Annotated in this window: 48 protein-coding genes, 2 tRNA genes and 1 pseudogene (1 of these 51 running past the window's edge); 41 read left to right on the top strand and 10 right to left on the bottom strand. The window is 66.7% G+C overall.

What is annotated here, in order from left to right:
- Positions 1-7 precede the first annotated feature (7 nt).
- A complete protein-coding gene (locus tag ACJH7A_RS00005) occupies positions 8-709 on the bottom strand; it encodes a plasmid pRiA4b ORF-3 family protein (protein ID WP_052583420.1) in 702 nt (233 codons plus the stop codon).
- 495 nt (positions 710-1204) lie between these two features.
- On the opposite strand from ACJH7A_RS00005, the gene ACJH7A_RS00010 reads away from it, so the two are divergent.
- Positions 1205-2827, top strand: coding sequence for a GMC oxidoreductase (locus ACJH7A_RS00010; protein WP_406801244.1), 1623 nt, complete (start codon positions 1205-1207; stop codon positions 2825-2827).
- A 31-nt stretch (positions 2828-2858) separates the two neighbouring features.
- On the opposite strand, the gene pepN is transcribed toward ACJH7A_RS00010, so the two are convergent.
- Positions 2859-5459, bottom strand: a complete 2601-nt coding sequence (gene pepN / locus ACJH7A_RS00015; protein ID WP_346414354.1) for an aminopeptidase N — start codon at positions 5457-5459, stop codon at positions 2859-2861.
- A gap of 102 nt (positions 5460-5561) precedes the next feature.
- On the opposite strand from pepN, the gene ACJH7A_RS00020 reads away from it, so the two are divergent.
- The 4 genes from ACJH7A_RS00020 to ACJH7A_RS00035 all read left to right on the top strand — a co-directional run bounded on the left by ACJH7A_RS00020 (position 5562) and on the right by ACJH7A_RS00035 (position 9965).
- On the top strand, positions 5562-6200 hold the full coding sequence (locus tag ACJH7A_RS00020) for a DsbA family protein (RefSeq protein WP_212812339.1): 639 nt from the start codon (positions 5562-5564) through the stop codon (positions 6198-6200).
- 194 nt (positions 6201-6394) lie between these two features.
- Complete coding sequence (locus ACJH7A_RS00025; protein WP_406776063.1) at positions 6395-8581, top strand: LpqN/LpqT family lipoprotein; 2187 nt, start codon at positions 6395-6397, stop codon at positions 8579-8581.
- Between the two features lie 92 nt (positions 8582-8673).
- Positions 8674-9153, top strand: coding sequence for a ribose-5-phosphate isomerase (locus ACJH7A_RS00030; protein ID WP_036420840.1), 480 nt, complete (start codon positions 8674-8676; stop codon positions 9151-9153).
- 17 nt (positions 9154-9170) lie between these two features.
- Positions 9171-9965, top strand: a complete 795-nt coding sequence (locus ACJH7A_RS00035; RefSeq protein WP_406784482.1) for an Fpg/Nei family DNA glycosylase — start codon at positions 9171-9173, stop codon at positions 9963-9965.
- A 3-nt stretch (positions 9966-9968) separates the two neighbouring features.
- Here ACJH7A_RS00035 and ACJH7A_RS00040 read toward each other — a convergent pair whose 3' ends face one another.
- Positions 9969-10823 (bottom strand): DUF1542 domain-containing protein, encoded by an 855-nt coding sequence (locus ACJH7A_RS00040; protein ID WP_318985553.1) that lies wholly within the window; start codon positions 10821-10823, stop codon positions 9969-9971.
- 72 nt (positions 10824-10895) lie between these two features.
- On the opposite strand from ACJH7A_RS00040, the gene ACJH7A_RS00045 reads away from it, so the two are divergent.
- From ACJH7A_RS00045 to ACJH7A_RS00065, 5 genes are all read left to right on the top strand, one after another.
- Entirely contained in the window at positions 10896-11744 is an 849-nt protein-coding gene (locus ACJH7A_RS00045) for a phosphoribosyltransferase family protein (RefSeq protein ID WP_406784481.1), read from the top strand.
- A gap of 11 nt (positions 11745-11755) precedes the next feature.
- Entirely contained in the window at positions 11756-13294 is a 1539-nt protein-coding gene (locus ACJH7A_RS00050) for a nicotinate phosphoribosyltransferase (protein ID WP_318985551.1), read from the top strand.
- Complete coding sequence (locus ACJH7A_RS00055) at positions 13287-13925, top strand: NUDIX domain-containing protein (protein WP_318985550.1); 639 nt, start codon at positions 13287-13289, stop codon at positions 13923-13925. The genes ACJH7A_RS00050 and ACJH7A_RS00055 overlap by 8 nt, the downstream gene beginning before the upstream one ends.
- A 177-nt stretch (positions 13926-14102) precedes the next feature.
- A complete protein-coding gene (locus ACJH7A_RS00060) occupies positions 14103-14663 on the top strand; it encodes a hypothetical protein (protein ID WP_318985549.1) in 561 nt (186 codons plus the stop codon).
- A gap of 57 nt (positions 14664-14720) precedes the next feature.
- Positions 14721-15128 (top strand): DUF2628 domain-containing protein, encoded by a 408-nt coding sequence (locus ACJH7A_RS00065; protein ID WP_318985548.1) that lies wholly within the window; start codon positions 14721-14723, stop codon positions 15126-15128.
- Here ACJH7A_RS00065 and ACJH7A_RS00070 read toward each other — a convergent pair.
- A complete protein-coding gene (locus ACJH7A_RS00070; protein ID WP_318985547.1) occupies positions 15125-16336 on the bottom strand; it encodes an alkane 1-monooxygenase in 1212 nt (403 codons plus the stop codon). The two genes, ACJH7A_RS00065 and ACJH7A_RS00070, sit on opposite strands and share 4 nt — an antisense overlap.
- A 1023-nt stretch (positions 16337-17359) precedes the next feature.
- Between ACJH7A_RS00070 and ACJH7A_RS00075 the strand changes: the two genes are divergently transcribed.
- Positions 17360-17659 (top strand): hypothetical protein, encoded by a 300-nt coding sequence (locus ACJH7A_RS00075; protein ID WP_406801245.1) that lies wholly within the window; start codon positions 17360-17362, stop codon positions 17657-17659.
- A gap of 184 nt (positions 17660-17843) precedes the next feature.
- Here the strand turns inward: ACJH7A_RS00075 and ACJH7A_RS00080 are convergent, their stop codons facing one another.
- The gene (locus ACJH7A_RS00080; RefSeq protein ID WP_406801246.1) at positions 17844-18947 is read right to left on the bottom strand and encodes a hypothetical protein; all 1104 of its coding nucleotides are present in this window, start codon (positions 18945-18947) and stop codon (positions 17844-17846) included.
- A gap of 499 nt (positions 18948-19446) precedes the next feature.
- On the opposite strand from ACJH7A_RS00080, the gene ACJH7A_RS00085 reads away from it, so the two are divergent.
- The 7 genes from ACJH7A_RS00085 (at position 19447) to ACJH7A_RS00115 (ending at position 27085) form a co-directional block, all read left to right on the top strand.
- Positions 19447-20220: a hypothetical protein gene (locus ACJH7A_RS00085; RefSeq protein ID WP_406801247.1), complete on the top strand. Its 774-nt coding sequence runs from the start codon at positions 19447-19449 to the stop codon at positions 20218-20220.
- A 332-nt stretch (positions 20221-20552) separates the two neighbouring features.
- Entirely contained in the window at positions 20553-20801 is a 249-nt protein-coding gene (locus ACJH7A_RS00090) for a hypothetical protein (protein ID WP_406801248.1), read from the top strand.
- A gap of 93 nt (positions 20802-20894) precedes the next feature.
- Positions 20895-23384: a bifunctional DNA primase/polymerase gene (locus ACJH7A_RS00095; protein ID WP_406801249.1), complete on the top strand. Its 2490-nt coding sequence runs from the start codon at positions 20895-20897 to the stop codon at positions 23382-23384.
- A 185-nt stretch (positions 23385-23569) separates the two neighbouring features.
- Positions 23570-24310 carry a hypothetical protein gene (locus ACJH7A_RS00100; protein WP_406801250.1) on the top strand — a complete coding sequence of 247 codons (741 nt, stop codon included), beginning with the start codon at positions 23570-23572 and terminating at the stop codon, positions 24308-24310.
- A 105-nt stretch (positions 24311-24415) separates the two neighbouring features.
- Positions 24416-25078: a recombinase family protein gene (locus ACJH7A_RS00105; RefSeq protein WP_406801251.1), complete on the top strand. Its 663-nt coding sequence runs from the start codon at positions 24416-24418 to the stop codon at positions 25076-25078.
- On the top strand, positions 25075-25362 hold the full coding sequence (locus tag ACJH7A_RS00110) for a hypothetical protein (protein ID WP_406801252.1): 288 nt from the start codon (positions 25075-25077) through the stop codon (positions 25360-25362). Before ACJH7A_RS00105 ends, ACJH7A_RS00110 begins: the two co-directional genes overlap by 4 nt.
- A gap of 100 nt (positions 25363-25462) precedes the next feature.
- Positions 25463-27085 (top strand): tyrosine-type recombinase/integrase, encoded by a 1623-nt coding sequence (locus tag ACJH7A_RS00115; protein ID WP_406801253.1) that lies wholly within the window; start codon positions 25463-25465, stop codon positions 27083-27085.
- Here the strand turns inward: ACJH7A_RS00115 and ACJH7A_RS00120 are convergent.
- Positions 27082-28116 (bottom strand): ParA family protein, encoded by a 1035-nt coding sequence (locus ACJH7A_RS00120; RefSeq protein ID WP_406801254.1) that lies wholly within the window; start codon positions 28114-28116, stop codon positions 27082-27084. The genes ACJH7A_RS00115 and ACJH7A_RS00120 overlap by 4 nt on opposite strands.
- A gap of 255 nt (positions 28117-28371) precedes the next feature.
- Between ACJH7A_RS00120 and ACJH7A_RS00125 the strand changes: the two genes are divergently transcribed.
- Positions 28372-29082 carry a DUF4145 domain-containing protein gene (locus ACJH7A_RS00125; protein WP_406801255.1) on the top strand — a complete coding sequence of 237 codons (711 nt, stop codon included), beginning with the start codon at positions 28372-28374 and terminating at the stop codon, positions 29080-29082.
- A gap of 83 nt (positions 29083-29165) precedes the next feature.
- Here ACJH7A_RS00125 and ACJH7A_RS00130 read toward each other — a convergent pair.
- Positions 29166-29239: transfer RNA gene (locus ACJH7A_RS00130), tRNA-Gly, on the bottom strand.
- Positions 29240-29361: 122 nt separating this feature from the next.
- Between ACJH7A_RS00130 and ACJH7A_RS00135 the strand changes: the two genes are divergently transcribed.
- The 4 genes from ACJH7A_RS00135 (at position 29362) to ACJH7A_RS00150 (ending at position 32403) form a co-directional block, all read left to right on the top strand.
- Positions 29362-29438 (top strand) — tRNA-Pro (locus ACJH7A_RS00135).
- Between the two features lie 39 nt (positions 29439-29477).
- On the top strand, positions 29478-30977 hold the full coding sequence (tig, locus tag ACJH7A_RS00140) for a trigger factor (RefSeq protein ID WP_406801256.1): 1500 nt from the start codon (positions 29478-29480) through the stop codon (positions 30975-30977).
- A gap of 185 nt (positions 30978-31162) precedes the next feature.
- Positions 31163-31756, top strand: coding sequence for an ATP-dependent Clp protease proteolytic subunit (locus tag ACJH7A_RS00145; RefSeq protein WP_064859779.1), 594 nt, complete (start codon positions 31163-31165; stop codon positions 31754-31756).
- A gap of 11 nt (positions 31757-31767) precedes the next feature.
- Positions 31768-32403: an ATP-dependent Clp protease proteolytic subunit gene (locus tag ACJH7A_RS00150; RefSeq protein ID WP_318985673.1), complete on the top strand. Its 636-nt coding sequence runs from the start codon at positions 31768-31770 to the stop codon at positions 32401-32403.
- A 57-nt stretch (positions 32404-32460) separates the two neighbouring features.
- On the opposite strand, the gene ACJH7A_RS00155 is transcribed toward ACJH7A_RS00150, so the two are convergent.
- The gene (locus ACJH7A_RS00155) at positions 32461-33624 is read right to left on the bottom strand and encodes a hypothetical protein (protein ID WP_406801257.1); all 1164 of its coding nucleotides are present in this window, start codon (positions 33622-33624) and stop codon (positions 32461-32463) included.
- Positions 33625-34016: 392 nt separating this feature from the next.
- On the opposite strand from ACJH7A_RS00155, the gene ACJH7A_RS00160 reads away from it, so the two are divergent.
- The 5 genes from ACJH7A_RS00160 (at position 34017) to clpX (ending at position 39183) form a co-directional block, all read left to right on the top strand.
- A complete protein-coding gene (locus ACJH7A_RS00160) occupies positions 34017-35231 on the top strand; it encodes a hypothetical protein (RefSeq protein WP_346414367.1) in 1215 nt (404 codons plus the stop codon).
- Positions 35228-35722, top strand: coding sequence for a hypothetical protein (locus ACJH7A_RS00165; protein ID WP_406784478.1), 495 nt, complete (start codon positions 35228-35230; stop codon positions 35720-35722). Before ACJH7A_RS00160 ends, ACJH7A_RS00165 begins: the two co-directional genes overlap by 4 nt.
- Before the next feature lie 19 nt (positions 35723-35741).
- A complete protein-coding gene (locus ACJH7A_RS00170) occupies positions 35742-36863 on the top strand; it encodes a BTAD domain-containing putative transcriptional regulator (RefSeq protein ID WP_406801258.1) in 1122 nt (373 codons plus the stop codon).
- A gap of 44 nt (positions 36864-36907) precedes the next feature.
- Positions 36908-37561 carry an RsiV family protein gene (locus ACJH7A_RS00175; RefSeq protein WP_406801259.1) on the top strand — a complete coding sequence of 218 codons (654 nt, stop codon included), beginning with the start codon at positions 36908-36910 and terminating at the stop codon, positions 37559-37561.
- A 341-nt stretch (positions 37562-37902) separates the two neighbouring features.
- On the top strand, positions 37903-39183 hold the full coding sequence (clpX, locus tag ACJH7A_RS00180) for an ATP-dependent Clp protease ATP-binding subunit ClpX (protein ID WP_020102203.1): 1281 nt from the start codon (positions 37903-37905) through the stop codon (positions 39181-39183).
- A 52-nt stretch (positions 39184-39235) separates the two neighbouring features.
- On the opposite strand, the gene fdhD is transcribed toward clpX, so the two are convergent.
- Both fdhD and ACJH7A_RS00190 read right to left on the bottom strand, forming a co-directional pair.
- Entirely contained in the window at positions 39236-40060 is an 825-nt protein-coding gene (gene fdhD / locus ACJH7A_RS00185) for a formate dehydrogenase accessory sulfurtransferase FdhD (RefSeq protein WP_406801260.1), read from the bottom strand.
- On the bottom strand, positions 40048-42351 hold the full coding sequence (locus ACJH7A_RS00190; RefSeq protein WP_406801261.1) for an FdhF/YdeP family oxidoreductase: 2304 nt from the start codon (positions 42349-42351) through the stop codon (positions 40048-40050). Before ACJH7A_RS00190 ends, fdhD begins: the two co-directional genes overlap by 13 nt.
- A gap of 330 nt (positions 42352-42681) precedes the next feature.
- On the opposite strand from ACJH7A_RS00190, the gene ACJH7A_RS00195 reads away from it, so the two are divergent.
- The 13 genes and pseudogenes from ACJH7A_RS00195 to ACJH7A_RS00255 all read left to right on the top strand — a co-directional run.
- A complete protein-coding gene (locus ACJH7A_RS00195) occupies positions 42682-44061 on the top strand; it encodes a rhodanese-like domain-containing protein (protein WP_406801262.1) in 1380 nt (459 codons plus the stop codon).
- A 20-nt stretch (positions 44062-44081) separates the two neighbouring features.
- Positions 44082-45284 (top strand): FAD/NAD(P)-binding oxidoreductase, encoded by a 1203-nt coding sequence (locus tag ACJH7A_RS00200; RefSeq protein WP_212812323.1) that lies wholly within the window; start codon positions 44082-44084, stop codon positions 45282-45284.
- 2 nt (positions 45285-45286) lie between these two features.
- Positions 45287-46066 (top strand): sulfite exporter TauE/SafE family protein, encoded by a 780-nt coding sequence (locus ACJH7A_RS00205; protein ID WP_212812321.1) that lies wholly within the window; start codon positions 45287-45289, stop codon positions 46064-46066.
- A 95-nt stretch (positions 46067-46161) separates the two neighbouring features.
- Entirely contained in the window at positions 46162-46314 is a 153-nt protein-coding gene (locus ACJH7A_RS00210; protein WP_020102196.1) for a hypothetical protein, read from the top strand.
- Between the two features lie 351 nt (positions 46315-46665).
- Positions 46666-48621 (top strand): 2-oxoacid:acceptor oxidoreductase subunit alpha, encoded by a 1956-nt coding sequence (locus ACJH7A_RS00215; protein WP_212812320.1) that lies wholly within the window; start codon positions 46666-46668, stop codon positions 48619-48621.
- Entirely contained in the window at positions 48618-49700 is a 1083-nt protein-coding gene (locus ACJH7A_RS00220) for a 2-oxoacid:ferredoxin oxidoreductase subunit beta (RefSeq protein ID WP_212812319.1), read from the top strand. Before ACJH7A_RS00215 ends, ACJH7A_RS00220 begins: the two co-directional genes overlap by 4 nt.
- A gap of 7 nt (positions 49701-49707) precedes the next feature.
- On the top strand, positions 49708-50286 hold the full coding sequence (gene mobA, locus ACJH7A_RS00225) for a molybdenum cofactor guanylyltransferase (RefSeq protein ID WP_212812318.1): 579 nt from the start codon (positions 49708-49710) through the stop codon (positions 50284-50286).
- 966 nt (positions 50287-51252) lie between these two features.
- Positions 51253-51474 (top strand): annotated as a pseudogene (locus tag ACJH7A_RS00230) (transglycosylase family protein); the annotation flags it as partial.
- 143 nt (positions 51475-51617) lie between these two features.
- Positions 51618-52430 carry an alpha/beta fold hydrolase gene (locus ACJH7A_RS00235; RefSeq protein WP_212812316.1) on the top strand — a complete coding sequence of 271 codons (813 nt, stop codon included), beginning with the start codon at positions 51618-51620 and terminating at the stop codon, positions 52428-52430.
- Positions 52431-52470: 40 nt separating this feature from the next.
- Positions 52471-54450, top strand: coding sequence for an alpha/beta fold hydrolase (locus ACJH7A_RS00240; RefSeq protein ID WP_212812315.1), 1980 nt, complete (start codon positions 52471-52473; stop codon positions 54448-54450).
- A 9-nt stretch (positions 54451-54459) separates the two neighbouring features.
- Entirely contained in the window at positions 54460-55719 is a 1260-nt protein-coding gene (locus ACJH7A_RS00245) for a trans-acting enoyl reductase family protein (protein WP_212812314.1), read from the top strand.
- Positions 55720-55817: 98 nt separating this feature from the next.
- Positions 55818-56450, top strand: a complete 633-nt coding sequence (locus ACJH7A_RS00250) for a DUF937 domain-containing protein (RefSeq protein ID WP_212812313.1) — start codon at positions 55818-55820, stop codon at positions 56448-56450.
- 52 nt (positions 56451-56502) lie between these two features.
- A protein-coding gene (locus tag ACJH7A_RS00255) for a valine--tRNA ligase (RefSeq protein WP_212812312.1) crosses the window boundary here: on the top strand, positions 56503-57671 show its start. 1501 nt of this gene lie beyond the right edge of the window; 1169 of the gene's 2670 nt are visible here — the first part of the coding sequence; its start codon is at positions 56503-56505; its stop codon lies beyond the right edge, outside the window.

The raw sequence follows: 57671 nt of genomic DNA on the forward strand, positions 1-57671 counted from the left end.
AGAGTCCTCAACGCATATTCGACGCGGCCAGAGCGTCATTGGTCTCGGTCACCGAGAAACGATCGGGGTGCCAGCCTCGGGGCAGCCAGTCGCGCATCTCCTGCGCACCCAGCCCCATCGGTGTTGCCCGCGGGTCGTACCCGCCACGAACCCACGCAGCCAATTCCTCATAGCCGCCCAAGCCACCACAATCCTCCGGCGGGCAGGCCATCTTGCCCGCCAGGCACACCGGAGCCGAAGGTGGATCATCGAGAACGTCTTCGACCACCAGCACGTGCTCCCATCCGTCGCCGAAGTCGTAGTCATAGAACAACCGGTCGCCCTTACCGGAGACCACCTGATCCAGGCGCACACCGTCCTCGACGAGACCGTCGTCGCCTTCGCTGAGATCAAATCTGGTGACGAAGTAGACACGGGTACGCCGGTCCGCCCCGACACCGAACTTATGCAGATGACCGTCCTGCCAGCCCATCGCAACCTGCAGCACGTCATGCAGCTCATCGAGCACGAGGTCACCCGGCAGGACCAGACGACGCCAGATCGGCGGCTTGGCGTACATCAGGTCGACCCGCACCCGGAAACCCCGCACACGCTCCGGCACAGCTCCCACCTCGGGTGTCGGTTCATCGAACACTCCCGCGAACAAATCCCGGCCAGCATCGGCCATCAGCTGTTGCAGCATCGACAGGTCCACACCACCCCCGGACACCGCGCTCTTCCTCTTACTCTTCCGCTTCTCCTCCGGCACACACCCAGCCAACCAGACACCCCAATCACAGGCCGACAGCAGCTGACCGTTCTACACCCTCAATCATGAAGAGCCCGTTATCCAGCAAATTGTTTGAGCCGTCAGCGCGCGGGGGTATTCGGGATGGTCGCCCGGCCTCGGTCCCGGCGGTTGGGCAGCCGTGGTCCGTTCGGCGCCGTCGCCACCAAACTTGCAGGTAGAGTGCCATACACCGATATGGGTGACGTACGACATACCGGGCGTCGGGCGGGGCGGACGACGCGCTGGCGGCCGGATCCCGCACGGCGGCGGAAACTCCGCGCCATCGTGTAATTTTTGAGATGAATCCGTTATTCGGAGGCCGGCAGGCGACTGGCTTCGGGTTAGCTGGCGGTTAGGCGGAAGGACGATCTTGGCAGTGATGCACGGCCGGCATCGACACATCCGGTGCTGGGGCGCGGCCGCGGCAGGTCACCGATGAGCCCCATCAGCCGGCGCCAGTTCCTCGGCGGTGCGGCGGTGGTGGGCGTCGCCGGGGCGGCGGGAATCGGGGCCCTCGTCGAACGATCACGCGACCGTACGGAGTCCCGCAAGCATTTTTCGGCCATCGTCATCGGCAGCGGCTACGGCGGAGGAGTCTCCGCGCTGCGGCTGGGACAGGCCGGTATCGAGACACTGGTCATCGAACAGGGCCGGCTCTGGGACAAGCCCGACGACGACGGCAAGCGCTTCTCCAAGATGCTGCCCGCCGACACCCGCGCCGGCTGGTTCTCGAAGATTCCGCCGAGCCTGGTCACCTCCTTCGGTGGCTTCACCGTCGAGCAGGTGGCCGAGCACGCGCCGTCGCCCCAGCCGATCCAGGCCGGCATCTGTCAGAAGGTGACGCACGGTGCCCACGACGTCTTCCGGGGCCTGGCCGTCGGTGGTGGCTCGATGGTCAACGCGGGCATCGCCGCCATCCCGACGCCGCGCCAGATCGACAAGGCGTTCCCCGACATCGGCGCCGACGAGTTCCTGCGCACCTATGTCGAACGCGCCAAGACGTCGCTGAAGATCAGTTACCGCGACATGGCCTGGTTCGAGCAGACCCCGTGCTTCCAGTACGCCCGCGCGGGCCGCAAGTACGCGGCGGCGGCCGGCTACAAGGTCGACTACAACGGCAGCTCGTACTCGTTCGACTACCTGGTCAAAGAGGCGGCCGGCCAGGTGCCGCAATCGTCGCTGGCGTTCGAGCAGCAGTTCGGCAACAACTACGGCCGGTTCGGCAGCGTCGACCAGACCTACCTTGCCGACGCGCTCAAGACCGGCCACGTCACGCTGCGCCCGCTGACCGAGGTCATCTCGATCCGTCAGGAGCGTTCGGGTGAGTTCGTGGTGTCCACCCGCGAGATCGACCGCTGGGGCAAGGAGCTGTCGAAGGCCGAATTCGGTTGTGACCAGCTGTATCTGGCGGCCGGTGTGCTCGGCACCACCAAGCTGCTGCTGAAGGCGCGCGAGACCGGGGACCTGGCCCACCTCAATGATCAGATCGGTAAGGGCTACGGCAACAACGGTGACGTGATGGTCGGGCACAACCTGGCCAAGAGCGATCCGGCCGGCACCACCCAGTCCCTGATGGGCATGATCAACATCGACGGCCGCGACGACCCGGACAATCCGGTGTACGCCAGCATGTTCTCCATGCCGCTGCCGGTGGAGACCTACCTGCTCGGGTACTACGTCATGGTCGACACCGGGGACCGGGCCGACATCACCTACGACCGCCAGTCCGACACCGCGACGATCCAGTGGACCGATGCCTTCGCGGCGAACAACGAGGCCAGGGCGAAGCAGGTCTTCGACAAGATCCTGAAGGCCAACAAGGTCGACTACCGCAACGACCTGTTCAGCGGAAAAGTGTTTGCGCCCAACACCGTTCACCCACTGGGTGGATGCGTCCGGGGCAAGGCCACAGACGCGTTCGGGCGGGTGAACGGCCACCGCAACCTGTTCGTCAACGATGCGTCGCTGATGCCCGGGCACCTCGGCTGCAACCCGTACATGACCATCACCGCGCTCGCTGAGCGCAACATCGAGGGCATCCTGCAGGGCCGCACCTAGCCGGTGGCCAGGTGCGGCCCATGCAGTCGCGTCAGCTCACGTCGAAGGCACGGGCGCGCAGCGAACGCTCCACTCCCGCACGGCCTTCCAGCACCAGGCGGCGCAGGGCCGGCGGAATCTCCGGATCGGACAGGTACCGGTCGGCGGCGTCGAGGCCGGCCTGGCTGATGTCCCACGACGGGTACAGGCCGATGACCACGGTCTGGGCCACCTCACTCGAGCGCCGCTCCCACACCCCGGAGATCGCCGCGAAGTAGCGGTCCCGGAACGGGTCCAGCAGCTCGGTCTGGCCCGGCTGGACCAGACCGCCGACGATGGCGCGCGTGGTGATGTTCGCCAGGGTGTCGTCCTCGATGACCTGTTGCCACGCAGCCTCTTTCACCGCGGCCTGCGGGCGCGCGGCGGCGGCGGCAGCGGCACTGCGCCGGCCGGCGGCCGTCGGATCCTGCTCGGCCTCGGCGTCGATGAACGGCGTCTGCGTGCCGTCCGCGTCGATGACGCCGGCACGCGCGAGCGCCGTCACGATGCGCCAGCGCAGATCGGTGTCGATCACCAGCCCCGTCATGTTGACCGCGGCGGGCTCGTTGTCCAACAGCGTCGACAGCACCGCGATGTGGTTCGGCGCCAGCACCGACGTGCACAGCGCGTTGATGTACGCCAGCTGGTGGTCCGATCCCGGCGACGAATCCCGCGCCAGGTCCAGCAGGGCATCACCGAAAGCGGGCCAACCGATTTCGGCCGCCCACGCCGGATCGGCGTAGGAGGTCAGCGCCGTCTGCGCCTGCAGCACCAGCCGCTGAGCGACGCCCACCTCGGACTCGGCGTGCAGCCCGCTCATCACGAGGGCGACGAACTCGCGGGCCTTCATCTCGGCCTCGCGCGTCATCTCCCACGCCGCCGACCATGCCAGGGTCCGGGGGAGCGGGTCGTCGATGTCGGCGATCCGGCTCAGCACCGTCTGCAACGACGCGGGATCGAGCCGCATCGAGCAGTAGGTCAGGTCGTCGTCGTTGACCAGGACCAGCTTGCCGCGCGAAACCCCCACCAGGGCAGGAACATCCGTCACCGGGCCCTCGACGTCGAGCTCCTCGCGGTGCACCCGGACCAGCTTGCCGGAGCCGTCGTCGTCGTAGATGCCCACCGCGAGCCGGTGCACGCGCGTCTCGCCGGCACCGGGCGCCGCGCCGCTCTGGGTGATGGCGAACCGCGTGAACGCCCCGGCGCCGTCGACGTCGAAATCGGCCCGCAGCGTGTTCAGGCCCGTGGTCTTGAGCCACTGCTGGCCCCAGTCCGACAGGTCCCGGCCCGACGACTTCTCCAGCGCGCCGAGCAGATCGGCGAATGTGGCGTTGTCGTACGCGTGGTCGTGGAAGTAGTCGCGCAGGCCCGACAGGAACGGCTCCAGCCCGACATAGGCAACCAGCTGCTTGAGCACGCTGGCGCCCTTGGCGTAGGTGATGCCGTCGAAGTTCACCTCGACCGCGGCCAGGTCGGGGATGTCCGCGGCCACCGGGTGGGTCGACGGCAGTTGGTCCTGCCGGTAGGCCCAGGACTTCTCCACATTCGCGAAGGTGGTCCAGGCCTGCTTGTACTCGGTGGCCTCGGCCTGGCACAGCACCGAGGCGAAGGTGGCGAAGGACTCGTTGAGCCACAGGTCATCCCACCACCGCATGGTGACCAGGTCGCCGAACCACATGTGGGCCATCTCGTGCAGCACGGTCTCGGCACGCCGCTCGTACGAGTAGCGCGTGACCTTGGACCGGAAGACGTAGTCCTCGAGGAACGTCACGGCGCCGGCGTTCTCCATGGCGCCCGCGTTGAACTCCGGCACGAACAGCTGGTCGTACTTGCCGAACGCGTACGGCGTCCCGAAGTTGTTGTGGTAGAAGGAGAATCCCTGCTTGGTCTCGGTGAACAGCCGCTCGGCGTCCATGAACTCGGCGAGCGAGGCGCGGCAGAAGATGCCCAGCGGAATGTCCCCGTGTTCGTCGCTGTAGACGTCGTCCCACCGGGCGTACGGGCCGGCGATGAGGGCCGCCAGGTACGTGCTCATCTTCGGGGTGGTGGCGAATCGATGGACCGTCCCCGTATCTGATGTCGCCGCCGGGGCGGCTCCGGCCGACGTGCCGGCCCCGTTGGAGATCACCTGCCAGTGCGCCGGCGCGGTCACCGACACGTCGAAGGTGGCCTTGAGGTCCGGCTGGTCGAAGCAGGCGAACATCCGCTTGGCGTCAGCGGTTTCGAACTGCGAGTAGAGGTAGACCTCACCGTCGACCGGGTCGACGAAGCGGTGCAGTCCCTCACCGGTGTTGGAGTAACGGCAGTCCGCGTCGACCACGACGACGTTCTGCTCGGCGAGCCCGGCCAGCGGCACGCCCGTCGATTCGTCGTAGGCGGACACGTCGATGGGTTGCCCGTTGAGGGTCGCGCTGCGGATGGAGTCGGCCGCGATGTCGATGACGGTGTTGGCGCCGGGAAGGGCGCTGAACGTCACCGTGGTGACGGAGCGGAACGTGCGCTCGCTCGGTGCGCCGGCTCCGTCGGTGAGGTCGAGATCGATGCGGTAGTTGTCAACGGTCACCAGCGCGGCGCGCTCGGCGGCCTGGTCGCGGGTCAGGTTCGGAAGTGCCACGTCACCAACTTAGGGGACAACCGGTTGCCGTGACCGGGAACATAGGGACGCCGGGCATAGTTGTTGGCAACGAGATCTGTACCGACTCAGTAAGGACGAGCAATGGCCGACGCCACCGCCACGAAAGACCCAGCCGTCAAGAAAGATGTCGCGGGGTTCTGGTTCGACCCGCTGTGCCCGTGGGCCTGGATCACCTCCCGCTGGATTCTCGAGGTCCAAAAGGTCCGCGACATCGACATCGAGTTCCACGTCATGAGCCTGGCGGTGCTGAACGAGGGCCGCGACCTGCCCGAGCAGTACCAGGAAATGATGAAGAAGGCCTGGGGTCCGGTCCGCGTCGCCATCGCGGCGGAGGAAGCCGTCGGTTCCGAGGTGCTGGCGCCGCTGTACACCGCGATGGGCACCCGGATTCACAACCAGGGCAACAAGGATTTCGACGTGGTCATCGCCGAGTCGCTCGAAGAACTCGGCCTGCCCGCCGAGCTCGCGGAGGCAGCCACCAGCGACAAGTACGACGAGGCGCTGCGCAAGAGCCACCACGCCGGCATGGATGCCGTCGGCCCCGATGTCGGCACCCCGACCATCCACGTCAACGGCGTCGCTTTCTTCGGTCCGGTGCTGTCGCGCATCCCGCGGGGCGAAGAGGCCGGCAAGCTGTGGGACGCGTCCGTGATTTTCGCCGCCTACCCGCACTTCTGGGAGCTCAAGCGCTCCCGCAACGAGGCGCCCGAATTCGACTGACCGCAATCACCCGCTAGTCACGCTCACCAGGGTCGGCCCGGGTAATCTCGTCGGCGTTCCGCAAGGAACGTCTGGACGCGGTTACCGTGGCCAGACACATCCGAAACATGAGCCACAACGATGCAACTGGTGGGGAGCGACGTGCCGACGGACAGTTTCGTCCTTCGACGTGCGGGTTTGAGTAGGATGCGCTGATGTCGCTGGAGACGGGCGCAACCTTCGCCGGGTACACCGTGCGCCGGTTGCTGGGCTCAGGGGGAATGGGCGATGTGTACCTCGTCCAGCACCCCCGGCTGCCCCGCCTCGACGCCATGAAGGTGCTCCGGGAAACCGCCTCCACCAACGACGAATTCCGCATCCGCTTCGAGCGCGAAGCGAACATCGCCGCGGGTCTGTGGCACCCGCACATCGTCGGCCTGCACGACCGCGGCGAGTTCGAGAGCCGGCTGTGGATCACCATGGACTACGTCGACGGCACCGATGCCGCCCAGCTGGTCAAGTACGAGTACCCGAACGGCCTGCCGCTGGAGCTCGTCGTCGACATCGTCAAGGCCATGAGCTCGGCCCTGGACTACGCGCACCAGCGCGGCCTGCTGCACCGCGACATCAAGCCGGCCAACATCCTGCTCAGCAACATCGACACCGACGAGCGGCGAATCCTGCTGAGCGACTTCGGCATCGCCCGCCAGATCGGTGAGGTGACGGGCCTGACGTCGGCCAACCTGGCGATCGGCACCGTCTCCTACTCGGCGCCCGAGCAACTGATGGGCGGCGAGATCGACGGCCGCGCCGACCAGTACGCGCTGGCCGCGACCGCCTACCGGTTGCTCACCGGACAGACGCCGTACCAGGACACCAACCAGATCGCGGTCATCAGCCAGCACCTCAGCGCGCCACCGCCCAAGGCAAGTGACCTCAAGCCGTGGCTCGAACCGCTGAACGAGGTGCTGATCAAGGCCATGGGCAAGTCGCCCGAGGACCGCTTCGACTCCTGCACCAAGTTCGCGCGAGCCTTCGAGCGGCAGGCCGAACTGGTCACCGAGTCACCCACGCTGAACCTGCGCACCGCGGAACTGAAGCTGCCGACCGTCACTCCCGTGGTGACCCCGGAACCGGCCGCCGAGCCGCCGTCCGCCCCCGAGGTGACGCCGCCGCCGGTCGCCCCGCCGCCGGTGGTGTCGGCCGAACCCGTGCCCGAGCCGGAACCGGCGCCTGGCCCCGAGCCGGAACCCGAACCGGTCGCGCCAGAGCCCGTCGCGCCGCCGCCGGCTCCGGAACCGCCCGTGCCGCCCGTGCCACCGGTGTCGCCACCGTCGGTCGACCCGGTCTCGGAGCCGACGCCGCCGCCGGTGCCGCAGCGCGGCCCTGTCGGGCCGCCGCCCGACCCGAAACCGTTTCGGCCGGAACCTGATTCGTCGCCGTCGGCCCCGCCGTACCGGCAGCCGGTGCCTGGGCCACCGCCCATACCGCCGCAGCGGCCCGTCCGGCCGACGCACGAGACGGTGTCGCCGACGGTGGTCCTGCCGGTCATCCCCGCAGACCCGGCGGCGCACGCCGCACCCGGAGTCGGCCGTCCCACCGCACCGCCCCCGCCGTCGTACTCGCAACTCGCGGCCGACATCGGCAAGACGCCACCGGGCCGTGGCCAGTCCTCGGGTGGCAAGACCAAGATCTGGGTGATCGGTGGCGCCATCGCCGCCGTGATCGTGGTGCTGATCGGTGTCGTGCTGCTGAATTCCGGTGACGATTCGAGTGGGCCCTCGGACGCCTCGGGAACCAGCACCCAGAGTTCCGGGGCGAACACGCCATCGTCGTCGCACAAGCCCGCACCGCCGGTGCTCGTGGGTACGCCCGGTAACTACCAGACCATCGCGACCTACCTGAAGAGCAACAACATTCAGGAATCGCTGGTGCACCGCAACGAACCCGGCGCACCGGTGGTGACCATGCCCATGCCGCCGGGCTGGGCTGACGCCGGACCGCAGACGCCGGCCTTCGCCTACCAGTCGATCGTCTACAACGGCCCGAGTGCCGGCAACTACCGGCCCAGCGCCACGGCGTTGATCTCGCGCCTCGGCCCGAACGCCGATGCGCAGAAGATCCTCGACTTCGCGCCGGGTGAACTGAACAACCTGCCGGGATTCACCCCGACCGACACCGGCACGCCCGGGACCGTCGACGGCCACAAGTCGTTCCAGATCGCCGGTTCCTGGAACTCCAACGGGGTGACCAAGCTCATCACCCAGAACACCGTCGTCATCCAGGACGGCACCGGGCTCTACGTCATGCAGATCAACATCGACGGCGTCGCCGATCAGGCCGAGATCATCAAGCAGATCACCGAGGCCATCGACCGCGACACCAAGATCGCCGCGGGCTGAGCCGGCGAGTGTGTGGGGCCGGCTGAGCCGGCGAGTGGGCCGGCCGAGCCACTGATTCTGTCCCGGGCCGCTGTTCTGCCAGAATGTGCGCCATGCGCGTATATCTCGGAGCCGACCACGCCGGATACGAACTCAAGCAGGCCCTGCTCGACCATCTGACCGCGGCCGGCCACCAGGCCGTCGACTGCGGTGCCTTCGCCTACGACGCGGAGGACGACTACCCGGCATTCTGCATCGACGCCGCCAAGCGCACCGTCGAGGACCCGGGCAGCCTGGGCATCGTCATCGGCGGCTCGGGCAACGGCGAGCAGATCGCGGCCAACAAGGTGCCGGGCGTGCGCTGTGCGCTGGCGTGGAGTGTCGAGACCGCGCAGCTGGCCCGCGAGCACAACAACGCGCAGGTGATGGGCATCGGTGGCCGCATGCACAGCACCGAAGAGGCCTTCGCCATCGTCGATGCCTTCCTGGCCGCCGAGTGGTCGCAGGCCGAGCGGCACCAGCGCCGCATCGACATCCTGGCCGAGTACGAGAAGACGCACGTGGCCCCCGAGGTTCCGGGCGCTCCCGCCTGATTCCCGAGGCCTGACTCGTGCCGGAGGGGCATACCCTCCACCGGCTGGCCCGCCTGCACCAGCAGCGTTTCGGGCGGGCGCCGGTGGTCGTCAGCAGTCCGCAGGGCCGGTTCGCCGATGCCGCGGCCGCCGTCAGCGGCCGGGTGCTGCGTAAGGCGGACGCCTGGGGCAAGCATCTGTTCCACCACTACGACGGTGGTGCGGTGGTGCACGTCCACCTCGGGCTGTACGGCACGTTCACCGAGCAGCCACTGCCGATGACGGCGCCCGTCGGGCAGGTGCGCATGCGTATGGTCGGGGCCGAATTCGGGACCGACCTGCGCGGCCCGACGGTGTGTGAGCTGATCGACGAGGGCGGCGTCGACGATGTCGTGGCCCGGCTCGGTGCCGATCCGCTGCGTCGCGACGCCGACCCGGGATTGGCCTGGGCGCGAATCAGCAAGTCCCGCAGGTCAATCGGATCGATGCTGATGGACCAGACGGTGATCGCCGGTGTCGGCAACGTCTACCGCAGCGAGGTGCTGTACCGGCACCGGATCGACCCGCACCGTCCGGGCACCCAGTTGACCGAGGCCGAATTCGCCGAGCTGTGGACCGATCTGGTCGCGCTCATGAAGGTCGGGGTGCGGCGCGGCAAGATCGTCGTCGTGCGCCCGGAAGACGACCACGGCGCGCCGTCCTATGCCGCCGACCGGCCGCGCACGTACGTCTACCGACGGGCGGGGGAGGCGTGCCGCGTGTGCGGCGCCACCGTCCGCACCGAGGTCATGGAGGGGCGAAACCTGTTCTGGTGCCCCAACTGTCAGGTGTGACGGCTAGTCGCCGCCACCGCCGCAGCCGCCACCGCAACCACCGCCACAGCTGCTGCCGCCGCCACCGCAGCTGCTACCCGAGTCGCTGCTCCCGGAGTCCCAGCTACCGCTGCCGGCATCCCAGCCGCCGTTGTTGTCGTTCCAGCTGACGTCCTGGCCCTGGCCGGAGTCCGCGAACTGGCTCTGATCGAGGCCCTGCTGGTAGCCCTGGTCGAATCCCGAGCCGTATCCGGACTCGAAACCCGATGCGCCGTAACTGACTCCGTGCATGCCGTCGAACAGTGCGTCGAACAACAGCACCGAACCCACACCCCACGCCCCGGCGACCAGCGCCGGCTTCCACCACGGCTCGGAGTACCAGCCCTCGGGAACCGGGCGCCCGGCGACCCGGCCGCCGGGGTAGTAATTCGGTGTGGCGGCCGTCGGGCCCGGTGAGGCCTGAATCTGCCTGCCGTCGAACTGGATTCGGCGGTCCTCGGTGACCGAACCCGCGCCGCGCTGGCCGGCCAGCTCCTGCAGCGGGGGACCGGGGTCGATGCCCATGGCGGTCCGGGCGGCCCGTACGTAGTACAGCCCTTCCATCGCGCTCTGTTTCGCAAAGGCCGCCTGCTGGGCGGTGGTGGCCTGTTCGATCTGCGACGCGGCGGCGTTGTAGCGCTCGGACGCGTCGGCCAGGGCCTGGCGTGAGGCGTCATCGGTGCCGGTCAGGTTGAACACCTGGCCGCCGAGCATCTCGATGACGCGCCGGGCGTCGGCTTTCGCGTTGGCCAGCGCGGCAGCCTTGTTGGCCTTGTTCTGCCTGCTGAACAGGAAGAACCCAATGGCCGCGATGACGATCAGGATGAGCACGAACTCCATGGAGGCAGCTTACCGATGACCACCGTCACATAGATATGGACATCTATGTCCATATCTATTACGGTCGTCGTCATGAACCTGACATTCCACGTCTTCGACACCGAACGCGGTGTGCTGGCGACCGCACCCGGAATCGTCACCAGCTATCCCGGTGGCGACACCGCGGTCCGTGAACTGGAACCGCTCGGCCCGGGCCTGCGCCCCGTCGCCTGGAACCATTGCGGTGCAATCGATTACGCCGCGGTCGGGCAGTGGTCGGCCTTCCACCGCAACCGGTCGGCCGATGCTCCGGTGCTCGTGGCGCCGTACCTGCCGTCGGCCCGCGGTGATCACGACCCGACCGACGACGCCCGCGTCGCCGCCCGGCTCACCGCCGCGACAGGCGTGGCGCACATCGTGACGGTGGACCCGCACTCACCGGTCTGGGCCGACGAGGCCCGGCGCGGGGGAGCGGCCGTCACCGTCATCGAGGCCGTGGACCTGGTGGGCTGCGCCGCGCACCACCCGGGTTGGGCGGGCGTCGTCGCACCCGACAAGGGGGCCCGCGACCGCGCCGGCCGGGTGGCGTCCCGATTGGGCGTGCCGCTGTATGTCGCTGGGAAGCAACGCAATCCGGCCGACGGCAAGTTGTCGGGGTTCGTCGCTCCCGAAGGTCTGCCGGACCGCGGCCGACTGCTGGTGATCGACGACATCTGCGACGGCGGCGGCACCTTCGCCGGGCTGGCCGATGCCATCCGGACAAGCCGGCCCGAGCTGGCCCTGCATCTGTGGGTCAGTCACGGCTGCTTCACCGGCCGCTGGCGCGAGAACCTCGCCGGCTACGCCTCCGTCACCAGCACCGACTCCCGCGCCACGCCCGACGGTGTGCAAGTCCAGCCGCTGGAACCGTTCATCGTCCGCGCACTGACCACCTTGACCTGAGGACTTTCCCAATGACCATCGAAGCAACCACCACGTACCGGCCGGAAACCATTGCGGCCCTGGACGTCCTGATGGACACCGACGCCTACAAGCTGGACCACCGGCGCCAGTACCCGGCCGGCACCGAGTACGTCTACTCCAACCTGACGGCCCGCGGCAGCCGCATCCCCGGCGTGAGCTGGACGGCGTTCTTCGGCCTGCAGGCGTACCTGCGCGACCTGAATCAGCGGTGGAACGCATTCTTCGCCGCCGACATCGACGAGGTGTGCCGAGCCTACGTGGAGCGGGTCACCCAGGTGTTGGGGCCCAACGACGTTGGCGCCGAACACATCCGGCAGCTGCACGCGTACGGCAGACTGCCGCTGCGGGTGCGCGCGCTGCCGGAGGGCACCATCGTCCCGGTCGGTGTCCCGTACCTGACCGTCGAGAACACCGCGCCCGAATTCTTCTGGCTGACCAACTACATCGAGACCGAGATGTCGGCCGCGCTGTGGCAGCCCATCACGTCGGCGACCACCGCGTGGCGCAACCGGACACTGCTGGACGCCCGCGCGCGCGACACCGGCGCCGACCCGGCCGCCGTCGACTGGCAGGGGCACGACTTCTCCTTCCGGGGCATGGCCGGCAGCGCGGCCGCCGCCGCCTCGGGTGCCGCGCACCTGTTGGCGTTCACCGGCACCGACTGCCTGCCCGCACTGGGCTGGATCGACCGGAACTACCCGGGCTCGCCCGAGGGCACCGTGATCGGCGGCAGCGTGCCGGCCACCGAGCACAGCGTCATGTGCGCGGGCGCCCGGGACGACGAAGTCGCCACGTTCGCGCGGCTGCTGGACCTGTATCCGACCGGCATCGTGTCGATCGTCAGCGACACCTGGGACCTGTGGCACGTCTGCACCGGAATCCTGCCCACGCTGAAAGACACGATCATCGCGCGCGACGGCAAGGTGGTGATCCGCCCGGACAGCGGTGACCCCGAACGCATCCTGTGCGGCGACCCGCAGGCCCCGGCCGGCAGCCCTGCCAACAAGGGCGTGGTGAACCTGCTGTGGGAGGTGTTCGGCGGCACCGTCAACGCGGCCGGCTACCGGGAACTGGATCCGCACATCGGCGTCATCTACGGCGACTCGATCACCCACGACCGGGCCGACGCCATCACCGCCAACCTGGCGGCCCAGGGCTACGTGTCCACCACGCCGGTACTCGGATTCGGTTCGTACACATACCAATACGTCACGCGGGACACGTTCTCCATCGCGATGAAGGCCACCTGGGTGCAGATCGACGGTCGCGGCCGGGACATCGCCAAGGCGCCGGTCACCGACCCGGGCAAGCGCAGCGCACGGGGCCGGTTGGCCGTGATCCGCGACGAGCGGGGGCGCCTGACGTTGGTGCAGGGCGCGGCCGGTCTCGTCGAGACGACGGACGCCATGCGGACGGTGTTCGAGGACGGCGTCGTCGTCAACCCGGTGACCTTCGCGGAGGTGCGCGCTACCGTGCGACGTGAGTGGGCGGCATACGCCGCCGGCGAGGAGGACGCCCGTCATGGCTGAGTCGCCGGCCACCTGGCTGAGCGTCGACGTTTTCGCGGTGAGCCCCGGCGACGAGCCGGGGCTCATCCTCGCGCGTCGGCAGCGTCAACCTCATCAGGGTGACTGGGCGCTGCCCGGTGTGGTGCTCGATGCGGCCAACGGCGAGACGGTCGCGGCGGCGGCGCACCGCGCGCTGCGGGACCGGGCCGGCGCCGAGCCGATCGAGGGACCGCCGACGGTGGCCCTCGTCGTGTCCGACCCGCAGCGCGACGAGCGTGGCCACACCGTGTCACTGGTGAACGTGATGCGCGCGCAACCCGGCGGCGACGACGTTCTCGTGGTGCGCACCGGCGAACCCGTGCCGCCGCTGCCCTTCGGGCACAACGCGATGATCAGGGACACCGCGGCGACGGTGTCGCAGCGACTGTTGTCGGACCCCGCGACCGTCGCGGCGATGTTCGGCGCCGGCTGCACGGCCGGTGAGGTCTGCGAGCTGACCGAGCTGCTGTTCCACCTGTCCGGCGGCACGGGAGCCGAGCCGATTCCGTTGGCGGCGATGCGGCGCCGGCTGGAACGGGCGCCGCTGTTCACCCCGGACGGCAGCCGGCCCGCGCACACCCGGCCGGTGACGGTGTACCGGGTCGCCGGATAAACGTCTACTGCGTAAACGCTGGCAAATTGCTGGGGCATATGGGTCGGCGCGGTGCGAGGCGCGCACGTTACGTTCCTGTGAACACGCCACCGACCTGGGAAAATGGCTTCACTATGAGTCGCGACCTGCTGATTTACGGGATACGCTCCCGGCACCCTGCTGGGAGGAGATCGACTTATGGCAGACGCAGAGACCGAACCGGTGGCAAACGCTCACACCGCATCGGCACCGACGGGCTGGTTCACCACCGACACCGGCAAGGTGCTGATAATCGGGGGCGGTGCTGTCCTCATCTTGTTGATCCTGTTGGGGATCGGATCGCTCGCCGGATTCAAGATCCCCCCGCCAGCGCCTGAGCCCCCGGCCACCCCCACCAGCTCGACCACGTCGGCTCCCGCCGCCACATCGTCGGCCTCGACGACCACCACACCGGCCCCGGCACCTGCGCCTGCACCGGCCCCCACGCCGACGACGACCGCGCCCACGACCCCCGCGCCCGCGCCACCGACCCGTCCCTCGACGGCGACGACCCAGGCCCCGACGACCTACACGCCGCCCGCCCGCCAGTACACGCCGCCGGCCAGCGCACCGGCCCCGGCGCCTCCGCCCGCCCCGTCACCGTCGGCGACCGCGACCGCGACGGCGAGCTCGGAAGCCCCCGCCCCGGCCAATCCGCCGCAGTTCAACGTCATTCGCACGACCAACGGCGTGGCGCGGCCGATTCCGGGTAGCAGCTAGGCGCGCGGGGAGACCCGAGCGCACAAACAAAACTGCACGGCCGTTAATGTTGGTGAAGTGTCACAGCAACTTCCCAGCGTCACGGTGTCCCCGTCGTGGCAGAAGCGGTTCGACTTCTTCAACGCCTACGGTCTGCCGAACTCGACGCCGGAGTCCAAGGCCGCCTACAAGGCCCTGACGTTCCTGGAGCGGGTGAAGCTAACCTCGAACATCCTGGCTTTCCTGTTCGGCCCCATCTACTTCTTCGTCAAGGGCATGTGGCGCAAGGGGCTGACGCTGCTCGGGATCTTCGTCGCGGTGGAGGTGGTGCTCGTCGTCCTCAACGTGTCGGATTCCCTCGCCCGTGCCATCGGATTCGGTCTTGCCGCCATCGGTATGTCGACCGCGAACTACGCGTACTACCTGCACGTGGTGCGGGGGAGCCAGTCGTGGAACCTGTTCGAGGGGCACGGCCGGCAGCGCTAGCTGCCGTCGAGCGCCAACCGCTGCAGCTGCCGCGGGCTCAGTGCGGTGCGCCGGACATCGCCGTCGTAGAGGGCAAGGACGCGCGGATCCATCACGCGGCGCCACAACGCCGGAACGAGGCTGAGGACCAGCATCGCGGTGTAGTTGCTCGGCAGCTGCGGCGCATCCTCGGCGTGCCGGATCACCTGGTAGCGATGTGACGGGTCGATGTGGTGGTCGGAGTGCCGCTGCAGATGCAGCAGGAACACGTTCATGATCACGGTGTTGCTGTTCCAGCTGTGCGACGGGCGCAGCCGCTCGTAGCGACCCGACGGCAGTTTCTGTCGGCGCAGTCCGTAGTGCGACAGGTAGTTCATGGCCTCGAGCAGGAAGATGCCGATGAGCGCCTGGCCGAACAGCCACGGCAGCACCACGGGCCGGAACCACAGGGCCAGCCCGGCGAACAGGATGAGGCTCAACAACCATGCGTTGAGCACGTCGTTGCGTAGGCTCCAGCGTGAATGGCCTTGGCGGCCAAGACGTTTGGCCTCGATTCGCCACGCCGAGCGGGTGCTGCCGACGACCGAGCGCACGACGAAGAAGTACACGTTCTCGCCGAAGCGGGCACTGGCCGGGTCCTCCGGCGTCGCGACGCGGACGTGGTGTCCGCGGTTGTGTTCGACGTAGAACTGGCCGTACCAACTCTGGGCGAGCGCCAGCTTGCTCAGCCACCGTTCGGCGCGGTCGCGCCGGTGGCCCAGTTCGTGGGCCGCGTTGTTGGCGATGCCGCCGGACAGGCCGACCGCCACCATCAGCCCCAGCTTGTCGCTGAACGTCAACGTGACCCACCCGCCGCCGGCCCACACCCAGCAGCCGAAAGCCAGAGCGAGGTACTGCGTGGGCAGGAACATGTGGGTGGCGAACCGGTAGAACTTGTCCTGCTGCAGCTCGGCCAGGATGCGGTCGGGCGCACGATCGCCCTTCTCCCGCCCCAGCAGATGATCGGCGGTGGGCCCCGCCACCAGGATCACGAAGAGCGCGGTCCACCAGAAGAAGTGCAGCCGCGTGGTCCACACCAGGAGCCAGGACAGCGTCACCGCGCCGGGGGCGGACGGAACCAGTAGCCACAGGTATCTCTTCGGGTCCCGCCACGTGCCCTCAGCAACCTCTGAACCCACGTCGACGGGCCGCCGGTTCCGGCGGTACGAAGAGATGATCGACGCGGTCATCGGGCATTTATACCGCCGCCGCTGTCGAGTCTCGACTCGGATGGCAAAACTATTTGCCAGTGTGTCCTGAATTTCCTCCATAAAAAGTCTTTGAGCTGCAGCTTTTAGGGGAAAATCAGGTGCCGGTCGATATTGCGGCAATTTGCATCGAATTGGCAGGAAACTCCCAGAATTCGGCGGAATCGCCGCACGTGTGGACGCAATATATTGGTCGCTCGGTCAATAAATATCAGGCGCTACCGGGCAAAGTCATTTTTCGGCAGGCGCACCGCTGTCGCGCCGCCGCCCGGCGGCGCGGTCCGGGCACGGGGCGCGGCGTCAGAAAACGGGCCCCAAATCAAAAGGACCGGCCTGGTCAGGCCGGTCCTCTGGAGCGGGCGACGGGAATCGAACCCGCGTAGCTAGTTTGGAAGAATTTGGTGTGGCTACCGGGTTGGGTCGGAGCGATCCGCGCGGCGGCTGTTGGGGCGACAGAAAATCGTCGCAGAAACTGCCGTCGACCACTGCATTCGACGTCTGTCGGCAACATCGCCAACGCGATTCGGGCGGTAGGACGATTTTTACAGTGCGGGGTACGTCGGGGGTACGGCGGCCGGTCTTCGAGCGCCGCCTGGGTGGCGTGTAATGTGATAGTCGCCACATGGCCCTGTAGCTCAATGGAGGAGCACCCCCGTCGCAGGGAGGAGGATGCGGGTTCGAATCCCGCCAGGCTTGTGAGGAGAGGCACGTCGAGCTGCACGCCCGCGCTCCGTGCCTCTTCTGCTGTCTGCGGCCGACGCCGCGCTATCTGGGCCGGAGCGCGCTACTGCCGATCGGTGTACTGTTGCGAGCGAGCGGGTGTGACAGCCCGTGCGAACGGCTGCAGGGAGTCTTGGACGAAGTCAGTCCTCCCGGTACCTGTAGACCAACGTCGACTGCCACTGGCTGAGCAAGGGTTCGTCGAAAGTCACTGCTGAAACACGCAGTCACTTTCGGACGGACCCTTCGGTCTTTCCGGGGTGACTCCCAACCGAAGGAAAACAAATGCCAACTACAGGCGACTTTCGTTTCTACGTCGCGGAGGGCCACGCCCATCTGCCGGAGCCGGAATCATTTATCCAGCTAGAGGAATCAGACCTCGATGGCGATGCGGACGGCTGGGTCCTCGATCGCGACGGCATCACACTGCATGCGTCCCCGGAGGCTTTGAAGGCTGCGGTGCTCGTTGAAGGGCAAGGCGGTAAGACCCAGCTTGAACGGGTTATGGACAGGGTTCACGTTCGAGTTCTTAGTCCCGTCCTGGCGCTCGGCGCTTTCCGAGCCTGCTCGGACGCTGCCGAGTGATCTAGCCGTACCACGCCTCGGCGTCGGAGCGATCGTCTGCGTCGCCGGGGCGTGGCGCGAGGCCGCGATACCGGCCACCCCGGCTCACCGGGTACGGCTGGCCTGTGTCTGGATTGGCAGGTTCGAGGCCTGGCCCCCAGGAGTACTCGGACTCTCCAGGCGTCTGGTTGGGGGTGGGCATCGGCTACACCGACACGGTTGGCACGTCGTAAGTGCCCGACGCCTTGATCTGCATGACGCAGGCAGCTCCACGGTGTCGAACTCCGACCCCAAAAGTCCTCTGGTAGAACGCATCCTGCAACGGATACGGACCAACGCCCGGAATAAGGCGCAGCCCTTGGTAACTGGTGTCGGGGTGCTGCCGGAAGCCAATGACGTTGCCACCCGGTCCGCCAACTCCGACGGCGACCGCTGCGACGTAACCCGAGGGAATCAGCGGGGTTTCAGCGATCCACGCGCGTCCGTAGCTACCGACGATAGGGACGCCGCCCAGATTCTCTGGTGCTCGCTCGCCGACGAGCGTTTCGGTAGTCAGGTATGGAGGGGCGGCCGCAGAAGGGATGAACGAGTGCTTGGCGACCTTGGAATTGTTGTTGGTCTGTCCTGCACGGAAACTCGAGATCACGTCGGCTTCGTTCGGGTTGCAAAGCACGACGATCTTCGTGCCGGCATCCTGTCCGTAGCCATGCTCGGCTATGTGGTGCGCTTGGACCTCCAAATCGTCCGAGTCATATGCCGAACCACCGGATACCAGGTAGTGCTGATGGGTGCCGTCGAAGTCAGTCCCCATATGCGAGGGCGGGACCATGCCGTCGGCGCTGTACAAGCCGTAGACCGGCGTACCGTTTTCGTTCGCTCCAGTTACATTGCTGAGCAACCGATTCAGGACGGTAGCGGTCAGGTTTCGCATATCGGAGGCCATGGCGGTGTTGGCCAGGTCCTTGATCTGGGCGGCTGTTGCAGCCCGCAGGAACTTCCAAGTCCAGCCGACCCGGAGATCGAAATCATCGAGCGTGTACCCGACCGGCAGTGCGCCGCCCTGTCGAATGCTCTGCGGCACGCCGTATTCCGATGCTGGCTCGAAGTTCGGCAGGTTGGCCGCCTGAGGCACGGCATCACCGGGTGTCGTGGTCTTGAACGTCAGCAGGTTCACCAGCGCCTGCTGCGCAGCGTTGTAAGCCTCGTTGGCCCCGGCGATCTCAGCCCAAATGGTATCGAGGTCGATCCCGTCGCCGGACTTGTTGACCAGCACGCCGCCCTGGTCGCTGTATCCACGTCGTTGCGCCATGCCGCGCTCCATTCGTCTCGGGCTGACCGCGGAGGGTCAGTCGGTGGTCTATCGCGCGAGGAGCCCTAAGTGTACCCGTTTGGGTTGACCGCGTACTTGGTGAAAATCCTTGCAGCTCTGCATAAACCGGCGAAATGTGATTTGAGCGAACCTAGACGATCGCGGCCTACCTTTACCGAATCAAGGCGAAATGCCTTGTCCTGTAACTAGTGAAAGGAACCTACATGTCGAAGCCGCCACCGCCCCCTTTGCCTGAGCCGCCCGCTGGCTTGGAGCTGTCCGCAGTCCCGAATCTGACGATGGCCGACGCTGCGTCGTGGTGTGGGGGCGCGCTCGGCATTCCAGTGAAAACACGCTACCTCCAAGACAATGCCTCAACCGGCGCGCTGCGCGTGAGTCTGATCGGTGGAAAGCGTTTCGTCTCCACGTCCGAGCTTTGGCGATTTGTCTGCACCAGACCGGCCCGAAAGGCCGACGTCCGAGCGGCAAGGAGCAGCGCATGACCGAGTCGAAGCCCGACGGATGGGGCAAGCCGCGCAAGCGCTCGAAGAAGGAGGCACGCGCCGAGCATGAGGCCGCGCGAAAGGGCATGGAGTGGTTCGAGCGTGCACTCCACGGCGGCAAGCTGCGCAAAGACGCTATGGACGGTATCGACTATGTATCAACGTCATTGCAGGAGTTGAGAATCGAACTGGCGTTGCGGTTGGACGATGACTTCGGCCTCGACCAGAAGAAGTTCGACGCGTTTCATACTCGGTCGGATGCTGGCGCTGACCAGATCGTCGCAGCGTTGCAGGACGCGGGGCGATGGTCCGGCTACTACACCGGTACCGGACAGCGTTGGCCTGGTCTGACGGGATTCAGTTCTACTGTGCGGGAGAAGGTCTCGGCGGCGATGGCTGAATATCGGGCGCTGGGCGACGCGGTGGACTACGTCGAAGTGCACCGTCGGTCGTGCGGGAACGGTTCTTACCGACTGCCTTTCGACCCTGATGATCCCGGTCACTACCGGGGCGTCTTCGGTCTAGTGGCGGGCTCGCCGGGCACGATCCACGTGCTGGGCAGTGGCGGGAATGTGCAGCGTTGGCTTGAGTCGCAGACGCACGTGCGCTATCGGAATCGGCAGTGCCGCTGGGGGATGCCGCAGTGTTTGGCGTATACCGCCGGTCAGCTGATGGTGTTCGCGCGCGGTCAGTTTCTGGTAGCCGTGCCGACGTGCTACGCCTGCGCCCAACGCGTCACCCGTGGGTTCACTGCGGTTCGGACACCCTGATGCTGAATGTGTGTCGTTAGAACGGGATTACCCTGCAACGCAAGTTATTCCAAGAGCGCGACATAGCTGGCAGAACTACAACGATGTCACATGGCAATTCCATGCGGTCCTCAACGAATTCATCCGGTGTGTCCCGTGTCGACACGCTGTTCCACGCCACAAAACAATGGGCTAACAACATGATTCGGCGAGATTTCATGCCCAGGGTTTACCTTACGAGGTAGTTGCTGGCACTAGGAGAAGTTGCCACGGAATTAGCGAGAGGTTAAGTAATGCAGCGGAATTCGAATGGTCCGACCATTCGTTCATACAGGGACGACAATCTCGGGGACGTGCTCGTGTTGGACAAGGCCGACCTCCCCACGCTCAACTATGAACGGGCAGTCGCGTGGCTTCAGGGGCTGGACGTATCGCTGAGCCAGCGGATTCTCAAGAACGCGCGCAAGCGGGGAGAGCTCGTCGGCAGCTACATCGGTAACGAGGTGATCTTCTCCAAGCAGGAGCTGCTCGATTGGCTCCAGAGCCGCAGGGGCACAACAAGTTCCCGAGCCAAGACCGAGAACTGGGGTCCTCGCCGATGAGGGCCGAGATGGAAAGTGCCGGAAGGCACACTTCGCGGGAAGCCTTCCGGCACTTTCCGTCCACTCCCCAGGAACATTAAGGAGCAGCGATCTGTGACAGGGTCAACCCTACCGCCGGATGCGCCGTCTGGCCCGCGCACGACGAAACGCGTCAGTCGACTAAAGCCCAAGCCCTCCAAGAGTCTTGACGCCGCCAAGGGAGATCGGAATCCGTACGGGTGTGCAGCGGGTGATTACCTCGCGGCAGGTTGGTTTGCGTTCCCGTTGTTGCCCAACGAGAAGCACCCTCCGCCTGCGGGCATTACCGGACGCAAGAACCCCTACCCGACCACTCCGCAAGCCGCCGAGCGTGTGGAGGCGTGGCGCACCGCGCAGCCCGAGGGCAACGTCGGCCTGTGGCTCGGGCCAGTGTCTGTCGGCGGCGTCAGATATGACGTGCTCGGTATCGACGTTGACGACTATGCCGACGGCGGCAAGATCAAAACCGGAGCGGTGCAACTGGAGAAGCTGGAAGCCGAGCACGGCCCGCTGCCGGCCACTTGGGTCAGTACTTCACGCGGAGCAGCCAATCCGAGTGGAATCCGCTTCTTCCGTGTTCCTACCGGGCTCGCTTGGGCCGGCAAAGCCGACAAGGACATCGACATCATCCAGACCGGGCACCGTTACGCCGTGGTGTGGCCTAGTAGATGTGACGGCCGCAGGTATTCCTGGTACGCACCAGACGGGCAGCGGTGCACCGAAATTCCCGACCCGGCCGGGTTACCTGAGCTGCCGGAGGCGTGGGTGGACTACCTGACGGAAGGTCGGCGTAAGGCTTCTGAGGCCGGTGGTCTGGACATGGACCTCAGTATCAAGGAGCTGTACCTGTGGGCTGAGACGACGCTGCCCGACTTCGCCGGAGAACCCTGCGACACGATGCAGGGCAGGGGAATCGATCACCACATCCGGCAGATCGAGGAAGACGCTTCCTCGCACGACAAGATCACCAATGCGCATTGGGCCTTGGTGTGCTTGGCGGCTGAGGGGCATTGCGGTCTGAACACCGCCATCGCTGCCGTCGAGGCCGTCTGGATCAACGACACCGTCAAGGCGCGTGGGAAGCGCGGCGTCGGCGAGAGCAAGCGTGAAATCTTCCGTAGCTGGACCAATGCGATTCGGAAGCTCAAGGGGCAGATCGACTCCGGCCGTAGAACGTTGATCGACGAGTGTGGTTGCTGTGTGCTGACCGAGCAACAAGCGCGCCACTTTGCAGAGACGATGGAGCGACAACGCGTGTCCAATTCGTCAGCACTCCAGGATGATCCCGACCTACCGCCGAGCTGGGCGGCGATCGATCTGCGCGCTGCAATGCGGGACGCGGTGAATGTCGTCGCTACAGTGCTGCACAGGTCCGACGGGGCTGCGCTGTTCTACCCCGGCAAGGTGCATTCGGTGCACGGCGAGTCCGAGAGCGGCAAGTCATGGCTGGCGCTATGTGCCGCTGCGGAGTGCATGGGCCGTGGTCAGCCCGTCCTGTATGTGGACTTTGAGGATTCGGCCGCATCAGTGGCCAAACGCCTTCTGCTGTTGGGGGTCGAGATGGACTCGTTGTGCAACCCGGAGATGTTCCGGTACATCAATCCAGAGATCAATCCCGCGAAAGGCACAACTGCCGACAAACAGGCGTTCGTCGACACGGTCAACGGCACGTACTCACTCGCCGTTATCGACGGTGTCACGGAGTCGATGACTCTGTACGGGCTGAGCGGCAAGGACTCCGACGATGTCGCCACATGGCATCAGCAACTGCCGAAGGTGCTTGCACGCCATACCGGCGCAGCCGTCGTCTGCATCGACCACGTGACCAAGGACCCCACCACCCGTAGCCGCTGGGCGCAAGGCTCCCAGCACAAAATGGCGGCGTTGGACGGTGCGGCGTACGTGGTCGAGGCGGAAAGCCCGCTCGCCGTGGGACAGGCCGGACGCGTGTCTGTCCGTGTGGCTAAGGACCGCCCAGGGCGCGTGCGTGGGTTGGCGGGTAAGTGGCGGAAATCGGACCGCACGCAGCACGTCGCCGACTTGCACCTCGACAGCACTGACACCGCCAAATGTGAATGGCGGCTGATGGTCCCGGAAGACGCCGGTAGCTCGACAGACGTCGATGAGGTCGCGCCCGGTAAAGGCAGGCCGCGCAGGATTCTCTGCTGGCACATGGAGCAGATCAGCCGTCATCTTGAATCCCTCATGCAGAAGGAAGAGCAGGCCTCCGACGCAGCCTCAGTCGCCAAGGTCCGCGCCCAGCGCACCCGGAACAAGATCGCGGAGGTGATGGAAGGTGAGTCGGAACGTCGCGGTAGGGGCAAGCAACGCGACTACTGGCGTGAGGCTTTGCAGGTGCTCGTGGATGAGAACTTCTTGGAGATTACCGAGGGACAGCGCCGCAGCCATATTCACAACGTCGTGATGCCGTATCGCGCGAGCGAAGACCCGCTCTCGGACAAGTACTCCGGAGTGTCGAAGGAGACGGTGAATAGGTTCCGCGTGCCGAGGTTGGGCATCGACGATCCGGACGAATCCGACGACGAAATGGGGTCCGAATCGTGACTGGGCGAACTGGGCGAACGTCTGGGCGGAATGGGCTGTTCGCCCAGTGCCATGACTGAGCGGGAACGACTGGGCGGACGGGTCCCTCCCCGTAGGGGGACCCGCCCAGTCGCCCGGTCAGGCCGCGCGGTCGCTTGGTGGGCGACTGGGCGAGAAGTTTGTTTGCAAAGAAAGGAAGTTGACGCATGAGTGGACCGACTGAGGCTGACGGGCAGGAAGGCGCAAAGTCTCCAACGACGCCGGAGTCGGCTGCGGCGTGGGACGCGATGCTCGCGAAGAACGACGCGGCACGGTGCATTGCACACAAGAAGAACGGTGACCAATGCAGGCGGCTAGCCATCAAAGGCGCCACGGTCTGTTTGCACCATGGTGGTGCAGCTCGGCATGTTCGGGCAGCGGCCCGCGCGCGACTGGAAAATGCCGCTGATCGTCTCGCCAAACAGCTCCTGGGCATCGCCGAGAGCGCGGACAGCGAGGCCGTCAGGCTGGCGGCGATTCGGGACGCGCTGGATCGCGCTGGGCTGAAAGCTCCGACCCAGGTTGACGTTGAGGTCGGGGTGATGAAGCCGTACGAGCGTCTGCTGGCGGGGATCGAGATGGGCACGGAGATCACGCGGGAAGAGAGCCGCGCCCGGCGCGGAATCTCCGAGCCCACAACGCATGTGAGCCTCCCGAGCGCGTATTCGGGTCAGGAGGTGCTTGACGTTGAGCCGGTGGCGGCGTCACAAGGCCCCGCGAACCGGCCGCATTGGGCCGTAGACGATGCGGCATGGCCAGACGACGCAACCGGGCCGGACTTCGGCCGGCAATCGCCTAGCGGGCAGCAGAGCCACCAGCCCGGTACTGAGCTGATGACGATGGAGGAAGCCAATGCCGCCTTGGCGGACGACATGCGCCGCGCGTACGGGCGTCGCCAGCGTGGATGACGAAAGCTCCACTCGGACAGGGTGATTCGACTTTCGCTGGCGTACCGTTCGGGGCGTGAGGCGGGTACGGACGTTCCCGCCCCGAAATGAGATGGGAGACAGTTCATGTCGGAGCAAGTGATGCTTGGATACACGCGAGTGTCCACGGAGGAACAAGCTGTCAGGCGCAACGGGCTGGATGCACAACGTGCGGTGATTGCCGCCGAGGCCGAGCGCCGAGGCTGGGATGTCGAGTACTTCACCGACGAAGGTGTAAGCGGCAAGGTCGTCGGCCCGCAGCTCGTGGAAGCGTTGCAGCGGTTGGCCTCTGGCCAGGCTGACGGCTTGGTGGTTGCGAAGCTCGACCGGCTGTCTCGATCAATCATCAACGCCGCGAACATTATTGAATCGGCCCAGCAACAGGGCTGGTCTCTGGTGATGCTCGACACGGGTCTGGACCTCACTACCGCAGCGGGTCGAATGGTGGCACACAACCTGATGGCGTTCGCGCAGTATGAGCGCGAGCTGATCGGCGAGCGCACCAAGGCAGCCCTGGCGGCGAAGAAGCAACGCGGTGAACGGCTGGGTGGTCCGCGCCTGGTGAAGCCGGGCGTCGTCCGGCGCATCGTCATGGACCGCAACGCGGGTCTGTCATTTGGTCAGATCGCCAAAGCTCTTGAGGCCGAGGGCATTCTTAGCCCTGCTGGTCTGACGACCTGGCAGACGTCCACGGTTCGCCGGGTCTTCAACTCGGCCAATTCCTCTGCACCCGTGGCGGTGTCAGCATGAAGCGCGTCGAGTGGGCCCTATTGACGTGGCCCCAGGCGTTCGCTCTCGTGTTTGGTGGGGTGCCTGCACTGATGTTCCTGCTTGGCGCCTTGGCTGTCCACCCGGCCATCATGTTCCCGGCGTACGGACTTGCGGCGGGCGTCCACGTGTGGCGAGTGCAGACCCAGCGCCGTGACGGTCTGCGGGCGATTGCCGCTCGCGCCGACGTGCAGCACGCAGCGCTCCGCGTCTCCGAACCGGACCGCTTCCCGACGCTCCAGCATGAGCGGCGGTGGCACGCATGAGCGCCCTCACCTTGTACGGGCTCGCCCTGGCGTTGTGCTTGGGCGACGTGATGCGCCTGCATGGCATCGTGGCTCGTCGTCACGAGCGGAAGGTCCGCTGATGGCTCGCATCCAGAAGCGGACGCGCAAGGACGGTTCCACTGCGTACGTGGCTAAGTGGCGCACAATCACTGGCCAGGATCGCTCCAAGACCTTCGCCAACAAGAGGGCTGCCGAGGCCCACCTGACCAAGGTCAACGCGGGCAAGCTGCGCGGGATGGAGTACGACCCTGCATCGGGCGGGATTTTGTTCCGCGAGGCTGCACAGGTCTGGCTGGCTGCCCGTACGGATCTGAAGCCCAGCACCCACGCCGCACACGCGGAGCGGCTGGCCCCGACGACTGACGAAACGCGGGCGCGCCACGCGCGGTTAGTGCACAACGGGCAACCGCTGCGCATTGACCCGACGTTCGGCGACTACCCACTGAACTGCATCACCCGCGATGATGTGCAGGCATGGGTTAATCGGTTGGTAGCGAGCGGGCGCAAGCCCTCAAGCGTGCGGAACCTGTTCTTCGTGGTGCGGCAGGTACTCGAACAGGCAGTGGTGGACGGGCGGCTACCGGTCAATCCGGCCGAGCACGTGAAGCTCCCCACCGAGCACACTGACTGGACGGCTGCCGTCGGCGGCGCAAAAGCCATCCCCGCGAGCGACTTTGGGTACAGCGACGATGTGCTGCCCGGCGATGGCCTACCTGACTACGAGGCGCTGCGCGTAGACGACCCGGCCCAATTCCTCAGCGCCGCTCAGGTTTCCGCCCTCGTGTCAGCGACGCCCTGGCCCTACAACGTGTTCGAGCATGTTGCCGCATGGACGGGGTTACGGCCGGGGGAGGAGACCGGGCTGTGCGTCGGAGATGTGCGGCTCGCTGCACCAGGTGCGCCACCGCACCGCACGGCATCGTGGATCGCGGTCGAGCGCACGTTGGCCGTCGTTGGCGGGGTTCCCACGTACCAGCGCCCCAAGACGAAGGGCTCCCGGCGACGAGTGCCGCTGACCTCAGACACCGTGGAGATGCTGCGGAGCTATCTGGCGGTGCATCCACGCGCCCATGAACCGTCAGCGCCGCTGTTCCCTGCGTTCAAGGCCGTGCCGCTGCGACTTCCGCACATACGGAAGCGAGAGCCCGGCACCGTCGCACCGAGCCGCGTACCCGCTGCTGTCCGTGATGCTGTCGCTGAGTTGCGGGCGTCCCGGCACGAAGAACTACCGCCCGCCGCTCGGCAAGCCGCCGCGTTGGCGGGGCTGTCAGTGGACGAGGCTGCAGCTCGGCTGACGCTGGATTGGACGGCACCGCTTCGCGCCGACGCCTTCCGTAAGCAGGTGTTCGCTCCGGCGGTACTGCGCGCGAACCGGATTGCGCAGGAGGCCGCGGAGGTGTGGCTCCAAGCAGCACAGAACTCGGTGCAGACGGTGTTCGCGTTGGGGGAGATGCCGCCGACCCTGCCGGACGGTGTGACGGTGTATTCGCTCCGCCACACCTACGCGAGCTTGTCCGTCGCAGCCGGCATCGGTCCTCTGGCGCTGAGCCGTCGCATGGGGCACGCCAAGGTCACCACAACCATGAACGTCTACGCGCACCTGTTCGAGGACTCGCACGCGGACGACATGGCCGCGCTTGGTGCCTTGGCGGTGTCAACGCCAACCCCTCAGGGCGGCAACATTATTCGATTGCGAGGCTAGGCTGGCTCTCGCTCGGGCAATTCTTGGCCTGTGCGCACCAGAATGTGCTCGCACAGGCTCCGAAAATCGGCTTCGCTAGCTAGCGCCTTCTTGTGTTGATCGCCGAATATCACGTGATCGGATCGCAGCTCAAAGATCGCCTGCCGCATAGTCTGCGCGTAGGGCACAAGGCTGTGATAGTTCTTCAGATCGCCCAATTCGGCACCTTGCTGCAGCGCCGGATCAGCCAGCGTGGCATCGGTTCCAGTGCCGTCGCGGAACGGCGTCAGCGGCACCAACAGGCCATCATGAAATGCGCTGGGCATCTGCGCGATCCAATTCTTGAATGCGCGCGTGGCCTCGCCTCGGTAGATGTTGAACTGCTGACGGACGTAGCCGAGGGTCTTCGGCAATCCCAAGGGGATGTCGAATGAAAGGCCCTGCGGACAATTGGTCAGCGCGGTCGCCCACTGACGCACCCAAGTCTCCAGACTGCCACCAACGCTGGGGAGCGCTCGGAGCGAAAACAGGTCAGCAGCAAGAGGCACGATCAAGTAGTCGCTGGCAAGCAACACCGCACGGTTCAAGGCGCCCACGTTGGGCCCGAGGTCCACAAATGCGTAGTCGGCGTCAACCGACGCGCCCATCTGCTGGATGAGTCGATACGGCGCGCTGGTTACGCGGAAGCCGCGCTCGTTGCCGGCGAGTGACTCCGTCCAGGCGTTGGGCATGATGCCCTCGAATTCGGTTAGGCCAAGGTCGCCTGCCGCCAGCCAGACGCCGTTTTCGCGGACTACGTGTGGATCAGGGACATCGACATCACCGGCACCGCCGACCAACGGTTGGAATGCGTCCGCGACGGTCTGGCGAGGTTGGGAGTACAAATGCTCTAACACCTCGTCGGTCAAGCTGATGGCCGTGAGGTTCGCCTGCGCGTCATAGTCGACCATCAACACCCGCTTCCCAAGGCGGTGCATCTCGATGGCGGTGTTGAACAGCATGGTTGTCTTGCCCACGCCGCCCTTGTGGTTGAAGAACGCGATGGTGTCCAAGTTGCCCCCGTCTGCTAACAGGCCGCTCCGATGCGGCCTGATTTCCATCCAAAATACGGGAACGTGTGTTCGATGCAACCAGACACGCCGCGCGCGGGGGAATCGATTGACGCCAGCGTAACTGTTGTCACAGGAGTCTCACAGGTAACACGAAACCGACACGCCGCCAACGCGATAACGCGGCGAGAGTTGTCGGTCCCCGGTTGTATTGTCCAGCCAGATGCGTCCAGTTCGAGGTGAGAGGCCAAACGGCACATGGCGAGCGAGCAGATTAGATTCGAGGCCGACAACGAGGCCGATGCGGTGGAAGTCGAGCGGAACCCGGACACGCTTCCGACGTCTGTTGACTCTTCGGGAACGTGCGGTCGCTGCGGCCGAATCGCGCAGTTCACCCACGTGCACACGGTGGTCCTGAAGCGGCGGACCGCCTTTGCTGTCGGAGCAGTTGAGCGGGCGGTCGTCCTGCAGTGTCAGGGCTGCCTAGACAGCATTGTGGTCATTGAGCTGTTTGCGGACCGAGCGGCGAAGGGTCTTTATTGGTGGCCGATGCCGGGCTTCGAGGCGCAAGCTGAAGCTGGCGTGCCGAAGGACGTTGCCGATGCATACAACGAAGGCTCGCGCTGCATTGCGGTTGACGCGCCGAATGCGGCTGTCGCTATGTTCCGAACGGCCATCGCGCAGATTGTGTCCGATAAGGGCAGCGCGACTGCCAAAGCCGAGAAGGACTTGTACCGCCGAATCGAGAAGATGGCCGAGGAAGGTGCGCTCTTTCAAAGTTTTGGAGGCTGGGCGCACCATATCCGGAAGGTCGGCAATGCGGGCGCGCATGGTGAGGCGTTCGAACCGGTCGCGACTGACGATGCCACTGAGTTGCAGCGCTTTGTTGGTCAGCTGATCGATTTCCTGTACGTGCAACCCGCGCGGCTTGCTGCTGCGATGGGGCCGGTGAAGCGGACTAGCAGCTAGCCCGACCGGGGTACAGGCGGGGTACAAAGTCCCAGCTCCGCGCCCTGGCGGAGGCGCCGTAACGCCTCTACCAGGGCCGCTGTTGGAGCGGGCGACGGGAATCGAACCCGCGTAGCTAGTTTGGAAGACTAGGGCTCTACCATTGAGCTACGCCCGCGTGCACTGCTGCGATCACAGTACCGGCAGACAGTACCGGGACAGCGGCCGCCAATCCAATTGATGGTGTCGCGTGTCTAGGACGTAGTATCTCGACCGCGGTAATGCGACCGCGACGAGGCACGGGGTGTAGCGCAGCTTGGTAGCGCATCCGCTTTGGGAGCGGAAGGCCGCAGGTTCAAATCCTGTCACCCCGACCACCGACTGATGGCAAGTATCAAAAAACAAGGAGTAACGCTGTGAAGAGCACCGTGGAGCAGTTGAGCCCGACTCGGGTTCGCATCAACGTGGAGGTGCCCTTCACCGAGCTTCAACCCGAGTTCGACCAGGCCTACAAGGAGCTGGCCAAGCAGGTCCGCCTGCCCGGCTTCCGTCCCGGCAAGGCCCCGGCCAAGCTGCTCGAGGCCCGCGTCGGCCGCGGCGCCGTGCTGGAGCAGGTCGTCAACAGCGCCATCCCGGCCCGCTACGGCGAGGCCGTCACCGCCCAGGACGTCAAGCCGCTGGGCCAGCCCGAGATCGACATCACCAAGCTCGAGGACAACGACGAGCTCGTCTTCACCGCCGAGGTCGACGTCCGCCCGGAGATCACCCTCCCGGACCTGAAGGCCCTCACGATCACCGTCGACCCGATCGTCATCAACGACGACGAGGTCGACGCCGAACTGCAGAACCTGCGCGCCCGCTTCGGCACCCTGACCGGGGTCGACCGCGCGGCCGCCGACGGCGACTTCGTCTCGCTCGACCTGTCGGCCACCGTCGACGGTGAGGACGTGCCGGAGGCCAAGACCGAGGGCCTGTCGCACCAGATCGGCTCCGGTCAGCTGATCGAGGGTCTCGACGAGGCCATCATCGGCCTGAAGGCCGGCGAGTCCAAGGAATTCCCGACCACGCTGGCCGCCGGCGAGCACGCCGGTAAGGAAGCCCAGGTCACCGTCACCGTCAAGTCGGTCAAGGAGCGCGAGCTGCCGGAGCCCGACGACGACTTCGCCCAGCTGGCCAGCGAGTTCGACACCATCGAAGAGCTCAAGGAGAGCCTGGTCGCCCAGGTGCGCCGGGTGAAGCAGATCGGCCAGGCCGAGCAGATCCGCGACAAGGCCGTCGAGACCCTGCTGGAGCAGATCGAGGTGCCGCTGCCCGAGGCCATCGTCCAGGCGACCGTCGACGAGACCGTCCACAACGCGATCCACGGACTCGACCACGACGAGGCCAAGTTCGAGGAGCAGCTCAAGGAGCAGGGCAGCAGCCGCGAAGAGTTCGACGCGGACACCCGCACCAACGCCGAGAAGGCCGTCAAGACCCAGCTGCTGATGGACGCCATCGCCGACGAGCTGGACGTCAAGGTCGGCCAGGGCGACCTGATGGAGCGCATCGCCCTGATGGCCCGCCAGTACGGCATCGAGCCGCAGCAGCTGATCCAGATCCTGCAGCAGAACAACCAGCTGCCGTCCATGTTCGCCGACATCCGTCGCGGCATGACGATTGCCGCTGTGGTCTCCGGTGCGACCGTCACCGACACCGACGGCAACACCGTCGACACCGCGGAGTTCTTCGGCCCGGCCGGCGACGCCGCCGAGGCCGAGGTCGCCGAGGCTGCCGACGAGGCCGAGGCTCTCGCCGCCGACGAGCCCGAGGCCGTCGAGGACGAGAAGCCCGCCAAGGCCAAGAAGGCGAAGGCCGAGGCCAAGGACGAGAAGCCGGCCAAAGAGAAGAAGGCCAAGAAGGCGAAGGACGAGGACTGAGTCCTCGAACTCTGATCGTGGTACGGGTGCCGCAGGTGTCTTCACTGATGCCTGCGGCACCGTCCGCTCTCCGGCGACTGTGACGCTGTGAGCGAACTAGACCGCGTCGGGGACTCGCGGCCGTCGGCCGTTGGTTAATGTCGTGTGGACGAACTCGAGAAAGCAGGTATCCAGTCGTGACTGACATGCGTTCAAGCGCACCGGGGCTCAACCTCACGGACTCGGTCTATGAGCGTTTGCTTGCCGAGCGCATCATCTTCCTGGGGTCGCAGGTCGACGACGACATCGCCAACCGGCTGTGCGCGCAGATTCTGCTGCTGACGGCCGAGGATCCGTCCAAAGACATCCACATGTACATCAACTCGCCGGGTGGCTCGATCAGCGCCGGCATGGCGATCTTCGACACCATGGAGTTGTCGGAGTGCGACATCGCCACCTACGCGATGGGCATGGCCGCGTCGATGGGTGAGTTCCTGCTGGCCGCCGGCACCAAGGGCAAGCGCCACGCGCTGCCGCACGCCCGCGTCCTGATGCACCAGCCGCTCGGTGGCGTCACCGGTAGCGCGGCGGACATCGCGATCCAGGCCGAACAGTTCCACGTCATCAAGAAGGAGATGTTCCGGCTCAACGCCCAGTTCACGGGCAAGAGCGTCGAGCAGATCGAGGCCGACTCCGACCGTGACCGCTGGTTCACGGCGCAGGAGGCGCTGGAATACGGCTTCGTCGACCACATCATCACCCGTGCAAACCTCAACGGCGGCAAGGGAGCCTCGAAGTGATCTCCAAGCATCTGAACCCTGAGCTGGCTCCGCAGGCGCGTTACATCCTGCCGCAGTTCAGCGAGCGCACCCACCTCGGTGAGCGCATCGTCGACCCCTACGCCAAGCTGTTCGACGAGCGCATCATCTTCCTGGGCGCCCAGGTCGACGACGTGTCCGCCAACGACGTGATGGCCCAGCTGCTGGTGCTCGAGTCGCAGGACCCCGATCGCGACATCACGATGTACATCAACTCGCCGGGTGGCTCGTTCACCTCGCTGATGGCGATCTACGACACCATGCAGTACGTCCGCGCCGACATCCAGACGGTCTGCCTCGGTCAGGCCGCCTCGGCCGCTGCGGTGCTGCTGGCCGCCGGTACGCCGGGCAAGCGCATGGCCCTGCCGAACGCTCGGGTGCTGATCCACCAGCCGTCGCTCGGTGGCGTCATCCAGGGGCAGTTCTCCGACCTGGAAATCCAGGCCGCCGAGATCGAGCGCATGCGCACCCTCATGGAGGAGACGCTGGCGCGGCACACCGGCAAGGATGCCGCGACCATCCGCAAGGACACCGACCGCGACAAGATCCTCACCGCGACCGGCGCCAAGGACTACGGGATCATCGACACGGTCCTGGAGTACCGCAAGCTCTCGGCCCAGAAGGCCTGAGTCCCACAACGTACAGCGGCCGCCAGCCTGTTCAGGCTGGCGGCCGCTGACGTTTGTTCAGCCCTTGGCCGCGGCGGTCTTCGCGCCGCCGGACGACGCGCCGCCCTTGGCGGCCTTCTTGTCCTTGGCCTTCTTGTCGGTCGCGTTCTTGCCCTTCGTCGAATCGTGTTGCGCTGCCGACGAATTGTCGGTGCCGGACTTCTCGGGCTTCTCCGGCTTGGTGTCGGGCTTGGTGTCGGGCTTTTCCGGCTTGGTGGCCGGCGCCGGATCGCCACCGGGCTTGGTGGACGAATCGTCGGTCCCGTCCGTCGTCTTGGCCGGCGTCGACGGGGTGCTTGCGGTCGGCGTCGGAGAAGTCCGCTTGGTACGCGACTTGCTGACGGACTTGGTGGGCTTCTTCTCGGTCTGGGTGGACGGCTTCTCGGCGGCGGCGGCGTCGTTCGTGCCGGCGTTACCGGTCGCGGGGGAGTCCGGCTCCGACGACTTGTCCGTCGCGGCGGTCGCGCGCGGCGTGGTCGACGCCACCGACACGGTGGACGGCAGCTCCGGCTTCACCACTTTGAACGGCAGCGCCTTGCCCGTCACCAGGACCGAGATGAAGTTCGCGACGGCGATGGCCGGTGACAGCGCCGCGAACGCCGCGCCGGCGATGGGCGCGAGCGGAGCGAGTGCCGACGGCAGCTGCAGTCCGGATGTCAGCGCAGACGGCACTGCCGCCAACGTCGAGCCGGCGGCACCGGCCGCATCGGTCACCCGCGTCTTGACGGTTTCGATGGCCTGCTGGACCGGGTTGGCCGCGGTCGGGGACGGGGTCGCGGCGGCGGACTCCGGGCTCGCGGTTGCCGCTGCGGGGGCGGCGGCAGCCGGGACCAGCGCCGTCACCACCTGAGTCAGGTTCGCGACCAAGTCGTATGCGAACGTTCCCACCACCTGGAACGGGAGGGTGAACGCATACGACACCAACGCGATCGGTAACCACGGGAGGTAGAAGGGATCGGTGGCCGCGCGATTCAGCATCACCAGCGGTATGGAGATCACGGATACCGCGGTGCTCTTGGCCGCCTCGACCACGGCCACCCCGAGGGCTTTGATCACGTCGACGACGAGACCGCCGGCAGTGGCCAGAGGGTCGGTGGCGGCCAGGGGCACCGGCCCCGCGAACGTGTCCGTCGCCGCGGCGGCCGTGATCTGCTCGCGCAACTCCTCCTCGCGGGTTGTCATCTCCTGGACGAACGCCGCGAACTGGACCGCGCGACTATCCAGGCGCGGGGCGCTGATGGGCGCGGCGTGCGACTGGATGGCGAGCTGCCCGTTCGGTGTCAGGACGCAGGCGGCCGCGACGACGCCCGCCAGCGGCAGGCATTGGAGCCGTCGGCGCGCGGTGGCGGTCGTGGCGGGGCGGGGTGATTCATCGCGCGGTGGCCTTCCCGTATTCGATTGCGTGCGTTGATCGCCGGGGAGTGGTCCTCCCCGGCAAGAAGACTAATTGACGCAGCTGGAACATTATGTCGAATGTCGAAGGCCGCCGCTCGGCGCGCGCCAAGAATTCACCAAGACGACCACCGCACCCTGTGACACGACCACGAATTCCGGCCATTCGAACAGGACCTGCCATGAGTCGACACCCACACCGCACCGCCGCCGCTCTGGCCTCGGCCGCCCTGGCCGTGTCCCTGACGGTCGGATTGCCAGTGGCCCAGGCGAATCCGACTCCCGATGCCGCGATGCAGGTGCCGTGGAACCAGGTCGGTGACGGCTGGACCCTGGCCACCTGGAATCCGGTCGCCGCACGCCGTCCGGGTGAGCGGCCCGCGCCCGACGAGGCGCCGCCCGAGAAGGCCGCCGACACCCTGTACCTGATCGATCCGGCGGGGCACCGGTACGCCATCACGACGTTCGCGCCCAACGACAAGGGGTGGAAGCCGCATCTGCTGGACTGGTCGGGTGACGGCGGTCGGGCGCTGTTCTCGATGGGTGACGACACCGTCATCGTGGTCGATCTGCACACCGGCCACCAGACGTCCTTCCCGACGCGCGCCTCCGCCCGTTTCAGCCGCCCGAACGGCCAGGCGATCGTGCTGTCGAGCAGCAGCCAGGACCAGCCGAGCACCTTGCAGCGCGTCGACCTCGCCGGCAACGTGCAACTGACCTACCCGACCGAGAACCTCGCCGGCGCCGGCCGATTCGGCGGCGACTACCTGGAAACCCCCGACGGCACGACGCTCGTGCTGTCGACGGCCAACCGGCGCAACGACGCGGCCCCGCGAACGGACAACAGCTTCGTGCTCATGGGCAATGACGGCACCGTCGGGCGGGTGCTGCCGGTACCGATGCCCGGCGCCGTCTGCCGGACGACGCGGTGGCTGGCACCAACGGATTTCGTCGCCAGTTGCACGGCGCAGAAGTCCGCCGGAAGCCAGCTGTGGAAGGTGCCGATCGACGGCTCGGCGCCGACCGCGCTCACCGCCGTCAACAACGCGAAGAACGAACCGGGATTCGACGGCGACTACGGCGATATCGACGCCTGGCAGTTGCCCAGCGGCACCTTCGTGCAGTCGCTCGGTGCTTGTGGCGTCATCTTCCTCTCCCGCGTGACCGCCGACGGGCATACCGAACGGGTCCGGGTGCCGGGCGCGGGCAACAACATCGACGTCGTCGGGGCGTCCGGCGACTCGTTGATCCTGAAGTCGACGAGCGGCTGCAGCCCGTCGACGGCGCTGATGGCCTACGACCCAGCCGTCAACGCCACCAAGGTGCTGCTCGGCCCCACCGTGAACGACGGCCGCGTCGTCGACGCCATGACATTCGCGGAGGGCTACCGGTCATGAGGCGGTTCGCGTCCGCGCTGGTGGCCGTCGCTGCCGCGGCCACCCTGTCGCCGGCCGCGCACGCCGACGACCAGCTGACCGCCGAGGCCTGCGGCTGGGTGCACCCCGACGAAGCCGCGGTCTTTCTCGAAGGTCCGGCGACGGCCGAACCGATCCGGACCCAACTGCCCGAATTGTCTTGTGTCTACCGGGCTTTCGACGAGCCACTGGGGCGGCGGAGCCTGGAATCCGACGTCCGGTTCGCCGATGCGTTCCCGTGGGACGCCGCGACGACATTCCGCCAGGTGGCCGAGTGGCCCAGGGCCACCGCGGTCGACGGCGTGGGCCTCAAGGCGGTCTGCACGTACGAACCGAATGTCACGCCGCCGTCGACGACGCTCACGGTGCTGTTGACGGGCGAACGGATCTATCGCGTCACGGGCAGTTACGTGTGGCGGTGCGAAACGCTGAAGACGTTCGCGGAACTGGCAATAGCCCGCATCGGCCGATAGCACCCGATACCCTCGGCCCATGCGGCCGACCGGAATCGATTTCGGTGTTCTGGGCACGCTGCGGATGGCCGTCGACGACCGCGTCGTCTCGCTGGGCGCACCCAAGCAGCGCGCGGTGTTCGCGATGCTGCTGCTGAGCCGCGGCCGCCCGGTGTCGGTGGACGCGTTGATCGACGCGGTATGGGAGCAGTCACCGGCCGCGGCCGCCCGCACCGCGCTGCACTCCTACATCTCCAATCTCCGAAAGATCCTGGCGGAGTCCGGAATGCCGCGGGAGACCCTGGCCGCCGCCCCGCCCGGATATCGACTCGACGTGCCGGAGGACGCGACCGACCTGGGGCGCTTCGAGAAGGAGAAGGTCGCCGGGGTACGGGCGGCGGCCGCCGGTCAGTTCCCGTCCGCGGCGGTACACCTGTCGGCGGCTCTGGCGCAGTGGCGGGGTCCGGTCCTCGGCGACCTGTCCGACTTCGCCTTCGTCGATGCCGTCGCGGCCGCGCTGGTCGACGAGCGCATTTCCGTGGAGACCGCCCGTGCGGAAGCCGAAATCGCCTGTGGCCAGGCTGCTCTGGTGATCGGCCCACTGGAGACCCTCGTCGCCGAACACCCGTACCGCGAACCCCTGTGGGCGCAGTTGATCACCGCGTACTACAGCTGCGGACGACAGGCGGACGCGCTCGACGCGTTCCGCCGCGTGAAGTCCATCCTGGCCGAGGACCTCGGTATCGATCCCGGCTCGGCGATAAGTGCCCTGCAGCAACGCATTCTGCGTCAGGAACCACTCGACGTTCAGGGCGCCGCGCAGGCGACGGCGGTGCACACCATCGGCCGGCTCCGCTCGGGCTCCACCCGGTCGACGGCGTCCAGGGCGGGGCTGCGCGACGCGTCCGGGCAGTGGTTTGCCTTGCGCGCGATGGCGACCCGCATCGGTCGCCTGGCCGACAACGACATCGTGCTCGACGCGGCAGACGTCAGCCGGCACCACGCCGTCATCGTCGACGCGGGCACCGGACCGGTGATGGTGGACCTGCGCTCGGCCAACGGCGTGTACGTGCAGGGCACGCGCATCGAGGCCAACACAAACCTGTTCGACGGCGACCGTATCCGCATCGGCGCGCATGAATTCACCCTCGAACTCGGGTAGGGCACGCCAAGAATCTGCCAAGGGCTGCGGCGAACCATGTGGGCATGAGGATTTCGGTTCTTGCCCTGGCCGCGGTGGTGACGTTCCTGAGCGTCGCGCCGGCGGCGTCGGCGCAGCAGGCGTGTGGTGCCCTGGGCGGGACACCCGACGCCACCGGCATGTGCCGGATCCATGAGGTCGGTACCGGATACGAACGGACCGTCGCTTTCCCGGTCGACTATCCGGACCAGCGGGCGGTCGCGGATTTTCTGGCCCAGGACCGCGACGGTTTCGTCGGCTGGGTCGGCGACTTCGGCGGCGGCCGGGTGTACACGGAGACCGTGACGCCGACGGTGTACCGCTCGGCGCGGAGCCAGAGCCTGGTGCTCAAGGTCGTCGACCCGACGGGCCTGGCCCACGAAGGACATCCCGACATCCGGTACCGGACCTTCACGTACGGCGCCGGCGGACCGGTCACCATCGACTCGCTGTTTGGCCCGGGCTCCGATCCGGCGGCGATCCTGACGCCGGTGGTGCAGCGCGCGTTGAAGGCGCGCAACGCGGCGTTGATCGAACCGGACCGCGCCTCGTACCGGAACTTCGCGCTCACCGACGACGCCGTCACCTTCTTTTTCGGCGAGAGCCAGCTTGCGGGCAACGGTGGCCCGCTCACGGTGGCGGTGCCGGTCGACGAGCTGGGCGGTCGGCTCCAGGGATAGGCCGCAGGGGCCGGGTGCTTGCGCTGGCCGCGAAATGCGTCGGCAGCTTCGATGTGCACACGGTAGGGTTGCGGATAGGTGAACAGCCCTGATCAGAGGCCTGCCGAGCCAACGCCACCCGGCGCCGGAAAGACACGCCAGAATCACGGTCAGCGCGCCGAGGGGTGGCAAGCCACCGATCGGGCTATGTTCTCCTGCACACGGATAAATACCACCGGAGCGATTCGACCCTTTCGGTCGCACCGCAACGGAGCGAACGGGTAGCGTCGGGATCACACCCGCAGTAACCCACTATCTGGTGTAACGACTGACGGCGACCGGAGAAAGTAGGGCCTCACCCCATGGCGCGCATCGGAGACGGCGGTGACCTGCTGAAGTGCTCGTTCTGTGGAAAGAGCCAGAAGCAGGTCAAGAAGCTGATTGCTGGACCTGGCGTCTACATCTGCGACGAGTGCATCGACCTCTGCAACGAGATCATCGAGGAGGAGCTGGCCGACGCCGACGACGTCAAGCTCGACGAGCTGCCCAAGCCCCAGGAGATCCGGGACTTCCTCGAGGGCTACGTCATCGGTCAGGACAACGCCAAGAAGACGCTGGCCGTGGCCGTCTACAACCACTACAAGCGCATCCAGGCGCAGGAGAAGTCGCGCGACTCCCGGGGTGAGCCGGTCGAGCTCGCGAAGTCGAACATCCTGATGCTCGGGCCGACCGGTTGCGGCAAGACCTACCTGGCGCAGACCCTCGCCAAGATGCTCAATGTGCCGTTCGCGATCGCCGACGCGACCGCGCTGACCGAGGCCGGCTACGTCGGTGAGGACGTCGAGAACATCCTGCTGAAGCTGATCCAGGCCGCCGATTACGACGTCAAGCGCGCCGAGACCGGCATCATCTACATCGACGAGGTCGACAAGATCGCCCGCAAGAGCGAGAACCCGTCGATCACCCGCGACGTGTCCGGCGAGGGCGTGCAGCAGGCCCTGCTGAAAATCCTCGAGGGGACGCAGGCGTCGGTACCGCCGCAGGGCGGTCGCAAGCACCCGCACCAGGAATTCATCCAGATCGACACCACCAACGTGCTGTTCATCGTGGCGGGTGCGTTCGCGGGCCTCGAGAAGATCGTGTCCGACCGGGTCGGCAAGCGCGGTCTGGGCTTCGGCGCCGAGGTGCACTCCAAGGCCGAGATCGACACCCAGGACCACTTCGCCGAGGTGCTGCCCGAGGACCTGATCAAGTTCGGCCTGATCCCCGAGTTCATCGGCCGTCTCCCGGTCGTGGCGTCGGTGACCAACCTGGACAAGGAATCGCTGGTGTCGATCCTGTCCAAGCCGAAGAACGCCCTGGTCAAGCAGTACGTCCGGCTCTTCGAGATGGACGGGGTGGAGTTGGAATTCACCGACGACGCCCTCGACGCCATCGCCGACCAGGCCATTCACCGCGGCACCGGTGCCCGTGGCCTGCGCGCCATCATGGAAGAGGTCCTGCAGCCCGTGATGTTCGACATCCCGAGCCGCGACGACGTCGCCAAGGTGGTCGTCACCAAGGAGACCGTGCAGGACAACGTGCTGCCGACCATCGTGCCGCGCAAGGCGCCGCGTTCGGAGCGTCGCGACAAGAGCGCATAGTTCTCTCCAATGGAAAAGCCCCCGCTCCGGCGGGGGCTTTTTCGTTTCACCGCTATCGGGCGATGCGGTCCGGCCGGGTGTAGACGTTCATCGACTCGCCGCGGAGGAACGCCACCAGGGTGAGCCCGGCCTGGCTGGCCAGGTCGACCGCCAACGAGGACGGTGCGGACACCGCGGCGAGCACCGGGATGCCGGCCATGACGGCCTTCTGTGTCAGTTCGAATGAGGCCCGGCCGCTGACCAGCAGGACGGTGCCGGTCAGCGGAACGCGGCCCTGCTCGAGCGCCCACCCGATCACCTTGTCGACCGCGTTGTGGCGGCCGATGTCCTCGCGGGCGACGAACATCTCACCGCCGGCGCTGAACAGCGCGGCGGCGTGCAGCCCACCGGTGCTGTTGAACACCTTCTGGGCCTGCCGCAGTTGCTGGGGCAGTGCCGACAGGGTGGCGTTGGTGACCGTGGTCGGGTCGTCGCCGGGGGAGTAGTGGCTGACGGTCCGGACGGCGTCGATCGACGCCTTGCCGCACACGCCGCACGAGGAGGTGGTGTAGAAGTTGCGCGTCACATCGACCGAGGGCGGCGGGACGTGCGGTGCCAACATCACGTCGAGCACGTTGTAGGTGTTGGTGCCGTCTTCGGTCGCGCCGCGGCAGTAGGCGACGCGAGCGATGTCATCGCGGCGTGCGATGACGCCCTCGGTGAGCAGAAACCCTTGGGCCAGTTCGACATCCGAGCCCGGCGTCCGCATGGTGACGGTGAGGGGAGTGCCGTTGACGCGGATTTCCAGGGGTTCTTCGACAGCCAGGGTCTCCGGGCGGGAGACCGCGCCGCCGGCGGTGACGTGTTCGGCTCGGCGCCGTGCGGTTACCCGACCCACGGTTCCAGCCTGATCACCACGGCTTTGGACACCGGCGTATTGGATTTCCGGGCAGTGTGGTCCAACGGGATCAACGGGTTGGTCTCCGGGTAGTAGGCCGCGGCGTTGCCCGCGGGCGTCGAATAGGGCACCACCAGAAAGTCTTTCGCACGGCGCTCCTGGCCGTCGAACTCGGAGACGAGGTCGACACGGCTGCCCTCGGCCAGGCCGAGCGCCGCGATGTCGGCCGGGTTGACGAACACCACGCGCCGGCCGCCCTTGACGCCGCGGTAGCGGTCGTCCAGTCCGTAGATGGTGGTGTTGTACTGGTCGTGGCTGCGCAGGGTCTGCAGCACCAGCCGGCCCTCGGGCACGGGCACCCATTCGAGGGGCTCGATCGAGAAGTTGGCTTTGCCTGTGTGCGTGGGGAATTCGCGGGAATCCCGGGGCGGGTGGGGCAGCTGGAAGCCGTCCGGCCGGCGGACCCGGGTGTTGTAGTCGGCGCAGCCGGGGACCACGTCGGCGATGGCGTCGCGGATGCCGTCGTAGTCGGCGTTGAAGGATTCCCACGGCACCGGGTGCGCCGGCCCGAGCAGGGTCCGGGCCAGCTGGCAGACGATCGCGACCTCGCTGCGCACCTGGTCGCTGGGCGGGTTCAGACCACCGCGCGACAGGTGCACCATCGACATCGAATCCTCTACCGACACCACCTGTTTACCGCCGGCCTGGAAGTCCTTGTCGGTGCGGCCGAGGGTCGGCAGGATCAGTGCGGTGCGGCCGTGGATGACGTGGCTGCGGTTGAGCTTCGTCGAAATCTGTACCGTCAGCGCGCAATTGCGCATCGCCGCGGCGGTGACGTCGGTGTCGGGCGTGGCCGAGACGAAGTTGCCGCCCATGCCGATGAAGACCTTGGCATGCCCGTCACGCATGGCCCGGATTCCGTCGACGGTGTCGTGACCGTGCTTGCGCGGGGAGGTGATGCCGAACCGGGCGTCCAACGCGGCCAGGAACTCTTCGGGCATCTTCTCCCAGATGCCCATGGTCCGGTCGCCCTGCACGTTGGAGTGGCCGCGCACGGGACACACGCCCGCCCCGGGCTTTCCGATCATGCCGCGCATGAGCAGCAGATTGGTGGCCTCACCGATGGTGGCCACGGCGTGCTTCTGCTGGGTCAGGCCCATCGCCCAGCAGATGATGGTGCGCTCCGAGCGGACCAACGCGTCGGCGACCCGCTGCAACTGATCCCGGCTGATGCCGCTGGCCGCGGTGACGGTGTCCAGATCGACTGCACGGGTTCGGGATTCGTAGTCGTCGAAGCCGGCGCAATGCCGGTCGACGAAGTCGCGGTCCACCACGGTTCCGGGCGCCCGATCCTCTGCCTCCAGCAGGAGCCGGCCCAGGCCGGCGAACAGCGCCATGTCGCCGCCGATGCGGATCTGCACGAACTCGTCGGCGATGGGCACCCCGTGGCCGACGACGCCGTGCACCTTCTGCGGGTCCTTGAACCGCATCAGTCCGGCCTCGGGCAGCGGGTTGATCGCAATGATCTTGGCGCCGCGCGCTTTTGCCTTCTCCAGCACCGACAGCATGCGCGGGTGGTTGGTGCCCGGGTTCTGTCCGGCGATGACGATGCAGTCGGCGTGGATGACGTCGTCGACGGTGACCGAGCCCTTGCCGATGCCGATCGATTCGACCAGTGCGGTGCCCGACGACTCGTGGCACATGTTGGAACAGTCGGGCAGGTTGTTGGTGCCGAAACTGCGCGCGAGCAGTTGGTACAGGAAGGCGGCCTCGTTGCTGGTGCGGCCTGAGGTGTAGAACAGCGCTTCGTCGGGGCTGGCGAGGGCGTTCAGCTCGTCGGCGATCAGTCGGTAGGCGTCGGCCCAGTCGATCGGACGGTAATGGCTGTCGCCGGGCGCCAGCACCATCGGATGCGTGAGGCGGCCCTGTTGGGACAGCCAGTATTCGGGCTTCTCGGCAAGTTCGGCGACCGAATGCCGGGCGAAGAATTCCGGGGTGACGCGGCGCCGCGTCGCCTCCTCGGCGACGGCTTTGGCGCCGTTCTCGCAGAACTCGGCCAGCTTGCGTCCGCCGTGTTCCTCCGGCCACGCGCAGCCCGGGCAGTCGAAGCCGTGCCGCTGGTTGATCTTGGTCAGCGTTTCCGCCGTGCGCAGCGGCCCCATCTGCTCGATGGTGCGGCGCATGCTGACCATCACGGCCTTGACGCCGGCGGCCTCGTGCTTCGCCCCCGTGACCGCTACGTCGTGTTCGTCGTAGGTGGCATCGACGTCGTTGTCGCTGGCAGTGGTCATTCTCCCAATCTAATCCTCACAATCGGCCGGATCAGGCCGAGAGACGGCGTTGGTGATCGGCATTTCAGATGCACCGATAGGCGGCACCTATCACTGGTCGGTACAGCGCCGGTGACCCGCAACGCTGAGGTAGCGCGGGCAGCAGGCAGCGGTGCGGGACCTAAGTCTCTAGGCCGGGCATATGGGTCGGGGTAGCTTTCAGGAGAGCGCGAAAAATACCCCCACCCGTATTTTCGTAAGTTGGAATAAGATACCCCCGGGGGTATATTGAATACCCGTGAGGGTATAGCTCAGAGTGGTGCTACCCAATGAGAAGAAAGAAGATCGACGATGATCCTGCAGCAGTACTACCTGGACTGTCTGTCGCACGCGTCCTACCTGATCGGTGACGAAACCACCGGCCGCGCAGTCGTTGTGGACCCGCAGCGCGATGTGGCCGGGTACCTTGCCGATGCCAAGGAGCTTGGGCTGACCATCGAATTGGTCATCGAGACCCACTTTCACGCAGACTTCCTCTCCGGTCACCTCGAGCTCGCCGAGGCCACCGGCGCGAAGATCGTCTACTCGGCTGTCGCCGAGACCGAGTTCGAGTCGGTCGGTGTCGCCGACGGTGAGCGGTACTCGCTGGGCGACGTGACGCTCGAGTTCCGGCACACGCCCGGGCATACCCCGGAGTCGATGAGCGTGGTGGTGTACGAGCACGCCGACGACCAGACGCCCTACGGCGTCATGACCGGGGACACTCTGTTCATCGGTGATGTCGGTCGCCCCGACCTGCTGGCCTCGATCGGTTTCACGCGAGAAGAACTGGCGGACAAGCTGTATGAGTCGCTGCACAACAAACTGATGACGCTGCCCGATGCGACGCGGGTGTATCCGGCGCATGGCGCGGGCTCGGCTTGCGGCAAGAATCTGTCGACCGATCTGTGGTCGACGATCGGCGACCAGAAGGCGACGAACTACGCACTCCGTGCCGCCGATAAGGCGACGTTCATGAACCTCGTCACCGAAGGGCAGCCGCCCGCGCCGGGTTACTTCGTCTACGACGCGATCCTCAACCGCAAGGATCGCGAGCTGCTGGACGAGACCAAGATGCCGTCGGCCCTGACCTATGAGCAGGCTCGCGCGGCGATCGACGCCGGCGCTGTCCTCGTGGACGGCCGTGGCCCCGAAGAATTCGCGCAGGGTCACCTGCGCGGCGCGGTCAACATCGGCCTGCAAGGTCGTTACGCCGAGTTCGCCGGCTCAGTCCTGCCGTCCGACGTCGATATCGTGCTGTTCACCGAGCCCGGCGAGGAGCTCGAGGGTAAGAACCGGCTCGCCCGGATCGGCTTCGACCGGGTGATCGGCTACGTGGCAGAGCCGTACGCGGCGCTGGTCGCGCACCAGAATGACGTGCAGGTGGCATCGAGGTTGACCGCCAAGGCATTTGGCGAAAGGGCCGCCGAGCTGCCGAACCTGCAGATCGTCGATGTCCGCAACCCCGGCGAGGTCGCGGCCGGCACCATCCCGAACGCCGTCGCCATCCCGGTGGGCCAGTTGCCCGCCCGGATCGGCGAGCTCGACCCCGCCAAACCGACCGTGGTCTATTGCGCCGGCGGCTACCGCTCGTCGGTCGCGGCAAGTCTGTTGCGGCGGAACGGATTCGACGACGTCAGCGACATCTTGGGCGGGTATGGCGCCTGGGCACAAGCCGTCGAGAACGCCTGAAGACAGGAGACATCACAGCTATGACCATCACTGCCAAACACCAGATCGTGATCGTTGGCGGCGGCACCGCCGGCATCACGGTCGCGGCCCGGCTGCAGCGTAAGGGCTACACCGGCGTCGCGGTCATCGAACCCTCGGACAAGCATTACTACCAACCGCTGTGGACCCTTGTCGGCGGCGGACAAGCCCGGGCTGCCGCCACCGAACGCGCCGAGTCCTCGGTGATGCCCAAGGGAGTGACGTGGATCCGGAAGGCCGCGAGCGCTTTTGATCCCGATGCCAACACGGTCACCTGTACCGACGGCACCACCTACGAGTACGACGCGCTCGTCGTCTGTCCAGGCATCCAACTCGATTGGGATCGCACCGAGGGACTGGCGGAGACCCTGGGACGTGACGGAGTCTCCTCGAACTATCGCTTCGACCTCGCACCCCGGACCTGGGATTTCATCCGGAACCTGCGTTCGGGCACCGCGGTGTTCACCATGCCTTCCGGAGCCATCAAGTGCGCCGGCGCTCCGCAGAAGATCGCGTATCTGGCCTCCGACTACTGGCGGTCACAGGGCGTGCTCAAGGACATTGACGTCCACCTGGTCATGCCGGGCGCGCGGCCGTTCGGGATTCCCGCGATCGCGGACAGTCTCGACAAGGTGATCGCCGACTACGACATCACCCTGCACACCAACTCCGAGGTGACCCTGGTCGACGCGGCGTCGCACAAGGTCGGCGTCACCAGTGTGGGGGAGGGCGGAACCGACGCCATGCTGCCGTACGACGTCCTGCACGCCGTGCCGCGGCAGTCCGCACCGGACTGGATCAAACGCAGCGCGCTGTCGACGGGTGACGCCATGGGCTACGTCGACATCGACAAGCACACCATGCAGCACGTGCGGTACCCCAACGTCTTCAGCCTCGGTGACGCCGGTTCGTCGCCGAACTCGAAGACCGGCGCCGCGATCCGCAAGCAGGCCCCGGTGGTGGTCGAGAACATCGACTCCTTCTTGACCGGCCGTCCGCTGGGGGCGTCGTACGACGGCTACTCGTCGTGCCCGATCGTCACGTCGTCGGACGCGATGCTGCTCGCCGAATTCGACTACGACTTCAACCTGAAGCCGTCGTTCCCGCTGCTCGATCCGGTCATCCCGCACCGGGCCTACTGGTACCTGAAGAAGTACGGGCTGCCGTTCATGTACTGGAATCTGATGCTGAAAGGCCTTGCCTAGCCGTGAATATCGTTCTCGCCCTTGGCCTGGGCGCCGTCATCGGCGTCCTGCTCGGCCTGCTCGGCGGCGGAGGTTCCATTCTGGCGGTACCGGCGTTGGTCTATGTGCTGGGGCTCGGCATCGAGCAGGCGATTCCGATGTCGCTATTGGTCGTCGGCATCGCCTCGGCGGTGGGCGCGCTGCCGAAGATTCGGGCCGGCCACGTCCAATGGCGGTTGGCCGCAGTCTTCTCGGCGGCCGGTATCCCGGCGACCTTCATCGGCAGCGCCATCGGCCGCCACCTGCCGCAGCCGGTGCTCCTCGTCGGCTTCGCCGCGGTCATGGTGCTCGCCGGAATCCGGATGCTGCAGGACAACGGCGGCACCGGTACCGCCTGCAGAGTCGGTGATTCCGGCATCGACTGGCGCCGCTGTGCCTCCAGATCGATTCCTGCGGGTTTCCTCGTCGGGCTGCTCACCGGACTCTTCGGCGTCGGCGGCGGCTTTCTGATCATTCCGGCGCTCGTGTTGATGCTCGGGGTGGAGATGCCCATCGCGATCGGTACCTCGCTGCTCATCATCGTCGCGAACTCGTTGGCGGGCCTGCTGTCCCACCTCAGCGGCACCAGCATCGATTGGACGGTCACCGCGGCGTTCGTCGGTACCGCGATCGTCGGTTCGCTGGTCGCCGGCCACCTGGGCACCCGGCTCGACACCGGGCGACTGCAGCGCTGGTTCGCCTACCTGGTCTTCGCGATCGCCGCGTATGTGCTCATGGACACCGTCGCCGTGAGCTTCTTGTGACGTGACCAGCGGTGTCCGCAAATCTTCACCGGACCGACATGTCGGCGTCCCGTCGCGTGACGTGCGCGGTTGCCCAGCTTCTGGACAATGGCCGTATGGATACCGATACCGGACGTGGTACGCCGGGTCGCCGCGCCTGGGCCGACCCGCTGGCGTTGGGGTTCCAGGCACACCGGCAGCTGATGTTGCTCCGCCTGCGGTGGCACGGCCGCCGTCTGGACACCCGTCCAGACGGGCAACCGGACTGACGCCTAATCGCTTGTGCCGCCGGATGTTTCCGATGCGGCCGAGTGCTAGCGCGGACCGCTACCGATCGGTAACCGCGTTCTTAGGAATTCCACCTGCCGGAACGTGATGAAAGCCACATTTTGACAGGTGTCAAGCGGCCGCAATCGATTTGACGTGCGCATTTGTGGGGCCGCCACACCGCCTGCAATGGCGCGTCCTGGCGAGTGCACCCTAAGAGAAGTGCAATAATCGGTACTAGCAGTGACATCAAAATTTTGGCGGGCGCCGGGCTGGCGATCGTGAGCACCGTTCTGCGGCGTCTCCGAAACAGTGCGACGGACGGTCGAAACAGAGTGTGAAAGGCAGGCGTCGTGGGTCTCAACGACGACGACAACGGCACCGGCGCCGGGAGTGGCGCAGCCTCGCGGCAGAAGCTCGAGAAGGTCGTCATCCGCTTCGCCGGTGACTCCGGCGACGGTATGCAGCTGACCGGTGACCGGTTCACTTCGGAAGCCGCGCTCTTCGGCAATGACCTTGCGACGCAGCCGAATTACCCCGCCGAGATCCGCGCACCACAGGGCACTCTGCCCGGTGTGTCGTCGTTCCAGATCCAGATCGCGGATTACGACATCCTCACCGCCGGTGACCGTCCCGACGTGCTGGTCGCCATGAACCCGGCCGCACTCAAGGCCAACGTCGCCGACCTGCCGCGCGGCGGCATGATCATCGCCAACTCCGACGAGTTCACCAAGCGCAACCTGGCCAAGGTCGGGTACGAGGAGAACCCGCTCGAGAACGACGAGCTGTCCGAGTTCGTCGTCATCCCGGTGGCGATGACCACGCTGACCCTGGCCGCCGTCGAGGCCATCGGCGCGACCAAGAAGGACGGTCAGCGCGCCAAGAACATGTTCGGGCTCGGCCTGCTGTCCTGGATGTACGGCCGCGAGCTGGAGCACAGCGAGGCCTTCATCCGTGAGAAGTTCGCCCGTAAGCCCGAGATCGCCGAGGCCAACGTGCTGGCGCTCAAGGCCGGCTGGAACTACGGCGAGACCACCGAGGCCTTCGGCACCACCTACGAGGTGGCCCCGGCCAAGCTCAAGTCCGGTGAATACCGCCAGATCTCCGGCAACACGGCCATGGCGTACGGCATCGTCGCCGCCGGTCAGCTGGGTGACATCCAGGTGGTGCTCGGCACCTACCCGATCACCCCGGCCAGCGACATCCTGCACGAGCTGTCCAAGCACAAGAACTTCAATGTCCTGACCTTCCAGGCCGAGGACGAGATCGCCGGTATCGGCGCGGCCATCGGTGCCTCGTACGGCGGCGCGCTCGGCGTGACCAGCACGTCGGGCCCCGGTGTCTCGCTGAAGTCGGAGGCCATCGGCCTCGCGGTGATGACCGAGCTGCCGCTCATCGTCATCGACGTGCAGCGCGGTGGCCCGTCCACCGGTCTGCCGACCAAGACCGAACAGGCCGACCTGCTGCAGGCGCTGTACGGCCGCAACGGCGAATCGCCCGTCGCGGTGCTGGCGCCCGCCTCCCCGTCGGACTGCTTCGACGTCGCGGTCGAGGCCGCGCGGATCGCCATCACCTACCACACGCCGGTGATCATCCTGTCCGACGGCGCCATCGCCAACGGTTCGGAGCCGTGGCGGATCCCGGACATCGCCGGCTACCCGGCCATCGAGCACACGTTCGCCAAGGCGGGCGAGCCGTTCCAGCCGTACGCGCGTGACCCCGAGACGCTGGGCCGCCAGTTCGCCATCCCCGGTACCGCGGGTCTGGAGCACCGCATCGGTGGTCTCGAGGCGGCCAACGGCTCGGGCAACATCTCCTACGAGCCCAAGAACCACGACCTCATGGTCCGGTTGCGCCAGCTCAAGATCGACGGCATCAAGGTGCCCGACCTCGAGGTCGACGACCCGAGCGGCGAAGCCGAGCTGCTGATGCTCGGTTGGGGCAGCTCGTACGGCCCGATTGGCGAAGCCTGCCGCCGCGCCCGGCGCAACGGCGTCAAGGTTGCCCACGCGCAGCTGCGCCACCTCAATCCGTTCCCGGCGAACCTCGAAGAGGTGCTGCGTAGGTACGACAAGGTCGTCGTGCCGGAGATGAACCTCGGCCAGCTGGCGCTCCTGCTGCGCGGCAAGTACCTGGTCGACGTCCAGTCGGTGACCAAGGTCGAGGGCATGGCGTTCCTGGCCGACGAGGTCGAGGGCATCATCAGCGCGGCGCTGGACGGATCGCTGCGCGAGAAGGAAACTGACAAGGCCAAGTTCGCACGGCTGGCAGCCGCCACCGTGGAAACCGGTGTGGGAGCAAACGCATGACGGATCTGATCGGTGCTGATCTGGGCCTGACCGAAGCCCTCAGCAAGACTGCCCTGGTTCCGACCACGGACCAGCCGCAGAAGGGCAAGGACTTCACCAGCGACCAGGAGGTGCGCTGGTGCCCGGGTTGCGGTGACTACGTCATCCTCAACACCATCCGCAACTTCCTGCCGGAGCTGGGCCTGCGCCGCGAGAACATCGCGTTCGTCAGCGGCATCGGCTGCTCGAGCCGGTTCCCGTATTACCTGGAGACCTACGGCTTCCACTCGATCCACGGTCGTGCCCCGACCATCGCCACCGGTCTGGCGCTGGCGCGCCCGGACCTGTCGGTGTGGGTCGTCACCGGTGACGGTGACTCGCTGTCGATCGGTGGTAACCACCTGATCCACGCGCTGCGCCGCAACATCAACATCACGATCCTGCTGTTCAACAACCGGATCTACGGTCTGACCAAGGGTCAGTACTCGCCGACCTCCGAGGTCGGCAAGGTCACCAAGTCGACCCCGATGGGCTCGCTGGATCAGCCGTTCAACCCGGTGTCGCTGGCCCTGGGTGCCGAGGCGACGTTCGTCGGCCGCGCGCTGGACTCCGACCGCAAGGGTCTGACCGAGGTGCTCAAGGCCGCGGCCCAGCACCGCGGTGCCGCCATCGTCGAGATCCTGCAGGACTGCCCGATCTTCAACGACGGTTCGTTCGACGCGCTGCGCAAGGAAGGCGCCGAGGAGCGCCTGATCAACCTGCAGCACGGCCAGCCGATCACCTTCGGCGCGGAGAACGAGTACTGCGTGACCAAGTCCGGCTACGGACTGGAGATCGGCAAGACCGCCGACGTCGATCCGTCGGACATCGTGGTGCACAACGCTCACCTCGACGACCCGGCGTACGCCTTCGCGCTGTCGCGCCTGTCGGAGCAGAACCTCGAGCACACCGTGATGGGCATCTTCCGTCAGGTGAACCGCCCGACCTACGACGACGAAGCGCGGGCTCAGATCGCCTCTGCGCGGGAATCCAAGGCGCACGACACCGCCGCTCTGCAATCCTTGCTGCGTGGCAAGGACACCTGGACCGTCGAAGAGTAACGACACCTTGAACGAAGACGCCCCGCTGGCCGCAGTTGTACTGGCCGGCGGGGCGTCTCGTCGTATGGGGCGCGACAAGGCCACCGTGCGGTTCCGCGGGCCGGCGGGGGAGATCACGTTCGTCGAGCAGACGGTGGCGACGCTGCGGTCCCGCTGCCAGGCGGTGTTCGTCATCGCCGCCCGCGGCCAGGCGCTGCCTGACCTGGACGCGGAAGTGCTGCGCGACGCGACCCCGGGGGTCGGACCGCTGCTGGCCACCGCCCGTGGTTTGCGCGCCGCGGCCGACGCCGGATACCCGCGCGCGTTCGTATGTGCCGTCGACATGCCGTATCTGACGGCCGAGCTGATCGACGAGCTCGCCGAACACGCGGCCCGGGTGGACGCCGACGTGGTGCTGCCCTGGGACGGGCGGGACCACTACCTGGCGGGCATCTACCGGACCGCACTGGCCACTCGGGCCGACGAGCTGGTGGCCCACGGGCGGCGCAGCATGCGGGCCCTGGTCGACACCTCCGACACCCAGCGCGTGGTGATGGACCGGCAGCGGGCGCTGGTCAACGTCAACAGCCCGGACGATTTCGTCTGACCCCTCAGCAAAGGTCCATCGCCCGGCTGTGAATCCCTGAATTCCTCGCTGTTCCACGAATTCGAATAACTGCTATTTCCGCGCTCTGCGCCCAATTCGGAAATTCATCGTCGCAATTCCGAACAATTCGTCAACTGTGACATTCGCGAATTCGTAACCTGTTGCAGTGCAACAGGTTTGGTTGTTCACCAGCGTAGGTGGTCGGTTAACGCTGCTCGAACAGCGCGCATCGGACGCATGAAAAGTGCTGATTGGCGGCGGTGTCGAGCGGCGCTGGCGAGTCCCGCGGGGATTGACGCGTCCGTCGGCAGCGAACTGCGGCGCCGGTGCAACTGGATTTCACCGGGCGACACGCCGGATGTTTAGCGGCGGCACTGCCAAAATGTGCCGCTGACCTGCGACAACTGTGACTCGTGTGAATTGAATTCTGTGTGCCACGCCACAATTTCATGGTGACCTCTATCACGAAATGTTGCCGAACCGTGATTTGTTAGGGGTGCTTTATACATCGCGTGACCTGCTTATGTTCCTCTCAGGTTCGGCTGTGATCTGCTTGTTATCTGGCTGGGACCGGTTCGACATTGCCGCGCGAATTCTTGCTACGGTCCTCGTGCTGCTCCAAGAGAGCAAACAACTGAAAAACCATGAACCTGCGTGTGAGCGGGATCGCGGTGGGACCAGAGCAGATGGCCTGTTGCCCGTGGCGTCCGCCGGCCTCGAGCCCGGACCGATCAAACCGCCCCCGCTGTCGTGTCCGACCGAGACGACACGATTCAGCCCCCTAACGCCTGCCCGGCAGGCAGCAGTTCGCACCGCCTATGCGCGGGCGATGTTTGGCGCGCGCTCGGCGAGAGGAACAACGTGAAGAACATCCGCACAACGCTTGGACTGGTTGCCGTTGCTGGGGCAGTTGCTGTGGCCCCGATGGTCATCGGAACCGGTACCGCGAATGCGGACGGCGGCCACAACTGGGACGCCGTTGCAGCCTGTGAGTCTGGTGGCAACTGGTCCATCAACACCGGCAACGGTTACTACGGCGGGCTGCAGTTCAACCTCGGCACCTGGCGTGCCAACGGTGGTTCGGGCATGCCCCACACCGCCAGCAAGGACGAGCAGATTCGAGTCGCCGAGAACGTCGCCGCCCGTCAGGGCATGGGCGCTTGGCCGGTCTGCGGCCGTCGGGGCTGATTCCCGAAGGCTCAGGGCGCCACAACCGCGCCGACGAGACAAGCAGAGGGCGCCGGACCACAAGGTCCGGCGCCCTTTGTCGTCGTCACCGCCGTTGCCCCGGCGTCCACGGATGATCCGTCACTTGATGAAACTATGGGGACATGGCGACGCATGACATCGCGACCGGCCTCGGCACCCTGCAGGTCCACGTCAGCGGCTCCGGTGCCCCGATTCTCCTGATGCCGAGCCTGCTGACCGATCACACGCTGTACGACGCTCAGGTGGCGCACCTCTCCGCCCGATACACCACGATCGCGGTCGACCCGCCGGGGCAGGGGCGCAGCGAACCGCTGCGCAGCGCCTTCACCTTCGCGGACAGCGCCAGGGCGTACATCGACGTCCTGGACGCGCTGGGGCTGCCGTGGGCGCACCTCGTCGGCAATTCGTGGGGCGCCATGATCGGCGGCACGATGTCGGCGACGTTCCCCGACCGGGTCGGGTGTGCGGTCCTGCTCAACGGCACGGCGTCCGAGGGGCCTCGCTGGGACCGTCTGCAGCTCGCGCTCGCGGCCCGGATGACCCGGCTGGCCGCGCGCCCACTCTTCGTGCGGTCGACGGTCGTGCCGCGCTTCCTCGGGAAGACGACGCGGCGGCGGCGGCCGGATCTGGTCGCCGGGCTGGTGACGATGATCAAGCGCAACGATGCCCGGTCCGCCAGCTTCGCGGTGGAGAGCATCGTGGTCAGGCGTCCCGACCAGCACGCGCTGTTCGGCCACATCGCCGTCCCGACACTGGTGGTGGCCGGTCGCGAGGACGCGAGCTTCCCCGTCGCCGAGGTGCGCCGGATGGCCGAGGCGATTCCGGGCTCGGAGTTGGTGGTCCTGGATCGGATCGGCCACCTGGCCGCCTATGAGGCGCCCGACACCGTCAATGCCCTCATCGACGACTTCCTCGACCGCCACCCCAGGCAATGATCGCGCGAGGCGGCGCCCCGTCATGTGCTAACAACGGAGCATGGCCCTGACACCGTTCGACGACCTGGATACGTACTTCTCACTGCCCCGGGTGTCCGGGCTCGCGGTCTCACCCGACGGCCGTCGCGTCGTCACGATGATCAGCGAGCTGAACGCCAAGGGCACCGAATTCGTCACCGCGGCTTGGGAACTCGACCCCGACGGTCAGCGCGAGGCGCGCCGGCTGACGTACGGAGCCAAGGGGGAGTCCCAGCCGGCCTTCACCGCGGCCGGTGACCTGCTGTTCGTCGCGGCCCGTCCCACCGACACCGACGACGACCCGCCGGCGGCGCTGTGGCAACTGCCCGCCAACGGCGGTGAGGCACAACGACTTCTGGAGCTGGCGGGCGGCGTCACGGGCGTGCACGCCGCCCGCGCGGCCGACGTCGTCGTGGTGACGGCGCCGATGCTCCCGTCGGCCGGCACGCCCGAGGACGACAAGCGGCTGCGCACCCTCCGCAAGGACAAGAAGGTGTCGGCAATTCTGCACACCGGGTACCCGGTGCGGCACTGGGACCACGACCTGGGTCCCGATCACGCGCACCTGCTCCGCGTCGAATCGGGTGCGGCCCATGACATCACGCTGCAGCCGGGGATGGCATTGAACGAGGCCACCGTGGCGGTCAGTGCGGACGGCAGCTTCGCCGTCGCGTCGTGGCAGGTCCCCGCTGCGGGGGCCGCGCTGCGCAGCGTGCTGGTCCGCATCGACATCGCGACGGGGGAGCGCACCGTGATCGCCGACGACCCGGCTGCCGACCTGGGGCACCCGGCGATCTCGCCCGACGGCACCACCGTCGCGTACCTGCGGGAGACGCTCTCGACACCCGCGCAGGCGCCGCGGATCACGCTGTGCCGCCAGGTCTTCGGTGCCGAGCCGGTGGAGCTCACCGCGCACTGGGACCGCTGGCCGGCATCGGTGACCTGGTCGCACGACGGGTCGAACCTGCTGGTCACCGCGGACGACAACGGCCGGGCGCCGATCTTCGCCGTCGACCCGTCGAGAGGCGTCGTTACCCAGCTGACGCACGACGACTTCGCGTACGGCGAGGTGCGGCCCGTCGCCGGCGGTGCGCTGTATGCCCTGCGCAGCAGCTACCTGACGCCGCCGCATCCGGTCCGCGTAGACGCCGACGGATCCGTCACCGTGCTGCCGGGCGTCGAATTTCCCGAACTGCCAGGCGAATTGGTCGAGCTGACGGCGACCGCGGACGACGGCACGCCCGTTCGTTCCTGGCTGACACTGCCGGCCGGCGACGCGCCCGCGCCACTGCTGTTGTGGGTGCACGGCGGGCCGCTGGGCAGCTGGAACACCTGGCACTGGCGGTGGAATCCCTGGCTGCTCACCGCGCTCGGCTACGCGGTGCTGATGCCGGACCCGGCGCTGTCCACCGGCTACGGTCAGGACTTCATCCAACGTGGCTGGGGCGCTTGGGGTTTCGCGCCGTATACCGACCTGATGGCGGCCGTCGACGCGGCATGCGCGCACCCGCGCATCGACGCCGGCCGGATCGCCGCCATGGGCGGCTCGTTCGGTGGCTACATGGCCAACTGGATCGCCGGGCACACCGACCGGTTCGCCGCCATCGTCACGCACGCCAGCCTGTGGGCGCTCGATCAGTTCGGGCCGACGACCGACGGCGCCTACTGGTGGGCCCGTGAGATGACACCCGAGATGGCCGAACGCAATTCGCCGCACCGCCATGTCGAGAACATCAGGACGCCGATGCTGGTGATCCACGGCGACAAGGACTATCGCGTCCCGATCGGCGAAGGACTGCGGTTGTGGAACGACCTGGTGACCCGGTCGGGGCTACCGGCCGACGACACCGGTGAAACTGTGCACCGCTACCTCTATTACCCGTCCGAAGGTCATTGGATCGCCGCGCCGCAGCACGCCAAGATCTGGTACCAGGTGGTGACGGCATTCCTGTCCGAGCACGTGCGCAAAGAACACGTCGACCTGCCGGAGACCCTCGGTTAGGTTGGCAGCATGACCGCACCGCAGCGCGAATTCGACATCGTCCTCTATGGCGCCACCGGCTTCGTCGGGAAGTTGACCGCCCAATACCTGGCCGAGAACGGAGGGCAGGCGCGGATAGCGCTGGCGGGCCGGTCGATGGACAAACTGGCCGCGGTCCGCGACTCGCTCGGCGCGGCCGGGCAGAACTGGGGCCTGATCCAGGCCGATGCCGCGTCGCAGCACACCCTGGATGCCATGGCCGAGCGGACCCAGGTGGTCGCCACCACGGTCGGGCCGTACCTCAAATACGGCCTGCCGCTCGTGGCAGCGTGTGCCGCCGCCGGCACCGACTACGCCGACCTGACCGGCGAGAGCCTCTTCATCCGCGAGAGCATCGACCTGTTCCACAAGCAGGCCGCCGACACCGGTGCGCGCATCGTGCACTCGTGCGGATTCGATTCCATCCCTTCGGATCTCACCGTCTACGCGCTGTACAAGGCCGCCGCGGCGGACGGCGCCGGCGAGCTCACCGACACCGACTACGTGCTCCGCGGATTCTCCGGCGGGGTATCCGGCGGCACCGTCGCCTCGATGCTCGAGCTGTTCACGCGGACGTCCGGTGACGAGGAACTGCGCCGGACCATGATGGACCCGTACACGCTGACGACCGATCGCGGTGCGGAGCCCGACCTCGGCCACCAGACCGACACCCCGTGGCGCCGGGGCCGCGACATCGCCCCCGAACTCGCCGGCACGTGGACCGGTGCCTTCGTCATGGCGGTGGCCAACACCCGCATCGTGCGGCGCAGCAACGCACTGCTGGGCTGGGAGTACGGGCGCCGCTTGCGGTACGCGGAGCACATGAGCCTGGGGTCGTCGCCCATCGCGCCGGTGGCCTCGGCGCTGGGTACCGCGGCCAACGCGGCCGTCATGAACCTCGGCAGCCGCTTCTTCAACAAGCTGCCCCGCGGCCTGATCGACCGTGTCGTGCCGAAGCCCGGGACCGGCCCCAGCGAGCAGGCGCGGGACAAGGGCTACTACCGCGTCGAGACCTACACCCGCACCACCAGCGGCGCCCGGTACCGCTCGGTCATGGCGCAGCAGGGTGACCCGGGCTACAAGGCGACCGCGGTGCTGCTGGGCGAGAGCGGGCTGGCGCTGGCCCTCGACCGCGACCGGCTGTCGGATCTGAAGGGCGTGCTGACGCCGGCCGCGGCGATGGGCGATGTGTTGATGACGCGGCTGCCGGCCGCCGGCGTCACGTTCGAAACCGAGGCGCTGGGGCGCTGATTCGCGCAGCAAGCGCCGAAGTGCTGTGCCTCGCCGCCGACCCGGCTAGTGTCGGCGGCGAGGCGCTTCACACACATCGGTGACGAGGGGAACATGCCATGGCTGGTCTTGACGAACTGCTCAATCAGATTCCGACACAAGAGATTGCGGCCAAGCTCGGCGCTGATGAAGGGGAGGTGAACAGCGCCGTACAACAGCTGGTGCCGTTGCTGCTCGGCGGTGTACAGCAGACCGCGCAGGACCACCCCGACACCGCGGCCGGCCTCGAAAGCGAAGCCGCCGATCACGCGGCGAGCGGGCTGCTCGACGGTGGGGTGACGGTCGACCAGGTCAACCAGGACCAGGGCGCCGACGCCGTCGCGAAGATCTTCGGCGGCAACGACAGCGGCCAGGTGGCGTCGGCGCTGGCCGGCGGTGGCGCGGGTAACAGTGAGCTGATCCAGAAGCTGCTGCCGATCCTGGCGCCCATCGTGCTGGCCTACATCGGCAAGCAGCTCACCGGCGGCGGCGCAGCGTCCACGCCCGCGGCGTCCGGTGGCGGTGGTCTCGGCGACGTGCTGGGCAACATCCTCGGCGGCGCGCTGGGCGGTAACAACGCCGGCGGCAATACGAGCTCCGGTGACAACCCGCTCGGCAGCATCCTGGGCAGCGTCCTCGGCGGTGGCGGCAACCAGGGCGCCGGCGGCGTGCTCGGCAGCGTCCTGGGCGGGCTGTTCGGCAACAAGAAGTAGGCCCCGAGGGGCAGTTTTACGTCCGGTCACCGGGTTTACCTAGAATTGGCCGGTGACTGCCAGCGATACGCCTGATCCCACGACCGTGAACGCGGCCGATGCCCTGCCCAAAACGTGGGATCCGAGCGCGGTAGAAGCTGACATGTACCAGGGCTGGGTCGACGCCGGGTACTTCACCGCCGACCCGACCAGCGACAAGCCGCCGTACTCCATCGTGCTGCCGCCGCCGAATGTCACCGGCAGCCTGCACATGGGCCACGCGCTCGACCACACCCTGATGGACGCGCTCACCCGGCGGAAGCGCATGCAGGGTTACGAGGTGCTGTGGCTGCCCGGCATGGACCACGCTGGTATCGCCACGCAGACCCTGGTCGAGAAGCAGCTTGCCGCCGACGGCAAGACCAAAGAGGACTTCGGCCGCGAGGGCTTCGTCGAGAAGGTCTGGGAGTGGAAGCGCGAGTCCGGCGGCACCATCGGCGGCCAGATGCGCCGCCTGGGCGACGGCGTCGACTGGAGCCGGGACCGCTTCACCATGGACGAGGGCCTGTCGCGCGCCGTCCGCACCATTTTCAAACGGCTGTTCGACGCCGGCCTGATCTACCGCGCCGAGCGGCTGGTGAACTGGTCGCCGGTGCTGGAGACCGCGATCTCCGACCTCGAGGTGAAGTACGACGACGTCGAGGGCGAGTTGGTCTCGTTCCGCTACGGCTCGATGAACGACGCCGAGCCCCACCTGGTCGTGGCCACCACGCGACTCGAGACGATGCTCGGTGACACCGCCATCGCGGTGCATCCCGACGACGAGCGCTACCGCGCGCTGGTCGGCAAGACCCTGCCGCACCCGTTCCTGGACCGCGACATCATCATCGTGGCCGACGAGCACGTCGACCCCGAATTCGGTACGGGCGCAGTCAAAGTCACGCCGGCCCACGATCCGAACGACTTCGAGATCGGACTGCGGCACAACCTGGCGATGCCGACCATCATGGACACCAAGGGCGCCATCGCCGGTACCGGAACCGAATTCGACGGCATGGATCGGTTCGAGGCCCGCGTCAAGGTGCGCGAGAAGCTGGCCGCCGAGGGGCGGATCGTTGCCGAGAAGCGGCCGTACCTGCACAGCGTCGGGCACTCGGAGCGCAGCGGCGAGGCCATCGAGCCGCGGCTGTCGATGCAGTGGTGGGTCAAGGTCGAATCGCTGGCCAAGGCCGCCGGTGACGC

Origin of the sequence: Mycobacterium sp. SMC-17 (assembly GCF_045310915.1) — a bacterium.
Taxonomy (GTDB): Bacteria; Actinomycetota; Actinomycetes; order Mycobacteriales; family Mycobacteriaceae; genus Mycobacterium.

Excerpts from the sequence above, each read along its gene's own strand:
- ACJH7A_RS00155 (WP_406801257.1), bottom strand. The coding sequence starts at position 33,624 with ATGACAACCCGCGAGGAGGAGTTGCGCGAGCAGATCACGGCCGCCGCG.
- ACJH7A_RS00200 (WP_212812323.1), top strand. The coding sequence starts at position 44,082 with ATGACCATCACTGCCAAACACCAGATCGTGATCGTTGGCGGCGGCACC.
- ACJH7A_RS00055 (WP_318985550.1), top strand. The coding sequence starts at position 13,287 with ATGGCTGAGTCGCCGGCCACCTGGCTGAGCGTCGACGTTTTCGCGGTG.
- ACJH7A_RS00045 (WP_406784481.1), top strand. The coding sequence starts at position 10,896 with ATGAACCTGACATTCCACGTCTTCGACACCGAACGCGGTGTGCTGGCG.
- ACJH7A_RS00160 (WP_346414367.1), top strand. The coding sequence starts at position 34,017 with ATGAGTCGACACCCACACCGCACCGCCGCCGCTCTGGCCTCGGCCGCC.
- ACJH7A_RS00030 (WP_036420840.1), top strand. The coding sequence starts at position 8,674 with ATGCGCGTATATCTCGGAGCCGACCACGCCGGATACGAACTCAAGCAG.
- ACJH7A_RS00070 (WP_318985547.1), bottom strand. The coding sequence starts at position 16,336 with ATGACCGCGTCGATCATCTCTTCGTACCGCCGGAACCGGCGGCCCGTC.
- ACJH7A_RS00060 (WP_318985549.1), top strand. The coding sequence starts at position 14,103 with ATGGCAGACGCAGAGACCGAACCGGTGGCAAACGCTCACACCGCATCG.
- ACJH7A_RS00025 (WP_406776063.1), top strand. The coding sequence starts at position 6,395 with ATGTCGCTGGAGACGGGCGCAACCTTCGCCGGGTACACCGTGCGCCGG.
- ACJH7A_RS00220 (WP_212812319.1), top strand. The coding sequence starts at position 48,618 with ATGACGGATCTGATCGGTGCTGATCTGGGCCTGACCGAAGCCCTCAGC.
- ACJH7A_RS00110 (WP_406801252.1), top strand. The coding sequence starts at position 25,075 with ATGAAGCGCGTCGAGTGGGCCCTATTGACGTGGCCCCAGGCGTTCGCT.
- ACJH7A_RS00050 (WP_318985551.1), top strand. The coding sequence starts at position 11,756 with ATGACCATCGAAGCAACCACCACGTACCGGCCGGAAACCATTGCGGCC.
- ACJH7A_RS00240 (WP_212812315.1), top strand. The coding sequence starts at position 52,471 with ATGGCCCTGACACCGTTCGACGACCTGGATACGTACTTCTCACTGCCC.
- ACJH7A_RS00010 (WP_406801244.1), top strand. The coding sequence starts at position 1,205 with ATGAGCCCCATCAGCCGGCGCCAGTTCCTCGGCGGTGCGGCGGTGGTG.
- ACJH7A_RS00165 (WP_406784478.1), top strand. The coding sequence starts at position 35,228 with ATGAGGCGGTTCGCGTCCGCGCTGGTGGCCGTCGCTGCCGCGGCCACC.
- ACJH7A_RS00085 (WP_406801247.1), top strand. The coding sequence starts at position 19,447 with ATGACCGAGTCGAAGCCCGACGGATGGGGCAAGCCGCGCAAGCGCTCG.
- ACJH7A_RS00170 (WP_406801258.1), top strand. The coding sequence starts at position 35,742 with ATGCGGCCGACCGGAATCGATTTCGGTGTTCTGGGCACGCTGCGGATG.
- ACJH7A_RS00190 (WP_406801261.1), bottom strand. The coding sequence starts at position 42,351 with ATGACCACTGCCAGCGACAACGACGTCGATGCCACCTACGACGAACAC.
- ACJH7A_RS00250 (WP_212812313.1), top strand. The coding sequence starts at position 55,818 with ATGGCTGGTCTTGACGAACTGCTCAATCAGATTCCGACACAAGAGATT.
- ACJH7A_RS00105 (WP_406801251.1), top strand. The coding sequence starts at position 24,416 with ATGTCGGAGCAAGTGATGCTTGGATACACGCGAGTGTCCACGGAGGAA.
- ACJH7A_RS00040 (WP_318985553.1), bottom strand. The coding sequence starts at position 10,823 with ATGGAGTTCGTGCTCATCCTGATCGTCATCGCGGCCATTGGGTTCTTC.
- ACJH7A_RS00245 (WP_212812314.1), top strand. The coding sequence starts at position 54,460 with ATGACCGCACCGCAGCGCGAATTCGACATCGTCCTCTATGGCGCCACC.
- ACJH7A_RS00175 (WP_406801259.1), top strand. The coding sequence starts at position 36,908 with ATGAGGATTTCGGTTCTTGCCCTGGCCGCGGTGGTGACGTTCCTGAGC.
- ACJH7A_RS00115 (WP_406801253.1), top strand. The coding sequence starts at position 25,463 with ATGGCTCGCATCCAGAAGCGGACGCGCAAGGACGGTTCCACTGCGTAC.
- ACJH7A_RS00125 (WP_406801255.1), top strand. The coding sequence starts at position 28,372 with ATGGCGAGCGAGCAGATTAGATTCGAGGCCGACAACGAGGCCGATGCG.
- ACJH7A_RS00195 (WP_406801262.1), top strand. The coding sequence starts at position 42,682 with ATGATCCTGCAGCAGTACTACCTGGACTGTCTGTCGCACGCGTCCTAC.
- ACJH7A_RS00145 (WP_064859779.1), top strand. The coding sequence starts at position 31,163 with ATGCGTTCAAGCGCACCGGGGCTCAACCTCACGGACTCGGTCTATGAG.
- ACJH7A_RS00080 (WP_406801246.1), bottom strand. The coding sequence starts at position 18,947 with ATGGCGCAACGACGTGGATACAGCGACCAGGGCGGCGTGCTGGTCAAC.
- ACJH7A_RS00075 (WP_406801245.1), top strand. The coding sequence starts at position 17,360 with ATGCCAACTACAGGCGACTTTCGTTTCTACGTCGCGGAGGGCCACGCC.
- ACJH7A_RS00100 (WP_406801250.1), top strand. The coding sequence starts at position 23,570 with ATGAGTGGACCGACTGAGGCTGACGGGCAGGAAGGCGCAAAGTCTCCA.
- clpX (WP_020102203.1), top strand. The coding sequence starts at position 37,903 with ATGGCGCGCATCGGAGACGGCGGTGACCTGCTGAAGTGCTCGTTCTGT.
- ACJH7A_RS00020 (WP_212812339.1), top strand. The coding sequence starts at position 5,562 with ATGGCCGACGCCACCGCCACGAAAGACCCAGCCGTCAAGAAAGATGTC.
- ACJH7A_RS00210 (WP_020102196.1), top strand. The coding sequence starts at position 46,162 with ATGGATACCGATACCGGACGTGGTACGCCGGGTCGCCGCGCCTGGGCC.
- ACJH7A_RS00235 (WP_212812316.1), top strand. The coding sequence starts at position 51,618 with ATGGCGACGCATGACATCGCGACCGGCCTCGGCACCCTGCAGGTCCAC.